Source organism: Streptomyces sp. WMMC940 (assembly GCF_027460265.1).
Lineage (GTDB): Bacteria > Actinomycetota > Actinomycetes > Streptomycetales > Streptomycetaceae > Streptomyces.
Genome location: NZ_JAPZBC010000001.1, coordinates 400512 through 456341 on the forward strand (window position 1 = coordinate 400512; position 55830 = coordinate 456341).

Consider the following 55830-nt stretch of genomic DNA (forward strand, 5'->3'; position numbering starts at 1 on the left):
CGAGTCCCTGCCGCGCCTCGACGACCACGACGACACCCCGTTGCGGGCGATCCCTGGCAGTCCGCCGTCTCTCCTCGCCCCGGCTCCGGGTTGCGCGTTCGCCCCACGCTGTCCACGAGCCGCGACGGCCCCCGCCGACGAGCGCTCCCGCTGCGAGACCGAGCGCCCCGCGCTCGGCGGACCGGCCGGGCGTCCGGTCGCCTGCCACTTCCCCGCGTACGAAGGCGTCGCCCCATGAAGAACGAACCCCTGCTGTCCGTACGGGAGCTGACGACCACCTACCCCGGGGGGCGGCGCGCCGCCCCGATCCGGGCCGTGGACGGCGTCAGCTTCGACATCGCGGCCGGCGAGACGCTGGGCCTGGTGGGCGAGTCCGGCTGCGGCAAGTCCACCACCGGGCGCACGATCGTGCGCCTCCTGGAGCCGGCCGCGGGCTCCGTCCGCTACGACGGCCGTGACATCGGCCACCTGTCGCAGCGCGAGCTGAAGCCGCTCCGCAAGGACCTCCAGATGGTCTTCCAGGACCCGCACTCCTCCCTCAACCCACGGCAGACGGTGGCCCGCATCATCTCCGACCCGCTCCTGGTGCACGGCAGTTCGGCCGCCGACGCGCGAGCGAGGGCGGCGGAGCTGATGGAACTGGTCGGCCTCATCCCGGAACACCTCGACCGCTATCCGCACGAGTTCTCCGGCGGTCAGGCCCAGCGCATCGGCATCGCCCGCGCCCTGGCCACCAGCCCCCGACTCGTCGTCGCCGACGAGCCCGTCTCCGCCCTCGACGTCTCCGTCCAGGCCCAGATCGTCAACCTGATGGAGCGCCTCCAGCACGAACTCGGCCTCGCCTACCTTTTCATCGCCCACGACCTCTCCGTCGTCAAGCGTGTCTGCGACCGGGTCGCCGTGATGTACCTGGGCCGGATCGTCGAGATCGGTGACAAGAACCGGGTGTACGCCGCCCCCGCGCACCCCTACACGCGGGCCCTGCTCTCCGCCGTCCCGCTGCCCGACCCGGTCGCCGAGCGGACCCGGGAGCGGATCACCCTGCTCGGCGACCCCCCGAGCCCGGCCGCTCCCCCGCCCGGCTGCTCCTTCCACCCGCGCTGCCCGAAGGCGCAGGCGATCTGCCGCACCGAAGCCCCCTTGCTCCGGATCGCCGCCCCGGGCGAGCCCCGCCAGGTCGCCTGCCACTTCCCCGAGAGCCCCTGAACGCCGGGCACGCGGGGCGACCCGGGACGGATCGTCCCGGGTCGCACCCGTCACTCATGGGGCTACCACTTGGTGACGCGGACGGTCTCCCCGTACCCGTCGGCGCCCAGCACCTCGATGCGGACGCCGGCGGTCGCGTCGGTGAACGACTCCCCCGCCCAGAAGGGGGCGTCGTCCAGGGGACGGCAGCCGGCGGCCGGAACGGCGTTTCGGCTTCGCGTCGACGACACGGACCGGCCCCTGACCGGTCGGGACGGAGGCGTCCACCGTGTAGACCAGCGCGCCCGTCGAGCAGGCGCCGCCGTCCGCCTGGACCGCCCGTCTCGACTCCACGACGTACGCGGTACCGGGGCCGGTGCGGATCACCGCCATCTTCGTTCCGCTGCCGTACTCGACCGCGGTGAGGTACACGGTGTCGCTGCCCGCCGAAGCCCGGCACACGACCTGGCCGTCCGTGGTCCAGCCGAACTTCCAGGAGTGCCGGGCGAAGAACTCCGAGCCTCGTCCGCCGACGAGCCCCATGACGTCCCAGCCCCCGGCGAAGCGATGGGCGTCGGTGCCCGTGAAGCGTGGTGTGCGCGATCGCCGAGGCCGGCAGCCTCACGCGCGCAGCCGCCTCGCTCGGCATGACCCCTGCCCGGGCTCAGCGCCCAACTGCGCCGTATCGAGGCCATGCTGGGCGGAGTCCTGTTCCACCGAAGACAGGAGGGGGCCGTCGCCACGCCCTTCGGAGAGCTGGTGCTCGACCGGGCCCGCTCCGTCCTCCCCGGTATGGACGGCCTGATCGCCGACACCGCCCGCGCGGCCCGCCGGATGTCGGCCTGCGACCGAGTCCGCATCGGCTCGGTCAGTGCGCCCCTTCTCGGTCAACTCGTCCTGGCCGTCGAGTCCGCACTACCGGACGCCCAGGTGACAACGCGCTGCCAGCACTCCCCCGTCACACTCCTCGACGAACTGGCGGCGGACCGGCTGGAGGCGGCCGTACTCGGCGATCACCCCGACCAGCGGCTGCCGCAGCGCGACGGCGTGACGCTCCACCCCCTCGCCACCGAGCCGGTCTTCGCCCTGCTGCCCGCCGCTCACCCGCTGGCAAGGCTGGAAGAGGTCCCGCTCACCGCCCTCCTGGACGAGGACTGGGCCGTGCCCCGTCCCGACGGCGACCGGACCCGCGAGTACTGGTCGTCGATCTGCGCGGCGGCCGGGCGGCACCCGTTCGCCCCGTACGAGGCCGAGGGCCGCCCGCTCATCGAGCTGGTCCGCGCGGGCCTGGCTCTCAGCCTCTGCCAGGCCACCTTCATCGAGGTCCCGGGCACCGCCGTACGCCCCCTGGCCGGCACCCCCCTGTGGTACCGGCACGTCCTGGCCTGGCACACGGACGGCCCGCTCGCTCCCCACGGCGACGACATCCTCCACCGAGTCACCGCCGGCCACCGGGGCACGTGCGCCTCCGCCGCGCTTACGCGCGCTGGCGCGCCCGACATCCGCAAGCGACTGGCCCTGCGGCCACTTGAGTTCACCGTCGGTCGCGACAAGGACCGACGAGAGGACACGGCCGCCAGTTGCGGCATGGCTAACATGACGGGATGAGCGACGACACGTACGACGACTCCGCCCCGAACCGGTCAGGTGCCTCGCGGTCCGGGAGACCCCTGTCGCTGAGCACGCTCAGGCGGGCGACCCGATGGGAGACGCTCGCCGTTCTCGCAGTGCTCCTCGTCTGCGTCCTCGCGTTCGCCTAGCCTGCCCCGCCCGCGATCGCGACCGGTCCGGACCCTGGCCGGGGTTTGTGAAAGTCGTCAACCGTAGGTGTTGAGGTGCTTGGTGAAGGTCGTCCTCGCCGCCGGACGAGAACAGCCCACAGGCGATCAGCTCGGCCAAGCCGTCGGGGTCGAGAACCCCACCGACGCCGGGTACTGCGGGGGCTGGCACCGCGTCCTCGTGCCCGCTACCCGGGCTTTCGCCCGTCAGGCAGCCTTGCTTCCGGAGTGGTCGGCATCGAGGCCGGCCCCCGAGGCACCTCCCACGGACGAGGACGCCTGCACCGGCCAGGGCGGCGGTGCAGGCGCCTGCGTCGACAAGTACCTCCCCCGTCCGTCCCGCCCGCCGTCTCCACCGCGCCGAACACACGCTCCGCCGGCAGGCTGCGGCGCACTCGCCGACCTGTACGCCGAACCGGGGCCGGGCCCCAGGGGCGCCGGAGGACGGTGACTTCCTCCACTCCGGTGAGGTCGCCTCAGCAAGGGCCCCACGTACGATCGAGCTGCAACGCGTTCCTGGCAGTCGTCTGCGTGGCATTGGCGGCCAGGTAGGTGATGCGAAGGGTGCCGGTGAGGTGTTCGTGGTCGACGAGGACCTTGACGCCGTAGACCGACTTGATCAGGTCCGGGGTCAGCACGGTCTCCGGGTCGCCCGCGGCGGCCACCTGCCCGTGGTCGAGGACGACGATGTGGTCGCAGTACCGGGCCGCGAGGTTGAGGTCGTGCAGGGCGACGACGCAGGTGACGTCCAGGGATGTCAGCAGGTCGAGGAGTTCGAGCTGGTGACGGATGTCGAGGTGGTTGGTGGGTTCGTCGAGCAGGATCTCCCGGGGCTCCTGGGCGAGGGCGCGGGCGAGTTGGGTGCGCTGCTTCTCCCCTCCGGAGAGGGTGTGCCAGCTCTGGTGCTGCTTGTCGGTGATCTCGGCGCGCTCCAGCGCCGCGTCGACGATCCGCCGGTCGTGCTCGGTCAGCGCGTCGAAACGGCCGCGGAAAGGGGTGCGGCCGAGTTCCACGACCTGGCGGACATTGACGTGGTGGTGGGCGGACACGTCCTGTTCGACGACGGCCAGCCGTCGGGCCAGCACCCGTCGGCCGAGATCGCGCAGGCTGGTGTCGTCGTAGCGGACGGTTCCGGTGTCGGGGCGGCGCAGTCCGGCGAGCAGCCGCAGCAGTGTCGACTTGCCCGAGCCGTTGGGGCCGAGGAGACCGACGACCTTCCCGTCGTGCGCCGCCATCTCGATGCCGTCCAGCAGCCGATGGCCCTTGACCGACCAGGAGAGTCGGGTGGTGGTGATGCGACCCATCAGGACTCCAGACGCTTCAGGACCAGCGCGAACGCGGGCGCGCCGAGAAGGGCGGTGATGACGCCGGCGGGCAGTTCGTGGGGCGCGAACGCCGTCCGCGCGAACACGTCCACCCAGATGAGGAAGACGGCGCCGACGATCGCGGACAGGGGGAGCAGGGAGCGGTGCATCGGGCCCGTCAGGATGCGGACGCCATGCGGAACGAGCAGCCCGATGAAGCCGATCGCGCCGGAGGCCGCCACGGCGGCGGCCGTGATGACCGAGGTCAGCACCATCAGCCAGACGCGGGCCGCGGTGACGTTGATGCCCAGGGCAGCGGCGGAGTCCCACCCGAACGTGAAGGCGTCGAGGGCGGGCGCGAAGAACTGGACGGCGACCACCCCGACCAGGATGATCACGAGGGTGACGGTCACCCCCTCCCACCGGGCGCCCCCGAGGGTGCCGAGGAGCCAGTAGGTGAACCCCCGGGTCGAGTTCGCGTCCCCGTTGACCATGAGGATGACCGAGGTGACCCCGGCGAAGAACTGGGACACGAGTACGCCGGTCAGCACCACCCGGGAGGGGCTGGCGACGCGCCCGCCGCCGAGCAGGAGCAGCAGCAGGGCGAAGGACACAAGGCCGCCGACGAAGGCTCCGGTCGAGAGGGAGACGCTTCCACCGATGCCCAGCAGGAGTACGGCGACCGCGCCGGTGGAGGCGCCGGAGGAGACTCCCAGCAGATAGGGGTCGGCCAGGGGGTTCCTGGTGACCGCTTGCAGGATCGCGCCCGAGACCGCCAGGGCCATGCCGACGGCGGCGGCCAGCAGCACCCGCGGGAAGCGCGACTCCCAGATCAGCGCGTCCAACAGCCCCGGCAGGGGTGGGGTGGGGGCGATGCCGCCCAGCCCGATGTGCCGGAGGATCGTGGAGACCACGTCCAGGGGCCGGATGTCGGCGCTCCCGAACAGCGACGCGGTGACGATCGACACCAGGAGCCCGGCGACGGCCAGGAGGTGGAGCGCCGCAGTCGAGGCGCGCCGCCGGCGCACCGGAACCTTCTCACCTCTGGTGATCGGCTCTCCGGTGCGCGCGGCGGTCGTGTGTGAACTCGTCGTCATGATGTCGACAGGTCACCCGAGCTTGTTCAGGCCGTCGACGAGCGCGGGCACGGCGGACGCGCTGCCGTAGCCGGGATCCATGTGACTGCCGGGGATGGTGACGAACCGATCGCCCTTCACGGCGGCGAGCCTGCTGGTGAGCGGGTCCTTCTTGAGGAGGTCGATCTTCTCCTCGGCGGTGTCGTTGGGTTCGCCTCGGGTCAGGTCGGCCAGGATGATGACGTCGGGATTCCGGGCGGCGACCTCGTCCCAGCTCACCTCGGCCCACTTGGTCTTGGCGTCGGCGAAGACGTTCTCGACCCCGACCAGCTGCGAGATGTGCTGCGGCAGACCCCCGGGGCCCGCTGCCCACGGGGTGCCCTCGTAGGTGGAGTAGAACCACATGACCTTCAGCGGCTTGTCCCGCTTCCTGACGGTGCCCACCGCCTTGTCCACCACGGCCTGCTGCTCGGTCGCCAGCTTCTCTCCGGCCTCGGGCACGCCCATGATCTTGCCCAGCCGGCGGTACTCCTCGAACATCATCGTGAAGTCCGCGTTCGCCACGCTCTCGTGGTACGTGCAGTCGAACTCGGTCAGGTAGGTGGGAACGCCCAGGTCGTGGAGCTGCTTGCGGTCGCCGGACTGCTCCTTGGTGAACATGCTCGCGAAGGAGCCGTACACGAAGTCCGGCTGTGCTTCCAGCAGCTTCTCGTGCTTGATCTCCGCCCCGGGCGCGGACAGGATCGGAATCCTCTTGTACTGCTGGGCGATCGCGTCCGGCGTCTTCTCGATCTCATAGCCCGACCCGACGATCCGGTCCCCCACCCCCAGATGGATGAGGATCTCGGCGGCGGTCTGGTTCAGGGTGACGACCTTCTTCGGCGCGGCCTCGTAGGTCACGTCGATGCCGCAGTTCTTCAGGGTGAACGGGTAGGCCGTCGCACTCTTTCCGGACTTCGCGTCCCGGCCGCGGTCATCGGTGGGCGAGTCCGTGGCACACCCCGTGACCGCGAGGACCGCGAGGGTCGTAAGTATTTTGGTAATCGTTTTCGTTTTCATCAGCGGCAGCGTACCAGCTCGCACGCGACGTCTGAAGCCCTGACCCCGCCGGACGGATCCGGCCGAAAAGGCCTCCGCACACGGGCCGTTCGGCAGCTCACGGGCGTCCCGCGACGGCATCGAGGCACACCGCGCCGGCGTGCGCGAAGCCCTCGGCCGGGGCTCCCGAACGCTTCCCGGGGCGCGCGTCACGGACGCACGCCCCGGGGACCCAGGCGCTCGGGGCGCGGGGACTGGACGGTTCTGCCGGTGCGCGCGTTATGGCAGCATCGCGGCCAACCGGTGGACGACCTGCTCGTCGAACAAGCCGTTGGCCGCCATCCATTCGTCGTTGAACACGGTGTCCAGGTACTTGTCACCGCCGTCGCAGACCAGCACGACGATGGTGGTCCCCGCCCCCACGCACTGCGCCTGCTCCAGGGCCTTGTAGACCACGCCGCCCGCCGAACCGCCGATCAGGATGCCGAAGCTCCTGGCCAGGTAGCGGCAGGTCTCGAAGGCTTCCGAGTCACTGACCTTGACACCCTGGTCGAACAGTTCGTAGTCGACGACGCCGCCGATCTCCGAGCCTTCGGGTGTACCGGTCCCGGACTGGTGGTAGGGCGCTCCCTTGCCACCGAAGACGACGGACCCCACCGGCTCGACGCCGATGATCTTCAGGTCGGGGATGCGTTCCCGCAGGACGCGGCCCGTTCCGCAGAGCGAACCACCGGTGCCGACGGCCCCGTACAGGTAGTGGATGTCGTCACCCAGGTCGTCGTGCAGTTCGCGGGCGAGCGGCCGGTAGCCGTTGGGGTTCCCCTGGTTGCGGTGTTGCGCGGTCCAGTACGCGCCGTGCTCGGCCGCGAGTCGCTCGGCCACGGTGTCGCGTTCGGCGGTGGCGAGGCCCTCCTCGTCCCCGGCGACGTTGCGTATGTCGGCCCCGTAGGCGAGCATCCCGCGCAACTTGTCCGTACTGGAGTGGTTGTCCACCACGGCGGTGAACTTGTATCCGCGTTCGGCGGCTACGAGTGCCAGGCCGAGCCCGGTGTTACCCGAGGTGGACTCGACCAGCCACCCGCCAGGGGCGAGCAGCCCCGCCGCCTCCGCCTCGTCCACCATGTTCCTGGCCATCCGGATCTTGGCGGTACCGGTGGGGTTGTACTGCTCCATCTTCAGCACGACGGTCGCCGAACCCTCGGCAACCGACAGTTCGAGCATGGGCGTTCGCCCTATCAGGTCGGATACCCTGCTTCTGATCACGGCTTGTCCTTCGCGCAGATCTCCGTCAGACACCGCACGAAGACGTCGTTCTCCTCGGGGGTCGACAGGGATGCTCGGATGTAGTTCTCGTATCCCGGCTCGCGCCACGCCTTGACGACGATTCCGGCGCGGTGCAGCTCCCGGGCGACCCGGTCGGAGGGGCAGCCGGTGTCGATGAAGAGGAAGTTGGTCGAGGACGGAACGACGCGCAGTCCCGCGCCGCGCAGCCGGTCGGTGACCCTGGCGATCTCGAGACCGGTCCGGCGGACCGTGTTCGCCAGGTGCTCGTGGTCGCCCAGCGCGGCGACGGCGGCGTCCTGGGCCGGCTGGTTGACGTTGTACGGCGTACGGACCCGGTCCAGTGCCTGGATCAGGGCGGCGTCGGAGGCGATACCGTACCCCACCCGGAAGGCTGCCAGCCCGTAGGCCTTGGAGAAGGTGCGCAGCACGATCCACGGCCGGTCCTGCCCGCGCAGGGCCTCCAGCCCGTCCGGGTAATCCGGGTTGGGCCGGGCGAACTCGCCGTACGCCTCGTCGAGCACCAGCAGGGCCGACTCCGGTGTGCCGGCCACGACTTGCTCCAACTGGCCGGCGCCGAGCATCGCACCGGTGGGGTTGCACGGGTTGGCGAGGAAGACGAGTTTCGGGCCTGCGGCCAGCGCGTCGCGCCAGGCGGCCGCGTCGAACCCGAACTCGGCGGTGACCGGGACCTTTTCGACCCGGGCTCCCATGACGCGAGGGAAGATCTCGTGCAGGCTGAAGCCGGGCGCCTGGGTGACCACCAGGTCACCGGGATCGAGGACGGCCCGGCACAGCAGCTCGAGGATGTTCTCCGAACCGTTGCCGAGCACGACACGCTCGGCCGGCACGTCCAGGCTCTTCCCGATGGCCTCGGCGAGCCGTTTGCCGGTCGGGTCGGGATAGCGGGAGACGCCACCGGCCAGGCCCAGTCGTACGGCTTCCGCGACCGCCGGGGAGATGGCGAACGGGCTCTCGTTGTTGGAGAGTTTGATGACGCGGCGGGAGCCGCTGAGGGCCGCCACCTCGTCCGGGTCGGCGCCGGGATCGTAGCGGGGCAGGCCCGCCACCTCCCTGCGTATCAAGGAGGCCGACGAGGCCGGTGCGAGGACGGGGTTCATGACGACTCCGGTTCCGGGACGGGTGCGCCGGACGTCTCCCGGTGGAGCCGGTCGACGCGGCGCAGGAAGGCGACCAGGAGGATGGCGGCGGTGGCCGCGAGGCCGATGGTCTGGCCGAACCAGACGCCCTCGACGCCCCCGTCGGCACTCACCCCGAGCAGGTAGCCGGCGGGCAGCCCGATCAGCCAGTAACCGACGAGGGAGATCCGGAACGGCCCGGCGGTGTCGCCGATGCCGCGCAGGATGCCGTTGCCGATGTTCTGGGTGGCGTCGAAGACCTGCATCAGGGCCGCGATCAGCAGCCCGGTCACGGTGAGCGCGATGATGTCCGCGTTGTCGGCGTGCTCGGCCGAGATGAACAGGGACACGATCTGCTCCGGGATCGCCAGGTACACGACGGCGATCACCAGCGTCGCGATCAGGCCCCAGGCCGTGCCCAGGAGTCCCATTCTGCGCGCTGTCACATAGTCGTTGCCGCCGCCGGCCTCGCTGATGTGGATCGACGCCGCGTGGGACAGGCCGGCGGAGATCATGAAGACGATGTAGACGATCTGGTTCAGCACCGTCTGCGCGGCCAGGGCGTCGACGCCCAGGGAGCCGATGATCAGGGTGAGCACACTGAAGAACCCGGCCTCCGAGGCATAGGTCCCCGAGATCGGCAGGCCGAGACGCCAGACGGACCCGACCGCGTCCCCGGACCAGCGCCGTGCGTCGGGCGAGACGAGGTACGGGCGGAGGACGCTGTCGCGGAGGATCACCGCGATGAACGCCAGGAAGGACAGCAGGAACACCGTGACGGTGGCGATCGCGACGCCGACGAACCCGAATGCGGGCAGACCGAACTTGCCGTAGATCAGTACGTAGTTCAGGCCGATGGTCACGACGACCGAGGCCAGCGTGATGGCCAGCAGCGGCCCGGGGCGCTTGAGTCCGGTGGTGAAGTGCCGCAGGTTCTGGAACCACAGGCAGGGCAGCATGCCCGGTGCCATGACCGTCAGGAACTCGTCTGCCTTGTCGACCACCGTGGGGTCCTGCCCCAGCAGGACGAGCAGCGGGCCGATCAGCAGCAGCGCCGCACAGAACACCACACCGCAGACGGTCGCCCAGAAGAAGCCGGCGAACAGCAGCGCGCCGATCCGTTCCCGGTCGCCCTGTACCCGCGCCTCTGCCACCAGGTTGCTGATTCCGGTGACCAGGCCCGTGCCGGTGGTGCGCAACTGGTTGAACAGCGCGATGGCCAGTCCGGCGGCGGCGATCTCCACCGCGCCGAGCCTGCCCAGCATCACGATGTCCACCGTGGTCAGCGCGACATAGGCGAAGTTGGTCAGGATCAACGGCAGCGCGAGCGTGAGCAGCGCCCGCGAGTTCTTGACCCACCAGCCGACGCCAGGCCCTGTCGCATCGGTGGTGCCGGCCACGTCGGTCGTGCCAGTTGTGCCAGTGGCACCGGTCGCGTCGTTGGCGTCGTTCGTTCGGGTACCGCTCACCAGAAGTCGGCCCTTTCCCCGCGCCCGGCCGCGAGCGCGAGATCGGCTATGTACCGGCCCAGCGCGGCGTCGGTGACCGCCATACCGCTGTTGTAGGCGAAGACCACGTCGTCCGGATGGCGTCGGGCGGGTGCCCGGCCGAGCAGGACGTCCGGCAGCTGGGCGTCCACCGAGGGCAGGCTGCCGTCCTCGCCTCGCAGGTCGTCGCAGGTGGCGTGCATCTGGGCGGTGTCGGTGGCGATCCGGTGGTCCGCGCCGTGGCACACGTCGGCGTGCACGCCGTAGCCGAGGAGTACGGCGACCGAGCCCGGCTTCATCCAGTCGCGCCGGACCTCCTCGGTGACGGACAGGCCGGCGGCGCCGATCACGACGTCCGCCCCACCGGCGGCCTCCCGGAGATCCTTGACGATCTCCACCTCGCGGCCGTCGACGCTGTCCTGGACGGCGCGCAGACCATCGGGGTAGGTGCCGAACACCTGCAACCGTTCCAGCTTCGGCAGGGCCGCGACCAGCATCGGCAGTGCCGCCTGCCCCTGGACTCCGGTGCCGACGACCAGGGCGCTGCGGGCGTCGGGGCAGGCCTCGCGGGCGAAGAGCGCGGTGGTGGCCGAGGACCGCAACGGGCCGAGCTTCACTACGTCCATCAGGGCGATGGGCGCCCCGGTGGTGTCGTCGACGAGGAAGACGAACGAGTGGAATCGGTAACCGTCCCGGGTGCGGCGCGGGTCGAACTCGTAGACGGCCTTGAAGCAGACGGTGCCGCTGCCGGCGTCCCTGGCCACCATCGAGTAGCTCAGCGAGTGGTGGTCGGGATCGTCGATGATCGTCTTGACCGGGTTGTTCGAGCCCCCTTCGCGCAAGGCGCGGTAGGCCTTCTCGACGACCTCGATCACCTGCCGGTGGTCGAGGTCCAGCCCTTCTTGCTGGGACTGCGGCAAGAGCCACAACTGCCCTGGCGGGGCGTAGCTCTGTGACATGCGAGGTTTCTCCTTCGTCGGCGGTCGCATCGGATTCGTTCGGGTTTCGTCAGATGCCGTCCAGGCGCCAGCGCGGCGGGGCGGTGCCCTCACCGAGCCGGACGACGGCCTTCAAGGGCAGTGCGGCGTCATGGAACGGCGATTCGTTGGAGTCCATCTGGTAGCCGGCGGTGTTGAGGTAGACCAGGTGGTCGCCACGCCGTACGGGCCGCGGGAAGCCGATCTTCCGCCAGGTCACCAGGTCGCTTTCCAGGCAGGTCGAGCCCGCGACGCAGGCCGGGAAGGTCTCGTCGGCGGTGGGCTGGGCCGACATCAGCAGCGGGTCGGGGAGGTAGTCGCTGTTGAACCACTGCTCGGAGAGGCTGAAACTGCTGCCCGCGACGGTGACGATCGCGTAGCCGGCGACGTCCCGCCGGTCGTCGACCTGCTGGACGCGGTACAGGGTGAATCCGGCCTGGTCCAACAGGGCCCGGCCGGGCTCGACGACGAATCGGACGCCGGTGCGTTCCGCCTTCCTCGCCAGGCTCTCGCCACCGTCGACCGGGTGCGCCATGATCGCGCCGACCGCTTGGGCGGCGGGCTGTCCGCCGTACGGATAGAAGTCGTTGAAGTCCTTGGCCGCGTGGTAGTGGGCCGGCTCGTTCTGCTCGAGGAACTCGTCCCAGAGTCGGGGCTCGACGTAGCGAACCGGCAACCCGCCCCCGATGTCGACCAGTTCGGCGGATCGCGAGCCGCGCCGCCGGGCGTCGAGGCAGTGCTCGATCATCTCGTTCGCCGCCGTCGCGCGTTCCGCGGTCGAGTAGCCGTTCAGGTGGAAGGAGAATCCCCGGAGGCTGACGGCATCGGCGAGTTCCACGCACAGACCGACGGCGGCCTCACGCTCGGCGGCGGACATCCCGAAGCGGCTTGCCGGTTGGCCGGCCGTCCGGGACCTCAGCAGGACAGTGGCCTGCCGCCGCGCGAGCCGTGCTGTTGCCGCAAGCCGACGGAGCTCACTGATCGAGTCGACGGCGACCAGGCAGCCGTGCTGGACGGCGAGGGTGTGCAGCGTGTCGTCCTTCTCCGGGCCGGATATCCCTATCCGGTGTCCCGGCACTCCGCCGGCCAGGGCCTTGACCAGTTCGGGGGTGCTGGCGGCGTCGATTCCGACACCTAGGGCGGCGGCCGACCTCACGTAGCAGTCGGCCTTGTTCGCCTTCTTGGCGAACAGGATGTCGGCGGTGGCGCCCGCCTCGGCGAACGCCCGGCGGAGTCCGACGACGTTCTCCTCGAAGATCTCGGGCAGCACGATGTGCAGCGGTGATCCCAGGCCGTCCAAGAGGTCGGCCAGCAGGGCCCGGTGATCCGTCAGGAGCGAGGAGACCATGGGATGCCGGAGTGCGGTGAGCGCGAAGGGCCGGACTCCGGCCGTCGGGCGCTCCAGCCGCTGTTGCGAGATGAGCACCCCGTACTTCTATACGATGATGATACTCATTTTCAATAGGGGTCATCGCGAGCTCCTCGACCGCGGGTGCGTGCAGGGCGCAATCGCCATGTCGGCCGTCCGGTCCGGCGAATCCGTCACTGGTTCCGTCGCGTCGGCAGGCCCACATGGCCCTCGGCCTGGCGCGGGCGAGGATCCGGACAGCGCGGGGGGCATTCGCGGTCCGCTCGCGCGTCGCCGTCAATTCCGTGGCGTACGACCAGGGGACGCGGACCGCGCCTCCCGCCTCCGTGGTGTCCCGGGTCGGCCCAGCACGGAACACCGGCCCCGGCGAGAACGCCGATGAGGCAACTCGCGGTGGGCGAGGGCAGGCAGGGCATATCGGCCGGCGCTCGGGCGCCGTCGGCGGTGGCCGCAGCCACGGCACCGACCGACCCCGGCGTGCCGACCCGCCCCGACAGCCGCGACCCTGCTGGACTCGCCCGGTGGAGGCCGGTGCGCCCGGCTGCCTGCCTCTGACACGCTCGGCAGCCTGTTGCCGTGGACGTGTGCCGGATGCCCCGCCGCCTACCCGTACATGCTTGCCGACGCCGCGAGGCGCCCGGGAGCGGCGGCCGACCAGGCGGTGGCGTACTGTACCGACTCGACCGTGTGTCCGAGGCGGCTGCTGTCTCCGACGCGGCTCTGCGGCGTCCAGGCCGTCAGGGCGTGGCTGCCACCACGGCTGTCGGATGCCTCCCTCGGACAATTCGGAGACCATGTGAACGAGCCCCACGGGTCGGTGGGACACCTGAGGGTCGACCTGCCCGGGCCACGCGGGACGGGTACCGGCCCCGGCCGCCCCGCTCCGGTGTCCGTTCTCACCGCAGGCGCGGCCTCGGTACTGGTCGTCGCCGGACTCGCCTGGAACGCGGGCGCGGCCGACTGGTTCGCTCATCCCGGCTTCCGTGCCTGGCAGACGGTCTGTGTCGCCATCACCGTTCAGGCCCTTCCGTTCCTCATCCTGGGCACACTGATCTCCGGGGCGGTCAACGCCTTCGTGCCGGCGCATGTGTTCGGCAAGGCACTCCCGCGCAGCCCCGCCCTCGCGGTGCCGGTGGCGAGCGCGGCCGGGATCGTGCTGCCGGGCTGCGAGTGCGCCTCGGTGCCTGTTGCCGGGAGTCTGATCCGGCGGGGTGTGACCCCGGCGGCCGCCTTCGCGTTCCTCCTGTCCGCCCCGGCGGTCAATCCGGTCGTTCTGGCCTCGACCGCAGTCGCCTTCCCGGGCAGCCCGGAGATGGTCGCCGCCCGGCTCATCGCCTCATTCGCCGTCTCCGTCGCGATGGGCTGGCTGTGGCTGAAGCTCGGGCGATCGGAGTGGCTGCGGATGCCGGTCCGGCACACCGGCCACCAGCACGGGCACAGCCGATGGGAGGAGTTCCGGCTCGGCTTCCAGCACGACTTCCTCCACGCCGGCGGGTTCCTCGTGCTCGGCGCCATGGCCGCGGCCACGTTCAACGTCGCCGTGCCGCGGTCGGTCCTCGACACGTTCTCGGCATCGCCCTGGCTGTCGGTCCTGTTCCTCGCCGCGCTCGCGATCGTCCTCGCCGTCTGCTCGGAGGCCGACGCCTTCGTCGCCGCCTCACTGACCGGCTTCTCGCCGACCGCCCGCCTGGCCTTCATGGTGGTCGGGCCCATGGTCGATGTGAAGCTCATCGCCTTGCAGGCGGGGACGTTCGGCCGGTCCTTCGCTCTCCGGTTCTCGGCGGCCACGGCCGTCGTCGCCGTCGTGTGCAGTGCCCTCGTCGGGTGGTGGCTGCTGTGAGGCGCACCTTCCAGCCGCTGCTGCTCCTGCTGATCGGCGCCGGGGTCCTGCGGGTGTCCCTGTTCAGCGACATCGGCCTGCGCTACGTGAAGGAAGAGCTGCAGCCGTTCCTGGTGGCGTCCGGGATCGTCCTCTGCGCACTGGGGGTGATCGGCGCCCGGTACGACGGACTTCCCGTCCTCTCACGTCCGCGGCACGCCGGTCCGCGTGCCGACGCCGCCCCGGAGTCGACGCACGGGCACGACCACTCCCACGGGCCTCGCGTCGCATGGCTACTACTGCCGCCCGCACTCGCCCTGCTCCTCTTCGCCCCGCCGGCCCTGGGCTCGTACAGCGCGACACGCGACAATCCGAAGATCGTCGAGGACTACGAGCACTTCGAACCGCTTCCCTCCCACGGCCCGGTCCCCCTGTCGCTGACCGAGTTCATCGCACGAGTGCAACAGCAGGAACAGCAGAACCTCAAGGGCCGCACCGTCCTCCTGCAGGGCTTCGTCACGCCCGGCGAGAACGGGACCTGGGATCTCACCAGGCTCCTCTTCTCCTGCTGCGCTGCCGACGCGCAGTCGTTGTCCGTCACGATGCACGGTGCGAAGGCACCGCCTGCCGACAGTTGGGTGCGGGTGACCGGAACCTGGCACCCGAGCGGCACCCTGGGTACCACGTCCGCGGCGTTGGCCCTCGACGTCACCACCATCCGGACGATCCCGGAACCACCGGTCCCGTACCTCGACCAGGCCCCTTCCCTCGACTGAGAGCGGGCACCGCACCGCATGGGCGCCACTGCTGGACCGACGGCGCTGCTCGCCGGCACCGCCGTCGTCTTCGTGACACACGAGATCAACTCCGCCGTGAAGCCCGTGGACCGGGTTCCGTATCCGGCTCAGGGCCGTTTCCGCATCGGACCGCCCGACGAGCTGATGACCACGTCCGCGCTGACCGAGCTGTACGGGACGCAGGTCGACGTCGTTCGCGTCGGGGACCGCGTTTCGTCGTCATCGGAGCGCCCGACACGACCACCGTCCACGACCATGCGGAGGCACCGGGCGGGGGCGGGCGTTCGTGAGCCAACGACACCCCACACCTGCCCCGCACGACCAGGTGGTACGCCAGTCCGGTCAGTTCGGCGGCGTCCCCGTGCCGCTCCCGCACCTCCCACGGTTCGCCGGCCCCGGCGACCGGGGTGCCGAAGCGGCTGCGGCGCGACAGCACCCGCGTACCGGCTCCGGCGTGCCCGCCGTCCGACTCGAACCCCGACAGCCGCGCCGGCACGTCCACCCTGCCGAGCCCGTGCGTCCGGACGAGATGCGCCAGTTGGTTCAGTTCGCCTGCCGAGTCCAGATTGACCGTCGCGCCCACCCGCGCCGCCAACCACAGGAAGTCCCGGTCCCTGGGTCCGGTGGCCATCACCCGATCACCCGTGAACCCGCAGCTCAGCGCGTGCCGTAGCTCTCCCCTGGGACGTCAGGGGCGCCCGCCCCGCACTCAACCCACGGTCAACCCCGCCCCTCCCGGGACAGGCAGCGGCGACTCGCTTTTGATAATGGCGACCATTTTCATGTAGCGTGGTGCGCAGTCCACCTCGCCCAGGAGAATGCCATGGCCGTACCCAAGCGGAAGATGTCCCGCAGCAACACCCGCCACCGCCGCGCCCAGTGGAAGGCCACCGCACCGCAACTGGTGCCGATCACCGTCGATGGCGCCAGCCACCTCGTACCCCAGCGCCTGGTCAAGGCTTACGAGCGCGGACTGCTGCGCCCGGAAGGCTGAGCGGTGCAGCACGACCGACTTCCCGTGACCGTTCTGTCCGGCTTCCTCGGAGCGGGCAAGACAACGCTGCTCAATCACGTTCTGAGCAACCGCGAGGGCCTGCGCGTCGCGGTCATCGTCAACGACATGAGCGAGATCAACATCGACGCCGCGCTCGTACGCGGCGGCGAGGCAGCCCTGTCGCGGACCGAGGAGCGCCTGGTCGAGATGACCAACGGGTGTATCTGCTGCACCCTGCGCGACGATCTGCTGGAGGAGGTGGACCGGCTCGCCCGCGAGGACCGATTCGACTACCTCCTCATCGAGTCCAGCGGAATCTCCGAGCCGATGCCCGTGGCAGCCACTTTCGCGTTTCCTCGCGACGACGGGGCCACCCTCGGCGACCTGGCCCGCCTGGACACCATGGTCACGCTCGTCGACGCCGCCAACTTCCTGCCGGAACTGGAAGGCGGGGACGGGCTCGCCGAACGCGGGCTCGACCAGTACGAGGACGACGAACGCACCGTCAGCGACCTGCTGATGGACCAGATCGAGTTCGCCGATGTGATCGTGCTCAACAAGCTGGATCTCGTCGACGAAGAGCAGGGCGCCCGGCTTCGCGCTACGCTCACTCGTCTCAACCCGGCGGCGCGGATCGTGACCGCCACCCACGGACGCGTGGCCCTCCAGGATGTGCTGGGCACAGGGCTGTTCGACCTGGAGCGTGCGCAACAGGCACCCGGCTGGGTCATGGAACTCAACGGCGATCATGTGCCGGAGACCGAGGAGTACGGCATCTCCAGCACCGTCTTCCGTTCCGCCCGGCCGTTCCACCCCGGCCGCCTGTGGACGTTCGTCACCGAAGGACTCGACAGCGGAGTCCACGGTCAGGTGCTGCGTTCCAAGGGCTTCTTCCGGCTCGCGAGCCGGCTGCTGGTGACCGGCCTGTGGTCGCAGGCCGGATCGGTCGCCCGCTTCGAGCCGTCCGGCACCCAGGACGCGGATACGCCCCAGGGCCAGGAGCTCGTCTTCATCGGCACCGGGCTGCGCCCCGACGCCCTGCACGCCGCACTCACCGACTGCCTCTTGGCGGAGGGTGAGGCACCGCCGACCGACGACCCGTTCCCCGCCTGGGACACCTACGGCATCGGCGGCGACACCTGCGAGCACGAGCACGCACATCCCGAACTCGTGGCGCAGAGCTGAGAACTCCGGGTTGGGCAGTGGTCGCAGCCACGGCACTGCCCAACCCGGTACACCCGCCCGCCTTCCACCGGAGGTGGAAGAGGCGTTGCAGCACGATCCATCCGAATCCGGCACGGCTGTAGGCGCGAAGGGGCGGCCGTGACCGAGCAGGGCGTGCGCCTTGGAACGGTCCAGGAGACAGAGTCGGCCCAGGAGGTGCCGACCACCGCGGTGGAGTACGTAGCCCAGCAGGTCAAGGTACCGCAGAGGCGTGGGCGGACCGGATCCGAAGTGGTCCGACACCCGTACCGACGCCGACCGGCGGGCGCTGTCCCCGCTGTTCTGGACGCACGTGAACCCCTACGGCCGGTTCGCGCTCGTTATGAACAGCCGCCTCGCACTGGACCTCACCGCCCGGGCTGCCGCGGTGCCCGGCCCGCGCACCCCACGGACTGTATCCGCAGAGGTGTCTACGTGACGGTGGCCGTCGCTTGGTGAAGGACAACTGATCAGGGAAGGCGGCCACTAGTGTCCTCAGCTATGACCGAACCGGCCTACCTGCATGCCACCCGCGTGGCCTACGACACCGTTGCCGAAAACTACGCCAAGCTCGTGCCTCCCGCGTTCGAGGACGACCTGTACGGCCGCGCGATGATAAGCACGTTCGCCGAACTCACGCGGACCGTCGACGCCGGGCCGGTCGCTGACCTCGGCTGCGGGCCCGGTCACGTGACGGCACACCTCCAATCCCTTGGGGTGACCGCGTTCGGCATCGACCTGTCCCCGGAGACGGTTGCGGTTGCCCGGCGCAGACATCCGGACCTGCAATTCGACGAAGGATCGATGACCAACCTGGACCTGGCTGACGGCAGCGTTGGCGGCGTCATCGCCTGGTACTCAATCGTGCACACCCCTCCGGAGCTGCTGCCGGCCGTGTTCGCAGAGTTCCACCGCGTGCTGGCTCCAGGCGGCCATCTGCTGATCGCCTTCAAGGCCGGTGACAGGCTCCGACACATGGAGAACGCATACGGGCATGAGCTGTCCCTCGACGTCTACTGGGTCTCTCCCGACCGCATCGCCGAGCTGCTGAGTCAGACCGGGCTGACGGTGGACGCCCGGCTGATCCGCGAGCCGAACGAGCAGGAGAAGCCCCGGCAAGGTCAGCAGGCGTACCTCCTGACCCGAAAGCCGGTGTAGCCGGGAACAAGAGCTGGCGATAGCCCGCCCCACCTGGCTGAACGCCCCGTCAAAGCAGGTGTGTTCAGCACTCGGGGACGGGGGTGCCCTGGTGGTAATAGAGCCGCCATCCGGTGTCGCCCTCGCCCTTGCGCCACAAGGAGCTGCGGTGGGCCCGGCGACCGGCGATGACGCTCTCGTACGTCAGGTGCACGAGGTCCGGGGCGAGGAGCACCCCGCGCATGCCGGAGGCCTCGATGCGCGGGCTGTCCACTCCGCCGTGCAGGGTACGCAGGGCCGCGACCATCTCCTCGTACGTCCAGCGCCGCCCGGAAGCGCCGACCTCGACGAACTCGGGGTCGAACAGCCGGACGCCGACGGCGGAGGCCCGGACGGCGGGGTCGTGCAGGCGAAGTTCACCGTCCTTCGCCGCGGCGAGCGCGGCCTGTTCCTCGGGGTTCTCATTAGTGTCGATCATGGACGCATCCTCTCCCGGCCCGGGAGTCCTCGGCAAAGGGTCTGCGGTTCCTCGTCCGTTGCCCATAGTGGAGAACATGGCATTCCGGGCCGCGGCGTGCCTGGTCGCCTCTGCAGTTGGGGTGCCGGTAAGAACGCTGTCACCAGCCGCAAACGAGGGTGTCACGTCCGGCGACGTGCGGCGGGGTCACGCTCGGCGACATGACGGGCGACGGCGTCGACGCCGGGGCGGGCGTACCGCTCCACGGAGCGGACGGAGGCGTGCCGGGAGCGGGCCAGCAGCATCGGGGTAGAGGTGCCACCCTCGGCGTCGTGTGTCAGGGCGCTGCGGCGGAGCCGGTGGAGTGTGAAGCCGTCCAGGTCCTCGATGTCCTCGGGTGAGGCGAGGGGGTTGGCCAGGAGTCGGGTGTTCTCCTCGAAGATCTCCTCGGCCCGGCGGTAGGAGAGCCGGGCACGGCCGGTCTCCGGGCACACGTCGAGCGTGGGTGTCCCGGCTGGAGCCTTGCGGTCGGTGAGGAACAGAGGGCCGGCGCCGCCCCCGGAGCAGCCCTGGCCGTGACCCCGCCGGGTCACGGCCAGGAGCTCCGCCCACTACGAGCGCGGCACGGTCACCAGGACGACTTGGTGACCCCCGGGAGGAAGCCGGCATGAGCCTGCTCACGCATGCGGACACGTGACAGGCCGAACTTCCGCAGGTGACCGCGGGGCCGCCCGTCCACGTTGTCCCGGTTGCGCACCCGGGTCGCACTCGCGTTGCGGGGCTGTCGCCGCAGCTCCTCCACGGCCTGCTGACGTTCGGCGTCGGAGGAGGACGGCCGTCGGATGACCTCCTTCAGCTCGGCACGCCGGGCCGCATACCGCTCGACGGTCGCCTTGCGCTTCTCATTCTGCGCGATCTTGCTCTTCTTGGCCATCAGACCTTCACTCCCCGGGCGCGGATTCGGGCCACCGCGGCCTCGATGCCGATGCTGTCGATGGTCTTGATCGCCTTGGCGCTGAGCGTCAGCCGGACGTACCGGCCCTCACTCGGCAGCCAGTACCGCTTGCGCTGGATGTTGGGGTCGAACCGGCGTGAGGTGCGCCGGTGCGAGTGGGAGATGGTGTTGCCGAAGCCCGGCTGAGCTCCGGTTAGTTGACAGTGGGCGGACAAGGTCCTACCTGCCTCTCGTCGGACGACTTCTTTTTGGTAATGGAAACCATTGCCATATAGTACCGCCCATGGCTCGCAACGAGGTACGCCCGATCATCAAGCTCCGCTCCACCGCGGGAACCGGCTACACGTACGTCACCCGCAAGAACCGCCGCAACGACCCCGACCGCATGGTCCTGCGCAAGTACGACCCGGTCGCCCGGCGCCACGTCGACTTCCGCGAGGAACGCTGACTCCCGCCGCCCCACACCTGCTGACCCGACCTGAAGGACGTCCCATGAAGCCCGGAATCCACCCCGCGTACGGTCCCGTCGTCTTCCGCGACCGGGCGGCGAATCACGCGTTCCTCACCCGCTCCACCATGACCAGCGACAAGACGGTCGTATGGGAGGACGGCAACACCTACCCCGTGGTCGACGTCGAGATCTCGAACGTGAGCCACCCCTTCTACACGGGGACCGCCCGTGTCCTGGACACCGCCGGGCGAGTCGAGCGGTTCGAGCGCCGCTACGGCCGACGCGGGGGCAACTGATGCGGAACGATGCCCGACTGCCTGTCGTGATCGTGGGCGGACTCCATTCCGACGCCCGCCAGGAGGTGGTGGACCGCCTCCTGCGCACCGTCCCCGGCAGCGTCGCACTCCACCACGACCTGGCCACGGCGGCCGAGGGCACCGTCCTGCGCCAGGTACGGGATGCCTCGGGCGAGCTGTCCCGCGGCGATGCCCCGCTTGTCAACGACTGCGCCTGCTGCGCGCTGCGCGAGGACCTGGTTCCCGAGTTGTTGCGCCTGGCCGACAGCGGTCTGACCCGGCTCGCCATCGTCGAGCTGTGGGACTCCGTCGAGCCCAAGGCGATGGCCGAGGTCGTCGTCGCGCACGGTGGCGGCGTCCTCGATCTCACCAATGTGATGACCGCCGTCGATCCCGGTCTCGTGCTCCCCTACCTCGCCAACGGCGACGACCTGGCCGAAGTCGGTCTCGCCGCCGCCACCACCGACCAGCGCACGGTCGGCGACACCTGGGCCCGTCAGCTGGAGTACGCGCCCGTGCTCGCCCTCGTCGACAGCGAGGAGGCCGACGACGAGGACCGCGCACTCCTTGCCCAACTCCACCCGACTGCCCGCCGGGTGGCCGCCGGGTCCGGTGAGGTCGCCGAGTTGGCCTTCGCCGGCTTCGACGTGGAAGCGGCGGCCGCCGCTCAGCACCCGGCCTGCGCCCTACTGCCCCAGGAGGCGGACGAAGCGGGAGTCGCCACCCTCGTCTGGCACTGCCGGCGCCCCTTCCACCCCGAACGCCTCTACCAGGCACTGGAAGACCTCTGCTGCGCCGCCGCGCGCAGTCGCGGGCGGTTCTGGCTCGCCGACCGCCCCGACGCCCTGCTCGCCTGGGACGCCGCCGGCGGAGCCCTGTGCGTGGAGAACGCGGGCCCATGGCTGGCTTCCCTGCCGGACGCCGCCTGGGACCTGGTCCCGCCCATGCGCCGAGCCGCTGCCGCACTGGACTGGCACCCGGAGCACGGCGACCGCTGCCAGCACCTGGTCTTCACCTCCCCCGGCCTCGACCGCGACGGGCTCCTACAAGTCCTCGAGTCCTGCCTGCTCACCGATGCCGAGTACGCCGCAGGGCCCGAGGCATGGGAGCACCTTCCGGCCGCGTTCGACTCCCTCCTCGACCCCGTCACATAGACCCCCGGCCGCGCAAGAGCCCGGCCCGCAACCCATCACAGAAGGAATACGCATGGCCCGCCGCCAAGACCCCCGCAAGCCGCTCAAGTCCCGCCCCAACCCCCTGGACGCGGCAGGGATCACCTACATCGACTACAAGGACCCCGACCTGCTGCGGAAGTTCATCTCCGACCGCGGCAAGATCCGCAGCCGCCGGGTCACCCGCGTCACGGCCCAGCAGCAGCGCCAACTTGCCACAGCGATCAAGAACGCCCGCGAAATGGCGTTGCTCCCGTACGCGAGCCGGTAGGGCTCGCCGCGGCGCGGATGGCGGGAGGTGTCGCACCACCACCGTGGCCCCACCTCTCGAGGAAGCGGCCGGCGTGCTCCCGGTTGATCGCCGGCCTCGCTCTCGTCCACGTGATCCTGGTGGCTCGGCACCGCTGACGGCGCTCGGGACGCGGGCCGGATGTCGCCGCCCCAACAAGGAGGTACAGCAGCCCGCTCAGCGCCGGTCCTCCGGGCCCGGCGACGGCGGCCGGATCAACCCGGCCCGCGGGCGGCCTGGAAGCGCTCCCTTCCGACGAGACCGTCCCGGCGAACCTCCCCTGCGGTCCGCGAAGGGAGTGGCCCCCGTCCGGCCGACGCCGCCGTCCCGGCCGTGATGGCGGGGGGATCGCGGTTCTCCGCGAACGGGGGCGGCCCTCGACCAGGTCGTTGCCGAGGGCCGCCCACGGGCCCGCACCGGTCACGGCAACGGGCAGGCGCCCTGCTGGTTCAGGGCTTGGTCACGAAGACGTGCGCGGCGGTGGGCACCGGGAGTTCGGCAGTCACCCGGCCGTTGCCGACCGTCACACCGCCGGGTGACGACGTCACGCTCACGACCGCGCCGGGCCGCAGTCCGGCGTACCGGAGGGCGTGTATCAGCCGGGAGTCGGCCTGAACCGATTCCCCGATGCGGTGCACGACCGCCCTGACGCCGTCCGGCCCGGTCCTCAGCTCGCCGAGACTGACCGTGGCGCCGACGTGGAGCGGACCGGTTGCGCCTTCCTCACCGAGTTCGGCCAGGCCAGGGATCGGGTTGCCGTACGGTGAGTGCGTCGGATTCCGCAGCAGTGCCAGGACGCGGCGTTCCACGGCCTCGCTCATCACGTGCTCCCAGCGGCAGGCCTCGGCGTGGATCTGCCCCCACTCCAGCCCGAGCACGTCGAGGAGCAGGCACTCCGCGAGCCGGTGCTTGCGCATGACACGAACAGCCAGTCGGCGGCCCTCTTCGCTCAGTTCGAGGTGCCGGTCGCCGGCCACGCGCAGCAGGCCGTTGCGCTCCATGCGGGCGACGGTCTGGCTGACCGTGGGGCCGCTGTGCCGCAGGCGCTCGGCGATGCGGGCGCGCAGTGGGACCACGCCTTCCTCCTCGAGCTCCAGGAGAGTGCGGAGGTACATCTCCGTGGTGTCGATGAGTCGGGACATGCCGGACGTCAGGCGGGCGTCTCGGCGGTGACGGTCAGCACCGCCCGGCCGAGGGTGTGGCCGGTCATGGTGAAGCCGAGGAGGGCAGGGGTGGCGTCGGCGGGGACTCCTATGGAGGCGACGTCGAGGGCGTGCACCACGACGAAGTAGCGGTGCGGGCCGTGCCCGGGCGGCGGTGCGGCGCCGATGTAGCGGGCCAGGCGGGCGTCGTTGGGCAGCTGGAAGGCACCTTCGGGGAGGCCCGCGCCGGTGTCGTCGCCGGCGCCCTCGGGCAGCTCGGTGACCGTGGCGGGGATGTCGGCGACCGCCCAGTGCCAGAACCCGGACCCGGTGGGAGCGTCGGGGTCGTAGACGGTGACGGCATAGCTCTCGGTGCCGCCAGGAGCGCCGCTCCAGGACAGCTGCGGGGAGAGGTCCTTTCCACCGGGCAGCGCGGAGGCGTGCTGCTCCGGCGGCCAGGCGGCCCCGTCGGCGACGGTGGTGCTGGTGACGGTGAAGGAGGCCGCTTCGGGGAGGCGGGCGAAGGGGTCGTTGGAGTGCATGGGCGTCTTTCCTCTCTGAGCTGTGCGCCGGGGTGGTGGTGGTGCGGTCGGCCATCGGCCCCGGGCGCGACGGAACGGCGTCGCCGGCGCCCTGCCGACCACCACGAAATCGACAGTAACACAGATAATCGATTATCTAGGGGATCGTCTACGCTGAGGACATGACTCGTACGGCTCACACCTCGGCTCCCGCCGGGAAGCAGATGCTCTCCGAACAGGTCTACGCGCACCTGCGAGACGCGATCCTGCGCGGTGACCACGCCCCTGGTGACCCGCTGAAACCGCAGGACCTCGCCAAGGAACAGGGGGTGAGTCTGGCCGTCGTACGCGAGGCGCTCGTGCGGGTGGTCGGCGAGGGCCTCGCCGACCGGCTGCCCAACCGCGGCTTCGCCGTCCCGGCCTTCTCCGACCGCCGCTGGCAGGAGATCGCGGAGGCCCGCCGGACCGTCGAACCCGTCGTACTCCGGATGTCCATCGAGCGCGGGGACGTCGACTGGGAGGCTCGCGTGCGCGCCGCCCACCACCGCCTGGCCCGCACCCCGGCGTACCTGCCGGAGGAGGGCGAGTACTACAGCAGCGCGTGGTCCGAGGCCCACCGGATCTTCCACCGAACGCTGCTGGAGGGGTGCGGCAACCCCGTCCTGCTCCAGACCTTCGACAGGTTGTGGACCGCGAGCGAACTGGCACGCCGCTGGTCGGCGCACCGCAACCCCGGCCGGGACGGGGCCCTGGAGCATCGCAGGCTGGAGAAGGCGGCGCTGGCCCGCGACGCCGACGCCGCGACCGAGCTCCTCATCCGGCACCTCACCCGGACCGCGGACGTCATGGCCGACCCCGTGTGAAGGTCAGTCAGGAATCACCGAAACAGATCGCGGTCACGCCACGAACCCGGGCGGTCAACCGGGTCCCCATCACCCGGCGTCCGCAACCGCCGCCGCAACGCCCGACTTTTCGGCCGGCACCGCGTCGACCGGCCCGAACGGTGGGATCTGTGCCAACTCGCCCATACGCCCAGGGCGAAGACGGCAGCGGCCACCGGGGCCTCGCGCGTGACGACACCGAATCCGACAGGCGGAGCCTCCGGCGCTGTGCACGGCTTGTCCGTGCGGCCGGTCGGTTCCACCGGGACTCCGCTTCCGGCGCCCGGTGCCGCTACGGAACGGACCCGACTTGCGACCGCCCTTGGCTTCCCGGCCTTGCCCTTCGGACCAGCGGAAACTCGGCCCGACCGGGCACACTCCCCCTCGGGTGGGACCGTCGGAGGGGATTGAACTCTCCGCTGGGATGTGCTTAGTTCATTGCAGCCCGCCACAGCGAGCTCCGCCGGACCGGAACGCCGAGTCCTGCCACCGACCGACGGGAACAGCAGACGCGAAAGCGCCGCAGGCAGGAGCGGGGGACCCGAAGTCTTCCGCCAGACCGACGACCGTACGCAGTGCCGCACCGGAACGGACCACCGAAGCACTGGCACGTTCGACGGTGTGGCTCGGGGTGAAGCCGAGGAGTCGCGCATCACGCGGCCCGGCCGGGCAACTCACGTCCGAACCCGACAGCTAACCTCGTAGGCATCGGTGAGGACGCACATCATGGGCAAGCCTGCCGCCAATTCCCCGAAGCCCGAACCTGGATCGCTCTCCCTGCCCCGGCCGCGTCCGGCGGGCGGGGCATCGTCAGTGACCACCAGGGGCCGGAAGCCTGACCCGCAGCCCGACCTCGTACCCGCGGATCCCGACAACCACTGGAGTGTGCGCGCGGCGTGCCTGAACGTCGATCCCGACGCACTGTTCGTCCGGGGTGCCGCGCAGAACTTCAGCAAGGGCGTCTGCGCCGGCTGCACCGTACTCGTGGAGTGCCTTGCCTACGCTCTCGACGAGCGCATCGAGCACGGTGTCTGGGGTGGTATGACCGAGCGTCAGCGCCGTGCGCTGCTGCGGCGCCGGCCGGAGGTGGCCTCCTGGCGACACCTGCTGGAGTCCGCTCGCACGGAACACCGGCGTCGGGCCGATACGGCCCCCTGCACCCCGGCCTGACCCGTCGAGCACGGGGCCCGGATCCCGCTTGCCGGCGAAGCAGGGCGCCGGCACCGGGAACGGCCCCGACGACGCCGGGCCAACGGAAAGCCGTACCGGCCTGAGGCATCGGCGCGTACGCCGGCACCGTGGTGTCGGCGTACGCGTGAACGGTTCGTCGCGGTCCGCTGATCCTGTCGGGAGGCGCCGGGACTCACCGAGTCAGGACCTCGTCCTCTCGCACCTCCGCATCGCGGGCGAGCACGGCGATGTCATCTGCACCGGACGGCGCCGCTCTTGGCATGCACCGCTTGTCACCACTCCACGCGCGGACTTCCGAGAAGGTCCCGACGGGGCTCTGTGTTTCACCCCCTCTTCCTTCCGCGGGCCCACCGTCGTCAGGAGGCACTCGCCGCGGGGAGAGGCGACGCCCCCGTGGCCCCGACCGGCCGGGTCCCCCAGCGTTCGTCGCCCACCCCGGAGCTCTCCTTGAGCACCAACTGCCGCACTTCGTCGGAGGAAGTGGCGACGGGGACGATGACCTGGTCGGATTGCGGCTTGGAGTGGATCGCCCCGTTCTCACTGATGACGAAGGTCATCCGCGATCGCTTGTCCGGGTCGTCGGACGTGCAGGGCCGGATCCCGACGACCGCGCTGTCTCCGCCGACCTTGAGGCAGAAGTCGGAGTCGGCCTCGTTGTGCAGGTGTCCGTCGGTGTCGAAGGTCCATCGTTGGGTCGCCCCGGAGCCGCACGGCGCGGCGACGGCACTGACACGTTTGTCCACCACCTGGTTCTCCACGTCCAGGCAGAGCCCGGTGGACGCATGCACGATCTGGGAGGGCGTGCCGACGGGTACCGGCGCGGGTGCCTCCCGGCCCGGATCCGTATTCGGACCGCCCGATGGGGTTCCGTCGGCGGAGCGGGAGGGCGTGGAGGACGGAGACGGGTCGGCCGGCCGACTCGGCTGGGGGCGCACAAGACCGCTGACGTTCCAGCTCTCGGGCAGGACGTCGTGAGAGGCGACCGCGGCGACCGCGGCCACGGCGACCATCGCGGCCATGCCGCCGGCGGCCTTGACGGTCCGGTGTCCCGGGACGGATCGATGCGCGGGCCCGGGACGGCCGGGACCGTTGGAGACCTCGCCGAGTGCGGCATGAACGTCGAGCCGGCTCTCCCGTCCGCCGGCGCCGGGCTCAGTGCCCTGCTCGAGCGGCTTCGTCTCAGGGGTGCCGCGCGTGGGGACGCGCTCGGTGTAGGCGCCGCCGCCCCACATCAGCAGCCCCTCGGCCAGCAGGGTCCGTGGACTCCCGGACAGTCCCGTGAGTCCGGACAGCAGGACCCCGCAGTCGACGCAGCGGGTCAGATGTGCGGCCAGGTCCGGGTGCCGGTCGCCGCCCCGCGCCTGCGCGGCGGCTTCGATGATGCGCTTGAACCCACGGCACTCCGCTGTGCCGCGGCGCGACAAGTGCTCCTGCGCATAGGCATCCCGCATGGCGACCTGCGCCTTGGCTGCGAGATCGGGCACGGCACCCGAGGTGGTGCCCAGGTGTGTGGCGACTTCGGAGTACGGCTCGTCGTCGACGACCGCGTACCACAGGGCGGACCGCAGCCGCTCGGGCAACTGGTAGAAGGCACTGATCATGGCGTTGGGGGACTTGGATCCCCTGCTGACGTCCGCCGTGTGCACCCAGGCCAGGAAGTCGGGTCTCAGCCATTCCCGTCGTTCGTCCGCGGCCCAGTCGAGCGCGGCTTCGCCTACGTGTGTCAGCGCGTGATGACGCCAGGTCCCTGACGGATCGACCCCTTCACAGACTTCCTCCACCGCCCGGAAGAACGCCTCGTCGGCGAGCTGCCTGCCGGACGGGGCGCTGACGGTGAAGAGCTGCGCGTAGCCCGCGACGACGGGCAGGTGTCTCCGCTGCAGCTCCCGGACGGCCGGCCGTTCGGCCTCGGTACGGGATCGCAGGCGCTCGACGAGGTCGGCCTCCGAGAGAAGACCGGGGATCGCCCCTTCCCGGGGAATGTGTTCGTCTTCGGTGTCCGAACGCGTCATCGCAGGGCCTCGCTTCCTCGATCTCCCACGCCAGGTGGGCAAGAGCCCACGTGGCACGAGAACGTCCTGGCACGACCGGGCCTCCACCCGGCCTGAGGGTGATCCCGCAAAGAGGGCACAACCTTCATACGGAGCCGGCATGCGCACTGTTCAGCGTCACCCGGTCTGTCAATCGAACGCCCCTGTCGCGCATGCGGCGGTGACGGAGCGAGCTGCCGTCCGAGGAGGATGCGACGGCGAAGTGGGGCGAGGTCGTCGGGCCTGGTGAGGATCATCCAGCGAGCCGAGGCGGGACGTGCGGCAGCGTTCGGCGCACGTACCGCCTCTGTCGAGGACTCGGGCAGGAGCCTGTGGCAGCCCGTGAAGCCGAAGGCCTCGCTCGACGAGGGCGCTCGGGCCATCGGTCTGCCGCACCGGACCGCACCTGCCCTGTCGGATCGCGACCCTAACGGCTGCCGCGAGACCCCGCTCGAAGCCGTCGACGCGACGATGGTCGTACCGCGGACCGGCCCCGGACCAGGTGCCGTAGGGCGACGACTGCCTGCAGGGCGGCGGCCGGGCGCAGCAGGACGGGGCGGGGCCGCTCGGGCATGGCTCCGCGGCGCAGCGCGACGCCGGTGACGGTGACGACGGGCAGCGCCCAGGCGGCGATGGCCGCCGTCCGTACGGTGCGGCTGGGTTCGTGGCGCAGGGTGAACCACACCCAGAACGCGGCGTCCGCGAAGGTGTCGGCGTAGTCACCGAAGGGGGAGGTCGTGCCCTGATGGCGGGCGAGGCGGCCGTCGGCGAGGTCGAGGCCGATCGCCAGGACCCCGGAGCCCCTGCCGGATCCGCCGGGCAGGGCGGGGAGGTTGGCACGCAGCAGCGTCACGAGGTCCGCGGCGGCCAGGCGGTCTCGGTCCTCCAGCAGTCCCAGGTGCGAGACGGCGAGGCCCCAGCCGGCGACCACCCAGCTCCGTCCGGGCCGCCTGCCGGCCGCCAGCGCGTACAGGACGCAGTGCAGGGCGGTGAGCTCGACCAGGGCCCTCGGACGCCGGACGGCCTGGCGCAGCGACCGGTGCGCGGCCCGCCCGAGGAAACACACGACGGCTTCCGGGGCGAAGCGGTCTTCACGCAGACCGGCCAGCAGCGCGTTCGTCGCCGCACGGCTGCCGGCCGGCTCGGAAACGGACTCCACGTTCAATGGTCCTCCACCACGGGGAACGGCGCCCAGAGTAGGGGGCAACGCGCCGGAAGGTCGGTGAGCGCGCTCACCGATCGACGGACGTTCACGGCCTAGCGTCGTAGGTGCGACAGGAACGGACGTGCGGAGAGGATCGGGCTCATGGCGTGGATCGGTGCTCTGGGGGCGGTAACCGTGGCGGGCGCGGCGGGTGGGTATCTCGGGCTGGTGACCGGGGCACTGCCGCTGGACTTGGGCGTGGGGCGGCGCGCACGTCCGCTCGGACCGCAGACCGTCGACATCGCGGCACCGCGTGAGGTGGTCTTCGACGTCATCGCCCAGCCGTATCTGGGACGGGCTACCCGAGCGATGCGCGAGAAGGTCACGGTGCTGGAACGGGGCAGCGACATGGTGCTCGCCGCCCATCGCACCCCGGTGGCGGGCGGGCGGCTGACGGCGACGACGGTGGAGACCGTGCGGTTCACCCGCCCGGAGCGCGTCGACTTCCGTCTGGTGCGCGGGCCGGTGCCCGCCGTCACCGAATCGTTCACCCTCACCGGGCACGGGTCCGGCACGCGGCTGGTCTACGCGGGTGAACTCGCCACGGATCTGTGGCGGGCCGGGCAATGGTGGGGCGGCCTGGTCGCCCCGCGGTGGGAGGCGACCGTCGCGGCCTCCCTGGGCACGGTCCGACGAGAGGCGGAGCGACGCTCGGCTCTGCGGTGATCGGCTTGCCGTGGAGTGCGGCGGGCCGACTGCGGAGACGGCGAACAGTGCGGTCCTGCGGTGGCGGCGAGGGCGGCGCGTACCTGCCGGGGCGCGGCAGCGGGTGCCGCTCCGGACACCGCCCATCCGGTGGCGCGGGCTCGCGCGGGGGGCGAACATCGCCCTCGCCCTCGAACGTGCCGGGTGCGGGGTGGTGGTTCGGTGAGCGCGCTTGCGGTTCTCGCCCCGGTCGGGAGCCTACGGTCGGACCATGGTGCTGAGGATCGTGCTCGGGACGAGGCACACGGCGATGGGCGTCGCCCGCTTCGGGATCCCCCTGACCCAGCGGCTGGGCTGGTCCGTGCTGCTCCAGGACGCCCTGACCCTGCTCTGCGCCCCCTTGCTGTTCCGCTCCTCCCGCACCGCGGCCGCTCCCGCGCACACCGACCGAAAGGGGGTGAGGGGCGGTGCCGGCAGCCGGTGATCGTTCCGACTCTCGGTGGCCCGGCGGTGGCCGCGCCCGCCGTGCGCCGGGCCGGAGGAGCGCTCCCGACCGTCGCGGCCCCACCCGCATCGCAGGCGGGCGAGCAGCCCGATCGTGAAGACCCCCGATGAGTGAAGGAAGCCCGTCAATGGAGGAGTTCCGCATGACCCAGCCAGCCGCACCCCGGCACAAGGCGGACCGCGACGAGGTGTTCGTGGAGTTCACCAAGTCCATCTGCCCGCTCTGCAAGACACCGGTCGATGCGCAGGTCAACATCCGCAAGGACAAGGTCTATCTGCGGAAGCGGTGCGGTGAGCACGGTGAGTTCGAGGCTCTGGTCTACGGGGATGCCGAGGAGTACCTGTCCTCGGCCCGGTTCAACAAGCCCGGTACCATCCCCCTCGCCTTCCAGACCGAGGTGAAGGACGGCTGCCCCAGCGACTGCGGGCTCTGCCCGGAGCACAAGCAGCACGCCTGCCTGGGGATCGTCGAGGTCAACACCGGCTGCAACCTTGACTGCCCGATCTGCTTCGCCGACTCCGGCCACCAGCAGGACGGCTACTCCATCACCCGTGAGCAGTGCGCCCGGATGCTCGACGCGTTCGTGGAGTCCGAGGGGGAGGCGGAGGTGGTGATGTTCTCCGGCGGCGAGCCCACCATCCACAAGCACATCCTCGACTTCATCGACCTGGCCCAGGCCCGCCCGATCAGGAACGTCAACCTCAACACCAACGGGATCCGCCTGGCCACCGACAAGGACTTCGTCGCCGAACTCGGCAAGCGCAACCAGGTGCCGGGCAAGTCGGTCAACGTCTACCTGCAGTTCGACGGCTTCGACGAGCGCACCCACAGGGAGATCCGGGGCCGTGACCTGCGTGCGTTCAAACAGCGGGCTCTGGACAACTGCGCCGGGGCGGGCCTGACCGTCACGCTCGTCGCCGCCGTCGAGCGCGGGCTGAACGAGCACGAGCTCGGGGCGATCATCGAGTACGGCATCGACCATCCCGCCGTACGGTCCGTGGCCTTCCAGCCGGTCACCCACTCCGGACGGCACATGGAGTTCGACCCGCTGGACCGGCTCACGAACCCCGACGTCATCCGCCTCATCAACGCCCAGCGCCCGGACTGGTTCCGGAAGGGCGACTTCTTCCCCGTGCCCTGCTGCTTCCCGACCTGCCGCTCCATCACCTATCTGCTGGTCGACGGCGAGCCGGGCGACCGAACGGTTGTGCCCATCCCGCGGCTGCTCAACGTCGAGGACCACCTCGACTACGTCACCAACCGGGTCATGCCCGACACCGGGATCCGCAAGGCCCTGGAGAAGCTGTGGTCGGCCTCCGCCTTCATGGGCACCCCCACGACCGCGGAGGAACTGCGGGCCACCGCCGAGGCCTTGGGCTGCACCGGGAACACCTCCCGAGCCGGGGGCTACGGAGGAGCCTGCGGCATCGACCTCCCCGAGGCGGTGAAGGACCTCGACGACAAGGCGTTCATGGTGGTCGTGCAGGATTTCCAGGACCCCTACACCCTCAACGTCAAGCAGCTGATGAAGTGCTGCGTCGAGGAGATCACCCCGGACGGACGCCTCATCCCCTTCTGCGCCTACAACTCCGTCGGCTACCGCGAACAGGTCCGGGCGCAGATGTCCGGCGTCCCCGTCGCCCCGGTCGCGCCGAACGCCCTGCCGCTCGCCGAACGCCTCACCACGACGCCGTACGGCTCCAAGACCGCGACCAACACCCCCGGTGAAGAAGGGACGCTCCCGTCATGACTCAGCCGCCCACCGGTGAGGAACTGAAAGCGTGCTGCGCCGCCGCGTACTCCTCCGACGTCGTCTCCCTGCTTCTCGGCGAGTCCTACCATCCCGGCGGCACCACCCTGACCCGCCGCCTCGCCGACGGCCTCGGCCTGACCCCGCGGGCACGGGTCCTCGATGTCGCCTCCGGCCGCGGCACCACCGCCCTGCTCCTCGCCGACGCCTACGGCGCCGACGTCGACGGCGTGGACTACGCGCCGGCGAACGCCGCCCTCGCCCAGGGCACCGCCCAGGCAGCGGGCCTGGCCGACCGGGCACGTTTCACCACGGGGGACGCCGAGCACCTGCCGTACCCCGACGGCGTCTTCGACGCCGTGGTGTGCGAGTGCGCCCTGTGCACCTTCCCCGACAAGGCACGGGCGGCAACCGAGTTCGCGCGAGTCCTGCGGCCCGGTGGCCGCCTCGGCATCACCGACGTCACGGTCGATCCCACCCGGCTTCCGCCCGCGCTCACCGGCCTCGGCGCCCGCATCGCCTGCATCGCCGACGCCCGGCCGCTCGAGGAGTACACCGGGATCCTGGCCGGCGCGGGGCTGCGCACGCTCCGTACCGAGCGCGCCGACCAGGCGCTGGTGCGGATGATCGACCAGATCGAGGCCCGGCTGAACCTGCTGCGCATGACCGCGCCGGCTCGCCTCACCGCCGCGGGCGTCGATCTCGAGTCCGCCGCTGCCGTCCTGGGAGCCGCCCGTTCGGCGGTCGCGGACGGTGTTCTCGGCTACGCGCTGCTGATCGCCGAACGCACGCCGCGGTAGCGGGCGGGACGGCAGCGCCACGACGCGAGCTCTGAGCCCTGAAGGGGCCGACGACAGCTCCTCGGTCTCCGGCCTCATCCCGTAGTTGAGAGAAGACACCCATCCGATGCCTCGTTCCCCTGGTGACGGTGGTGACGGTTCCCTGCACACACCCCCGGCGAGCAACGGCAACCGGACGCCGCGCGGGACCACCGGCGCGTGGGTGAGGGCGGTCGCGCACCTGCCCCCACCACCCTGACCAGCGTCGGCGGCGGGAGCAGAGGAACCACCCGACGGATGGGGCGATCACCATGACCACGGCAGCACACACCTCCCCCAAGATCCCTCGATCCCCCGTGCACGCCGTCCGGGGCGCCGCGGCCGGCCTCGTCGACGGCGCCGTGCCCCACGGCTCAAGGACGCCGCCGGCTGACGTCACCGATTCGTAAGGTCCGGTCCGCTGCCCGCTCGAGCCGCCGCCACTACCATCGCCATCGGTCCCGACCCTTCAGGAGCCCTCCTTGCGCACCCGCATCCTCCTCCCGGCCGCCCTCGCTGCCGCCGTGCTCACTCTGACCGCATGCGGCTCGGACGAAGACTCCGCGTCAGCCGGCGACACGGGTGCCTCCCCCACCAAGGCGTCTTCCCCCACGGGTTCGCCCGCCGGCTCCCTCGACAGCGGCGGCGGCTCGCAGGGCGCAAAGGTCCCCGAGGCGCTGGACTTCACCGCCACCACCGTGGACGGCAAACCGTTCGACGCGAAGACCCTCGCGGGCAAGCCCACCGTGCTGTGGTTCTGGGCACCCTGGTGCCCGACGTGCAAGGGCCAGGCCGCCGAAACCGCCAAGGTCGCCGCCGCCAACCAGGGCAGGGCGAACGTCGTCGGCGTCGCGGGCCTGGACGAGAGCGCCGCCATGCGCGACTTCGTCTCCGACACCGGCACCAGCGCCTTCCCCCACCTCTCCGACGAGAGCGGCGAGGTGTGGAAGCGGTTCGAAATCACCCAGCAGAGCTACTACGTGATCCTCGACCGGACGGGAAGGACCGTCCACGAGGGCGTACTCCCCGGCGGCAAGGGCCTGGCGGAGAAGCTCTCCGCCCTCACCGGCTGAACCGTCATGGCCGACCTGCCCCTGGCCGTCGCGCTCGGCGCCGGGATACTCGCCGCCGTCAACCCCTGCGGCTTCGCCCTGCTCCCCGCCTACCTCTCCCTGCTCGTCCTCGGCGACGACACCCCCAGCCGCACCGTCGCCGTCGGCCGGGCACTCGCCGCCACCACAGCGATGACCATCGGCTTCGCCGCCTTCTTCGGCATCTTCGGACTCGTCATCCAGCCCGTCGCCGGCCAGGTCCAGCAACACCTGCCCTGGTTCACCATCGCCTTCGGCCTGCTCATCACCGCCGCCGGAGCATGGCTCCTCGCAGGCCGCCAACTGCCCACCCCGGCCCCGAAGCTCCGTCGCGCCCCCACCGTCACACGCTCCGCGCCCTCCATGGCACTGTTCGGCATGGCGTACGCCACCGCCTCCCTCGGCTGCACCATCGCCCCCTTCCTCGCCATCGTCGTCTCCGCCTTCCGCAGCGGCTCCACCACGGAGGGCGTCGTCCTGTTCGCGGCCTACGCCGCCGGGATGGGCCTGATCGTCGGGGTGGCCTCCCTGACCGTCGCCCTCACCCGCACCACGGCGGTCACCCGCCTGCGCCGCCTCGGCGCGATCGCCCCGCGACTCGGCGGCGGCCTGCTCCTCCTGGTCGGCGCGTACGTCGCCTACTACGGCTGGTACGAGATCCGCGCCCAGGGCGACCCCACCACCACTGACCCGGTCGTCGACGCGGCGACCGGCATCCAGCGAGTCGCTGCCGACGCCCTGGATTCAGCCGGGCCGGCCGTGATCGCCGTGCTCTTCGCGCTCCTGCTCCTCACTCCTCTTCTGATCCGGCGCCGCAAGCGCACGAGTCGGGACACCGGCCTGCAAACGTGATCAAGGGCCTCCTGGCAGGAGGAGGGTCGCCGGGCACCCTGCCGTGGAGGCGGTGCCGGTCGTCTTCGGCCGGGCGTGCCGGGAAAGCCGTGCCCGATCCGACCCGGCAGAACCGGGCCCTCCGCTTCCGCCGTCGGCCGGCGGCCCGTCATCCGGGTGGCGAGGCGTTGGCCGGCCCACGACGAGCAGGCACTGGCCGATGACGGCCCGGGGCGCGGCCCGGCCGGGATCCTGACCCGCACGGTCTAAACGCAGGCCAGGGACGCTTCACGGCCGGCAACGGCCGGTGCGAGGGTGGTCGTCCGTCGGACATCCCGCGTCCGACGCCTTCCGTGTACTCGAAACCTGTTCTAGTTTGCCGGGTATGTGGATGACGTGGACACGTCGAACACTGGTCGGCCTGGGCCTCGCGGCCGCGTTGACACTGGGTGCGCCGCCCGGCGCGCAGGCGCACGAGGAGCGTGAAGTCGCGTTCCCCGACGGTTCGGGAAGCGTTCCCGCGTACCGCGAGGGCGAACCCGACCTCCTGGTCTGCAAGACCGACACGGCGGCCTTCGAGCGGCGCGTGTCCCGGTTCCCCGACGCCCTGCGCGAGCGGAATCTCCGGCTCTACGAGAGGTGTCTCGGCGAGGGGTTCCGGCATCTGCAGCAGGCGGTGGACGCCGTCGACAGACCCGGCATGAGCATCGCCGTCCTGCCCGGCCGCTACGAGGAGGAGCCCTCCCAACCGGAGCCCAAGGGCGACTGCGCCCGGCTCAAGGCCCGCAAATCGGCCCTGGGATATCAGATCCTGTCCTACGCACAGCAGCAGCAGTGCCCCCACAACCAGAATCTCGTGGCCGTCCTCGGCAAGAGGGACCTGCAGATCGAGGGAACGGGCGCGGGCCCGCTCGACGTGGTCGTGGACGCCGGCTACCGCAAGCTCAACGCGATCCGGGCCGACGGTTCCGACGGAGTCTACTTCCGCAACTTCACCGCTCAGCGCACCACCTTCAACTCACTGTACGTGCTCGGTGTGGACGGGTTCGTCATCGACCGGGTGCTCACCCGCTGGAACGACGAGTACGGCTTCCTCACCTTCGCGAGCGACCACGGGCTGTACCGCGACTGCGAGTCGTACGGGAACGGAGACTCGGGGATCTACCCGGGCAGCGCGTCGGACATCAACAGCGGGCGCGGCCACGACGTGCCGCGCTACTCCATCGAGATCACCGGCTGCCGCAGTCACCACAATCTGCTCGGCTACTCGGGGACCGCGGGCGACTCGGTGTGGGCCCACGACAACGAGTTCGACCACAACATGGCCGGTGCGTCGATGGACAGTGTGTTTCCGGGCCATCCGGGCCTCCCCCAGAACCACGCCAGATTCGAACGCAACCTCATCCACGACAACAACCAGAACTACTACCGGTACGTCAGGGACGGCACGTGCGCCAGACCTCCCGCCGAACGCGGCTACGAGCAGGGCGTCGTGTGCCCACAGACCTCGGTCCCTCCCGGAACCGGGGTGATCGTCGCCGGTGGCAACTGGAACGTGTTCGAGGGCAACTGGGTCTACGGACACCAGCGCACCGCGTTCCATCTCAACGCCGTTCCCGCCTTCCTGCGCGGTGAGGACGCCTGGTCCCGTCAGGCCGACACCTCGCACCACAACCGGTTCCGTGACAACCACCTGGGCAGGGCGAGGAGCGGCGAGTCCAGACCCAACCGGACGGACGTCTGGTGGGACGGCCAGGGCACGGACAACTGCTGGCAGGACACGGGAGACAGCAGCCCGCGAGCCCTGCCCCGGTGCCGGAACGACACCGGCGCCGCCCTCGGGGGATCGCACCGGATCGTGGGCGAACCCATGAAGGTCGTCCAGTTGCTGGTCTGCTCCGACTACAACGTTCAGGCGCGGCGGCTGCCGGCGGGCTGCGACTGGTACGGAGCCCGGGGCCTCGCCCGTATCGAGGTGCAGCTCGCGCTCGGCGTCGCCGCCGTGCTCGCCGTGGTGGGAGGGTTCCTGTGGTGGCGCAGACTGCGCGGCAACCTCCTGGTCACCGCGGCCACCGCGCTCGGCGCGGCGGGGCTCGTACTCGACGTCGCGAGCGAGACGACGGCACTCGCCCCGACGGTGGCCGGGCCCCTGGCGCTCCTGCTGATCGGGGTCTGGCTGACCGCAACCGGTCTGGGGTTGCGGCACAGCAGCCGCGCCTTCGGGACGACGACCGTGGTGCTGGGACTCCTGACGCTGCTGGACGCCTTCGAGCGGGCCTTCGTGATGATTCCGTGGACTCCCCTCGGCCCGGCGTGGCTGCGAGGTCTGCTGGGACTCGTCTGGGTCCTGTGGGCGGTGGCCGCCTCGGCACGACCGGGGGGCCGGGGCCGGTCCGCCTCCCCGTCCGCGGACGACCCGGCCCGGGTCTCCCCGTGAGGGCCTGGGGTGCGGGTCGCGTCCCGGGAAGGGCCGGGATGATCTGGGCGGCGGCCGCGGCCCTCGCCCTGGGATCGGCCTGTACGGAGCGGCCCACCACCCATCACGGCCCCGGAACGAGCCACGATGTCGCCACAGACGGTGCCGGGACGCTCCTGGGCGCCCCGGGCACGGGACACCACGAACGGCTTCGGCAGGTGCCCGCCGCGGATGCTCCGACCGTCACCCTGACCGTCCGGGCGGACGCGGACGACGGATGGAACGTCCGTATCGATACCGGGCGCTTCCGCTTCAGCCCGGACAGCGTGGGCGGTGCTGCCGTCCTGGGCAGCGGACACGCCCACCTCTTCGCGGACGGCAAGAAGGTCGCCCGCGTGTACGGCCGCTGGCACCATCTGCCCGCGGACGACGTACCTCCCGGCACCAAGGCGCTCTCCGTCCGGCTCTACGCGGACGACCACACGGCATGGGCCGTCGGCGGGGTCGCCGTACAGGCCACCGCACGCCTGCCCGAGCCCCCTCCCGACGACCGTCCGGTGGGGGAACAGCCGGACAGAACGGCCGACTTCACCATCACCGCGGGCGTCGTCAGACCGGAGCCGGGCCGGATCGAGCTGAGAAAGGGCGACCTGCTGGCCATCCGCGTCACCAGCGACACGGACGACGAACTGCATGTGCACGGCGTGAACCGCACGGCGGAGGTCGAGGCCGGTCGCACCACCACACTCCGGGTCGCCCTGGACCGTTCGGGGCTGTTCGAGGTGGAGATGCACCGGTCCGGTCTGGTGCTGACGCAACTGGCCGTCCGATGAGCGGTTCGACCGGCCTCGCCCACGGCGTCGGCGCCGGGCACGACCTGCCGATCCCCGCCTTCCACGCCTACGCGGGAGCGTTCGCCGCCCTGCTCGTCTCCTTCCTCGCGCTGGGACTTCTCTGGCCCCGTTCGCGTTTCCGGGGCGACCGCGCCGGGCGTCCCCTGCCGGCCCGCGTGCAGCGCTGGGCGAGGGCGCCCGCCCTCCGTGCCGGCCTGCGCGTACTGGGGCTCGCCGCCACCGCCACGGTCCTCCTCCACCTTCTGCTCGGCCCGGACGACCCCGAACGCAATCCGGCCCCCGGAGCGGTCTACGTCCTGCTGTGGGTGGGCCTGGTCCCCGCCTCGCTCCTGCTCGGACCGGTGTGGCGGCTCCTCAACCCACTGCGCACGCTGCACGCACTGGGCTGCCGGGTGGTTCACCGCTCCCCGGCGGAGCCGCACCGCCCGCTCCCGCAGCGAATCGGCTACTGGCCCACGGCCGCCGGGCTGCTCGCTTTCACCTGGCTCGAACTCGCCTCTCCCGCCCCAGCCTCGACCACCGCCCTGCTCGCCTTTCTGCTCGCTCACGCGTCCGTGCACCTCGCAGGCGCCGCGGTCTTCGGCAGCGACTGGTTCGACCGGTGCGACGCGTTCGAGGCCTACTCCGGACTCCTCTCGCGGCTGGCCCCGATCGGCCGCCGCGCGGACGGGCAACTCGTCGTGCGGAGCCCGCTGCACGGTCTGGACGGCACTCCCCCGGCACCGGGGCTGGTGGCCGTCATGTGCGTGCTGCTCGGCAGCACGGCCTACGACGGGATGTCCGACACACCGTCATGGATCACCACACTGCAGACGTCGCCACTGGGCCGCACCGCCACGGCCACGCTCGGGCTTCTGGGCAGCACGGCCGCCGTCGCCGCCGTCTACGTCGTCGGTGCCGGTGCGGCCCGCCTCGTGGCCGGGCCCGTGCGCCGGCCGCTCACCACGTTCGCGCACGCCCTGCTGCCGATCGCCATCGGCTATCTGGTCGCCCACTACTGCTCGCTCCTCGCCGTCGAGGGGCCGCGCACCGTACTGACCGCGATGGGTTCCGATCCGGCCGACCCGCCCGGGCCGGAACCCCCGTTCAGCCCCGGGACCCTTGCCACTCTGCAGGTGGCGTCGGTGGTCACCGGACATGTCCTGGGCGTCGTGGCGGCACACGACAGATCGGTACGCGTCCACCCTCCGGACCGGGCGCTGGCGGGGGAGGTCCCCCTCCTGGTTCTGATGATCGTGTACACGCTCGGCGGCATCGGGCTGCTCATCAGCTGACCGGGGGCCCCGGCGAAAACCCGCCCGCCGCGAATCCCGCCGGGGCAACGTCCGCTCCCGCGGCGTCTTCGCCGTCGCCGATTCCGACGAGTGGGCCGACTCCACCAAAGGCCCCTTCGACTCCACCCTCATCAGCCCTCGTCGGGCCACGACCGGCGGTTCAGCGCTCACCCTGAGCCACCGGTCGCACTACCGCTCCTGGCCCGGCCACCGGGCCGAGGTCCGGATGTCCCTCGAGGGGGCCCCTGGGCGACGGTCAGGAGCCGCCGGCGCACCGCTCCGGCCTCCGGCGAATCGATGCACATCGACATGCCCGCGAGCACCACCGACATCCGGGGGGCTTCCGCTACCGCGGAAGCAACGACTGGTACCGGGCGGTGGACGGCGTTCGCGGCGGCCCGGCGCGCTGAACCGTCCCGTCGGACGGTCCGGCCCCGTCGAGGCGGGGCCGGACCGGGCGCGGTCAGGCGACGAGGTCCCGCACCTTCGTGTAGTTCCCGTGGTCGTCGTTCATGCTGTTGTGGGACTTGCATCCCACCGACGTGTTGGCCGCGCCGCTCAGTTTCGCCGACTCGTCCGGGTTGATGGCGGCGTCACACGTGGACCAGAGGGTGGCGTAGTCGACCGCACCCGGGGTTTCGTCGTCGGCGTTGAGGCTCTTCAGGAAGCTGCTCCCGATGACCATTTCCTTGCACGAGGTGTAGAAGGAGCAGAAGAACGTGACGTCCGTCCCGTGGTTCACTCCGGCGACAGAGACGAAGTCGTCGACGTACGAGGTGCCGCCGTGGGACTTGAGGTACCAGCGGGAGCTCAGCGCGCCCATCGAATGGGCGACGATGTCGACCTTCTCGGCGCCCGTGGCGGCGAGTACCTGCTGCACCTTCACCGCCAGTTGCGACGCCGTGGTCTTGTTGGACTGCTTCCAGTCGTAGGACCAGGTGTGCAGCTCCGACGCCGCGTACCCGTCCGCCTTGAACTTGCCGACCCAGTCGTTCCAGGTGCCGGCCGAGCTGCTGAGACCGTGCACGAACAGGACCGGGTTGCGCGTCGCCGCATGTGCGGGGGGTACGGCGACGAGCGGCGCCAGAACCGCGGCGGTGGCCGCGGCGAGCGTTGCGGTGCGTCTCATGTGTGACTCCGATGTCTGGCCATGCCTGGTCCGCGTTCGACCTCGGGCATGGGTGGGAGGTGGGGTCACCGGCCGGTGGCATCGGGGAATCTGACACAGCATCACCAGTTACCGCAAGGTAACTGCACATGTCTTTTCGCCCGGGAGGCAAACGCGGTGCCCGGGCGTCAACGGCTGGGGAAGTCGGTCAGGTACCGATCACGCCTGGTGGTGTCGGCGACGCAGCTCCCGCGGACTGGTCCCGAAACGCCGGCGGAAGGCGGTGCTCAGGGCGCTGGCCGAGGAGAAGCCCATGGCGCACGCGAGTTCACTGATCGTCATGTGCGCGTACTCGGCACGCTGGAGGCGGTCGCGGACCACGCGCAGGCGTTCCTCGCGGATCACTTCGCGCGGCGTGGTCCCGGCCCGCTGGAGGGCCAGTTGGATCTGGCGGAGCGACCAGCCGAGCGCTCGCGCCATGGACGTCCCCGTGAGTCCCGGATCGGTGGCGTGGTCCCGTGCGTAGCGACGGACGACAGCCTCGACCTCGGCCAGGTGGCCGGGAACGTCCGGGCGGTCGTCACCGGCGGCGAGCATGCACAGCAGCTCGACCGCGCGGTCCGTGACGGCGTTGAACTGCGCGGCGTCGAGGTGGGTGCGCTCGTCGTACAGGCCGACCACCATGCCGTGCAGGACGCGTCCCAGACCGGTGGACAAGTCCACTCCGGTCGAGAGGGGGGACTTCCGGTTGAGCGGGCCGTCGATCTCGCAGGCGGGTATGGACAGGATGACGCCCCTCAACATCGGGTCGTGCCGCAGTGCGAAGGGGGCGTCCAACGGCACCAGCCTTCCCGAGCCCGGGGTCAGCCGGACCTGCCGGTCGTTCTGACGAATCGTCAACTCACCCTCGACCGGGAACACGAACCGGTAGTCCGGAGCGGGCGCCTGGCGCACCAGCCCGGGCGTCCGGACGTACTCGACCCGATCACTTCGCCAGGTGATGAGGTCGTAGGTGTCGCTGCGCTGGCTGGTCATCTCGCCGATGAAGCAGTCCGGTCGGGCATAGCGGAAATCCAGCCGGGTGTGGTGGAAGTCGACCTGCTCGCTCCACGAGTCGGCCCGTTCCCGCGGCTCGACATGCGCCGTCGTCCGTTCGACCAGACTGTACGTTCTCCCACGCAAAGCGCCCCTCCGCCGTCACGCGTCCCTGCCGTACCGAAGGCCGATCCGACGGTCCAGCGGCCATCCGCGCGGGCATCGTAGTGCAGACGGCCGGACCGGGTCCCCATGCTGACCGCACTGCGGACGGCAGGGACGGACCGCGGCCGACCGACCTCTCCGGAGGACCTCTGCGTCTGACGGCAAGTTCTCTGCGCGTGAGGTGTAGTACGCGCGTCCGACCGGAACTAACGTCAGGCGCTCCCGCAGGGTTCAAGCCGTCTTGAGGACTTCATGACTGAACGAATACCGGACGCGGTGCTGTGGTGCCTGGCCGTCGGCCTGCTCGCCCTCGCCGTGCTCCTGGTACGGCAGCGCGGGATCAGCGCGCGGCAGAGAAGGCGGAACGAGGAGCTGGCGGACGGCCTGCGAACCCGGGAAGAGGAGCTCCGCCACCTGATCACCGTACGGCTGCCGGCCCTCGAGGAGTCGGCGGGCCGGTCCGTACCCGGCGTCGGGCTCCTCGACAACCGGCTGGCGGAGACGGAGTTCGCGAAGTGCCTGGACGGCGTGCTCGCACGGTTCACCGAGGCCGTGGAGAACGCACAGGCCCGTGCCGACCGGTCGGCGAAGGCGGCGCTGAAGTCCTCGATGCGCTCGATCCAGGCCCTGGCCAACGAACAGCAGGTGGCCATCTCGGAGATGCAGGACCGCCACGACCACCCCGACGTCCTGCGGGATCTCCTGGAAGTCGACCACGCGAACGCCCAGTTCGGCCGCCGCGCCCAAGCCATCGCCGTGTTGTGCGGATCCTGGCCGGGGCGGCAGCGGACGGCGTCCGGGCTGGTCGAGGTGGTGCGCGGAGCCACGTCGCGGATCCGTGACTACCGCCGGATCCGGATCCGCGGTGAGGTGGACATCGCTGTCGAGAGCCGAGCCGTGGAGCCCGTGGTCCTGGCCGTCGCGGAGCTGCTCGACAACGCGGCGCGCCACTCGCAACCCACCACCCAGGTCGAGGTGGGCGTCCAGGCAGTCCACAACGGCGCCTGCATCGTGATCGACGACGCGGGAGTCGGAATGGACGCGCAGGCGTCGGAGAAGGCCTCGGTGCTGCTGTCCGGCAGGCGCACGGTGGACGTCACCCGGCTCGAGGACCCTCCACAGTTCGGGTTCGCGGTCATCGGGGTCCTCGCCCATCGGTACGGGTTCGGCGTCCGCGTGGACACCCAGTCCCCGTACGGGGGCGTACGCGCCGTCGTGTTCCTCCCGAGCGTCCTGCTCACGCGTCCGGAGGACTCCGACGGGCTTCCCACCGCGTCCGTGGCTGCGGCCCGCGGTGCGTCAGGTCCCGCCCGGGCGCCCGAGCCGGCGGCCCCCGCGGCGACGACCGCGGGCGGTCTCCCGAAGCGCCGCCGCCGCGCGGCGCAGCATCCCGCGACGGCACAGCGGGCGCCGGACCCCGCCGAGGAGGCCGACACCCGGTCCGCCGAGGAGACCGCCAGGCGGATCGGTGCGTTCGCACGCGGCACTCTGCACGGCCGTGCCACCCAGGCCGCCGACCACGAAGACGAAGGGGACGACCGAGGATGATCGAGCCCGGGAACAGCGATGTGGGCTGGATGCTCGATGAGGTCCTGAAGGTGCCCGAGGCCCTGCACGCGATCCTGCTCTCGGCGGACGGCATGCTCCGGGCCCACTCCGCGGACATCGGCAGGGACGACGCCGAGCGGCTGGCGGCCGGGCTCTCCGGCCTGCAGTCCATCAGCCGCAGTACGGCCGAGTTCTGCGGACACGACGACAGCCCGTGGCGGCAGACCCTCATCGAGTTCGCCCACGGCTACGTGTTCCTCGTCGCCGCAGGCGAGGGCGCCTACCTCGCGGTCTCCACGACGGAGAACGTGGACATGGAGGCGGTCACGTACCGCATGCACAAACTGGTCGACCGGCTCGGCAAGGAGCTGACCAGTCCGGCTCGGCATGGAACCGGCATCCGGGCATGACGCCACCCAGGAGCCGCCCCGGCGGAAGGCTGGTACGGCCCTACGTGGTCACGGAGGGCCGCGCTCACCCGAGCCGCGGCACCCTGGACCTCGTCACACTCCTGATCGCCTCCGAGGGGCAGTCCCTCGCCGGTCTGGGGCCCGAGAAGCGACGTATCGCGGAGCTCTGCGGACCGGGGGCACTGTCGGTGGCGGAGGTGGCCGGACATCTGTCGCTGCCGGTCAGCGTCACGAGGGTCCTGGTGGCCGACCTCCTGGACAGCGGACACATCGTCACCCTCGCGCCGGTCCCGGCCGCCCTGCCGTCCGATGCCCGAATCCTGCAGGAGGTGCTCGATGGGCTCCGCACCCGCCTCTGAGTCCGAAGACGTCCACCTCCGGCCGGGCGTGCAGACCGCCGTCAAGATCCTTGTGGTCGGCCACTTCGCGGTCGGCAAGACCACCTTCGTGGGGACGTTGTCCGAGATCCGTCCGCTGCGCACCGAGGAGGTGATGACCGAAGCAGGCGCCCTGGTCGACGACCTGGAGGGCACCCACGACAAGACGACCACCACCGTGGCCCTCGACTTCGGCCGCCTCACGCTCAGCGACGCTCTTGTGCTGTACCTCTTCGGCACCCCCGGGCAGCAGCGGTTCACCGAGCTCTGGCGCGACATGTCCCGGGGCGCGCTCGGCGCACTCGTCCTGGCGGACACCCGCCGCCTTCAACACTCGTTCGACGTCATGGGCGTCCTGGAGGAACTCGGCCTGCCCTACGCGGTGGCCCTCAACGAATTCGACGGCGCACCCCGGCACCCGCTGAACGAGGTGCGGGAGGCCCTCGACCTGCTCCCGGAAACCCCCCTCGTCCGCTGTGACGCCCGCGACCGCGATTCCTCGACCCGGGCACTGGTCTCCCTCGTCGAGCACCTGCTGACCCGCACGAGCGAACTGGAGCACGCATGACCCCTGAATCGACACCCGACCCCGAGTCCGGCTGCCCCCGCCACGAGCTGCTGTACGGGCCCGGTTTCGCAGCGGATCCGGCCGCCGCGTACCGGCGCATGCGGCAGGCCGGACCGGCCGCCCCGGTCGAGCTGTCGCCCGGGGTGCGGGCCACCCTCGTCACCGGCTACGACGCCGCACTCCACGTGCTGCGCAGTCCCGAGACGTTCTCGAAGGACTCCCGCCGCTGGCGCGACATGGCCGACGGCACCGTGCCCGCGGACAGCCCGGTCGCGCCGATGATGGCCTACCGGCCGAACGCCCTGCTGACCGACGGGCCGGAACACCGGCGACTGCGCGAAGCGATCACGGACAGCCTGGGCGGCGTGGAGCCCAGCGCCCTGCGCGGCTACGTCGGGCAGAGCGCCGATGCGCTCATCGACCGCATCGCCGCGGACGGGGAGGCGGATCTGCTCGGCGCCTACGCCCGGCCCCTGCCGCTTCTGGTGCTCAACCAACTCTTCGGCTGTCCGCCCGAGTACGGCGAGCGGTTGGTCGAGGGAATGGCCGGCATCTTCGAACTCGTCGAAGCAGAGAAGGCGAACGAGCTCCTCACCCGAACCGTCGGCGAACTGATCGCACTCAAACGCGAGACTCCGGGGAAGGACGTGACCTCCCGGCTCATCGCCCATCCCGCGCGGCTGACGGACGAGGAACTCGTCCACACCCTGGTGCTGCTCATCGGTGCCGGCACCGAGCCCGAGCAGAATCTGATCGCGAACAGCCTGCGCCTACTGCTGTCGGACGACCGATTCGCGGGCAGTCTTTCGGGCGGCAGCCTGCCCGTGGAGGACGCCCTCGACGAAGTGCTGTGGACCGACCCGCCCATGGCGAACTACGCCGTCCACTTCCCCGTGCACGACGTCGTGTACGAAGGGACGCTGCTGAAGGAGGGCCACCCCGTCGTCATCAGCTTCGCCGCCGCGAACACGGACCCTGCCCTGGTGGTCGACCAGCGCACGGGCAACCGCGCCCACCTGGCGTGGAGCGCGGGCCCGCATTCCTGTCCCGCACAGGGCGCGGCTCGGCTGATCGCCGCCGTGGCCATCGAGAAGCTCCTCGACCGGCTGCCCGACATGGAACTCGCCGTTCCCGTCCGGGACCTCGAGTGGCGGCAGGGCCCCTTCCACCGCGCGCTCGCCGCTCTGCCCGTGCGTTTCCAGCCCGTCGCCGTCACCCGCTCCGAAGAGGATGAGCGGCCTGCGGGTGACGGCGGGTCCACGGGGCCGGCCAGGCACACCTCCGCACCGCCCGGAGGGCGCCGGAGTACGCCGGTGACCACTGCGCCCAAGAGTGGCTGGGCCCGGCTGCTGGCCTGGTGGCGGGGAGAGTGATCAGGTGAGGCGTACGGGCAGGGACCGGTGGCCGTTGGAGATGAACGACTCCACGGGCAGCAGTTCCTCCGAGGGCACGGCGAGGGTGAGCCCGGGGAAACGGCCGAACAGCGCGGGAAGTGCGATGCGGGCCTCCAGGCGGCCGAGCGGGGCGCCGAGGCAGTGGTGCACCCCGTACCCGAACGCCAGGTGGTCCTTGTCCACACGGGTGACGTCGAAACGATCGGCGTCGTTCCCGTACCGCTGGGGATCGCGCCCCGCGGCGGCGTAGGCGGCGAGGATGGCCTCTCCCGCGCGGATCACCGTCCCTTCCGGGCCTCCGAGTTCACCGAGTTCGATGTCCTCCACGGCGTACCGCAACGGCAGACTGGCCACCGGTGCGTCCGCACGCAGGGTCTCTTCGACGGCGTCGTCCCACGTGGCCCGTCCCTCGCGGACGTGCGCGAGCTGCTCGGGGTGGGTCAGCAGGGCGTGCACGGCGTTGTCGATGAGATTGACCGTGGTCTCGTGACCGGCACCGATCATGAGCACCAGGGTGTCGAGCAGTTCCTGCTCACTGAGCCGGGCACTGCTCCCGTCGTCGCGGGCCGCGAGGAGGTTGGTGGTCAGGTCGTCTCCCGGCGATTTCCGCTTGTCCTCGACGAGTTCCCCCATCACGGCGTAGAGACGGGCGTAGTTGGCGGTGACCTCGTCGGGCTCGGCGGCGGTGTGGAAGAGGCTGTCCACGATCTCTCGCAGATCCACCGCCCTGTCGCGGGGCAGACCGAACAGCTCACTGATCACCTGGATCGGCAGCGGATAGCAGAACTCCTCGCGCAGATCGACCACCTCGCCGTGTCTCCCCACTTCGGCGACACGGTCCAGCAGCTTGCCGGTGATCTCCTCGATGCGCGGTCTCAACGCGGCCGTGCGCCGCGCGGTGAAGGCGCTGGAGACCAGGGTCCGCAGGCGTTTGTGCTCGGTGCCGTAGGCAGTGAACATGTTCTGCACGGCGACCCAGGCGAACAGCGGCCAGTCCGGGGAGATCTGTCCGTCGATCCAGAGCGGCCAGTGCCGGCGCGGATCCTTGGACACCCGCGCGTCGGTGAGCAGCCGCTTGAGGAGTGCGGGACTGCTGACCGCGAACGCTCCCACGGCATCCGGAAGTTCGACCCGCGCCACCGGCCCTCTCTCACGCATCCGAGAGCCCTCACCGTGGATGTCCCGACCCGCCGGGTCCATCGCCATCGGGCACTGATCTGGCATGGAACGCCCCTCCGGTACTCGACTGCGAACACGTTCGGTGACGCTACTCCCGCGTAGGGAAGTCATTCCCAGGCACGCTCGCGGCATGCGCACTGCGCCAAGTTCCCTGCGCACAGCGGAAAGTGCCGAGCGGGTCCCGGCCGGCGCGTGCGGGCGCCGCGTGGTCCCGCCCGGAAACGTCCGTGTCCCGGAAGGCGGGGTCCGCCTTCCGGGACACGCAGCCGGCCGCCCGACGGCGCCGCACCGCCGGGGTCCGACGACCGGGTACGAACGACCGGTCAGGTGGAGGTGGTCAGGCCACCGGCGCCGGGTAGGTCGGGTACTCCACCCCGGAGACGTGCTGGACGACGCGGATCACCTGGCACGAGTAGCCGAACTCGTTGTCGTACCAGAGGTAGAGGATCGCGTTGTCGCCGTCGACCTTCGTGGCCCCGGCGTCGACGATCGACGCGTGGCGCGAGCCGATGAAGTCGTTGGAGACCGCGTCGGGGGCGGTGATGAAGTCGATCTGGCGCTTGAGCGGCGAGGTCAGCGACACATGGCGGAGGTAGTCCAGGACTTCCTCGCGCGTGGTCTCGCGGCCGAGCCGCAGGCTCAGGATCGCGATCGAGACGTCCGGTACCGGGACGCGGATCGAGCTGCCGGTGATCGGCGCCTTGAGGTCGGGCAGCGCCTTGGCCACGGCGGAGGCGGCCCCGGTCTCGGTGATGACCATGTTGAGCGGGGCGGAACGGCCGCGGCGGTCGGCCTTGTGGTAATTGTCCAGCAGATTCTGGTCGTTGGTGAACGAGTGGACGGTCTCCACGTGACCGCGCAGGACACCGTACTCGTCCGCCATGGCCTTCAGCGGCGGGACGATCGCGTTGGTGGTGCAGGACGCGCAGGACAGGATCTGCTCGTCAGGCTTGATCGTGTCGTGGTTGACGCCGTGCACGATGTTCGGGACGTCGCCCTTGCCCGGGGCGGTCAGGACGACCTTGTCGATACCGGGGCGGAGATGTGTCGACAGGCCCTCGCGGTCCCGCCACTTGCCCGTGTTGTCGATGAGGATGGCGTCCTTGATGCCGTAGGTCGTGTAGTCGACCTCCGACGGGTCGCCGGCGTAGATGACCTTGATCTCGTTGCCGTTGGCGATGATCGTGCTGTTCGCCTCGTCCACGGTGATCGTGCCCTGGAACTGACCGTGGATCGAGTCCCGGCGCAGCAGCGACGCACGCTTGACGATGTCCTGGTCACCGCCCCGGCGGACGACGATGGCACGCAGCCGGAGGCCGTTGCCGGAACCGGCCTTCTCGATGAGCAGACGGGCGACGAGCCGGCCGATGCGGCCGAAGCCGTAAAGCACCACGTCGCGCGGCTGACGGCGCTCGATCTTGTTGTCGCCCGTGGCCCCCGAGACGGCCTCCGCGGTGAACTCCTCCACCGAGAGACCACGGTCGTCGGTCCGGTACGTGGCGGCGAGCATGCCGATGTCGATCTGGGAAGGCCCGAGATCGAGTTCGGTGAGGGCCTGCAGGAAGGGAAGCGTCTCGGTGACCGAGAGCTCCTCGCCGGCGATCTGGCGGGCGAATCGATGGGTCTTCAGGATGCTGACCACCGACTTGTTCACCAGGGAGCGGCTGTGCAGCAGGACGGTGACGTCCCGCTCACGGTGCAGCTTCCCGATGATCGGGATCATCGACTCCGCGATCTCCTCGCGATGCTTCCAGTTTGTGAACGAGTCCTCGTTGACAGTCACAGATTTATCTTTCGAGCTAGGCGGTGCTCATATGCTAACCCGCCTTTCATCTGACCCTTCAGAGGGTCCCGTCCGGGAGCGGACGACCGCCGCACCACCACGGAGCACATCACCTCACAACGGGTATACGGGAGGATCCGAACCCTCTCCGGTCGCAGAACGTGGCGATGGGGCGACGCTCCGGGATGGACAGGCCGTCGGGCGTGACGTTACCTAGGCTTGCGCTTAGGGCACGCGCGATCCACGGGGGTCCCGGGCGCGGGACGAGCGACGCGCACCGGGCCCGCGCAGTGGGACACAGGGCAGGCCATCGAGCCATGACGACGAGCAGGCGCTCTGACCGGAGTGCACGTCCTCCGCAGATCGGAGCTCCGCGGAGCGAGAAGACGATCATGAGCGACAGCAGGGCGGACGACGTCTACCAGCCGACCGGTGACAACGAGGAACAGGGCGACGCGGCCCACTTGGACCTCGAGGACGCGCTGGACGAACCGGACTACGACCAGATACTCGACCAGGGCTACTCGCCACCGGAGAGGCCGTTCGGCGTCAACAAGGTGGGTACGACGGGGGCGGAACAGCGCGAGGGCGAGACACTCGACCAGCGGCTGGCGGTGGAGCTCCCCGATGTCGCCGCGGACGACTGGGACGGCATCGGCGACCTGCCGGGCGGTGATGGCGAGCCGATCGACGACGAGGTCGGCTCCTGGCGCGCGGGGCGGCTCGTCGCCCCCGACGAGGGCACCCGGCCGGACACGGACAAGCAGCTCTTCGCCTCCGACGTGGGCATCGACGCGGGAGCCGCCGGCGCGGAGGAGGCGGCGGTGCACGTCGTGTTCGAGGAGGACGGCGGCGAACCGCCCGACGACGAGTCGTGACCGGGTGACGGGACTCGGGGCGTTGCCCGCACGGCCACCATGTGTGCCGTCCGGAAAGCGGGGCACGCGGATGTCCGGGGACGGGAAAAGCGAGCTTCTTCCGGAATTCCCGTCCGCCGCCGAGGAACACCCGAGGTGAGGAGCACCGGTGAGCGAGCACATGTGGGCCTACGTACCGACCAGCGGGCACAACCGCGACGACGACCTGACGGGTTATCGGGTGGAGGCGACCGACGGGGACATCGGCAAGGTCGACAAGCACTCCAACGAGGTCGGCTCCCAGTACATCGTCGTCGACACCGGGGTGTGGATCTTCGGCAAGGAAGTGCTACTGCCGGCCGGCACCATCACGGTCGTCGACCACGACGAGAGGCGGATCATCGTGTCCCGCACGAAGGACGAGATCAAGTCCGCGCCGGAGTTCGACAAGGACAAGCATCTCGGCGACCCGGCCTACCGCGACCAGCTCGGCGGGTACTACGGCTCCGGCCACTGAGCCGCCGGGCCACGCCGTCCGCTGGGCACGTCCCGTACACCGGGGCGTGCCCAGCGGGCTGTGCGCGCGGGACGACCGGGCAGGCGGTGCACGTCCCGGACACAGGACCGACAGACCGACAGACCGACAGACCGACAGGACAGGACGAGGAGGACGCGCCATGGACGGGGAGAGCCGCAACACCTCCGCGGCACCGGGGGCCGCGGAGCCGCACGAGCCGGACCCCTCCACGGGGAAGCACGCCCCTGAGGGGTCCGGAAGACCCGGCGCGACGGCGATGGCGGCCGGAGCGGACACCGCGCTGCTCAGGGGACTGCGGATCGACGACGCCCGCCCCGAGCAGCCGGTCCTGCTGGACGGTGACGGCACGCCGATCGGCACCTGGCGCGAGAACCATCCCTACGACCACAAGCTGAGCCGCAAAGCCTACGAGCGCGAGAAGCGAGTGCTGCAGATCGAGCTGCTGAAGCTGCAGAAGTGGGTCAGGGACACGGGCCGGCGCATGGTCGTCGTGTGCGAGGGCCGCGACGCGGCGGGCAAGGGCGGCACGATCAAGCGCTTCACCGAACGCCTCAATCCGCGCGGCGCGCGCGTTGTGGCCCTGGACAAACCCACCGAACGGGAGTCCGGCCAGTGGTACTTCCAGCGGTATGTGTCCCACCTCCCCGCCGCCGGCGAGATCGTCTTCTTCGACCGGTCCTGGTACAACCGGGCGGGCGTGGAGCGGGTCATGGACTTCTGCACCCCCGAGGAGTACCGGCACTTCCTCGCCCAGGCACCGGTGTTCGAGAGACTGCTGACGGACGACGGCGTGATGCTGGTGAAGTTCTGGTTCTCGGTGTCCCGCAGTGAGCAGCGCACACGGTTCGCGATCCGCCAGGTCGACCCCGTCCGCCGGTGGAAGCTCTCCCCCACCGACCTCGCGTCGCTCGACCGCTGGGACGACTACACCCGGGCCAAGGTCGACATGTTCCGGGAGACCGACACGCCTCACGCGCCGTGGACCGTGGTGAAGAACAACGACAAACGACGCGGCCGGCTGGAGGCGATGCGGCATCTGCTCCTCCGCGCCGACTACGCGGACAAGGACCCGGAGGCCGCGGGAAAGGCGGACCCGCTGATCATCGGTGCCGCCGACACCCTGCTGGAACGCGGTGAGACACCTGCCGATCTGACCCCCACTCCCCTGGCACCGATCGACGACGGACCCGGCAACCATCCCGGACGGCGGTGACGTTCACGGTGCCGACCCTCGACACGCCGGCCCGGGGCGCCCGCCGTGGCAAGGGGCGGCCCCTCGACGCGCCCCACGGAATCGCCGGTGTGCCTAGAGGAACCGCCGGATCGGGGCGACCGAGGCCTCCTTGAGGCGCTGCACGGCGGCGCGCCGCCTCCAGCGGACGAGATCGATGTCCACGCTGTTCTCGATGTCCTCGTCGAAGTGGGCGTCGAGAGTCGCGGTCAACGACTCGTCGAGGATGGCGAGCATCACCTCCTCGTCGTGGTCCATCGAACGCCGGTTGAAGTTGGTGGAGCCGATCAGGGACGCGACCGAGTCCACCGTCATGACCTTGGCGTGCATCATCGTGGGCTGGTACTGCCGGATGCGCACGCCCGCTTCGAGCAGCGTGGTGTAGTGGTGCTGGCCCGCGAGCTGGCAGGCACGCTGGTCGGTGTGCGGGCCGGGAAGCAGGATCTCCACCAGCACACCGCGGCGAGCTGTCCGGCACAGCAGGTCGACGAAGAACGCGTCGGGCGCGAAGTACGCGGTCGCCAGGCGGAAGCGCTTCTCGGCGGAGGTGAGCATGACGCGGATCAGCGTCTGCATGTCCTGCCATCCGATGCTCGCCGAGCCACGGACCACCTGCACCACGGAGTCGCCGTGCCGGGTGTGCTCGACGAACCGGTCGTGCTCGTCGAACATCTCGTCGTGGCACTCGGCCCAGTTCTGGGCGAACGCCGCCGCGATGCCGTCCACCGCGGGCCCGCGGACCTTGACGTGGGTGTCGCGCCACTCGCGCGGGTTGCGGGCGTCCCCGCACCATTCCTCCGCGATGCCCACTCCACCGGTGAAGGCGGTGTGCTCGTCCACGACCAGTGCCTTGCGGTGGCATCGGTGGTTCTGCTTGAACGGCGACAGCCAGACGGGCTTGCGGAACCAGGCGACCTGGACGCCGGCGTCGTCCATGGCGTCGAGGAGGTCCTGCTCTATCTCCTTCGCCCCGAAGCCGTCGAGCAGCAACCGCACACGCACCCCGGCGCGCGCCCGGTCGGCCAGCACCTCGGCGAAGTCCCGGGCTATCCGCCCCCGCCAGTAGACGAACGTCATCATGTCGACGGTGTGCTCCGCCGCGCGGATCGCCTCCAGCATCGCCGGGAAGATCTCCTGCCCGTTGCGCAACGGCACGAGTTCGTTGCCCTCGGTCGCCGCCACTCCGATCAGCCGCTCGAGTCTGCGTCGCAGCCGCTGGACGGCGATGTCGGCCGGGCCGGTGGCGGGACGTAGGGCGTCTTCGAGAGTCACTTGCGCCTCCAGGCGGCGGGGTCGGCGTTCGGTGTCGTCGTCTCCGACGCGCGGAGGCGGCGGCCGACGGGCCGGTCCGCGGCAGGATCGGCGGCGCGGTGCGGCACGGCGCCGACCGCACTGTAGCCGAGGGTGAAAGGGTCTGCGAGGCCGCGACCAGCGACGGTCCACCGGCGCCGGTGCCCACGGCCCCGTTCCGCCGTCCGGCAGCCCGGGGGAGCCCCGCTGATCCCGCGCGGCGCCGGACCCACCCTGACCGGATCGCGTTCGGCGGCGGCCCCGCCCGACACGTGCCGCGTCCGCCGCACCACAGGCCGCGCCCGTCCGGCGCACCCGTCCGGTCCGCCGGCCGGGGGCACGGTCGCGGCTCACGGTCGACGGCCGCGCGCACCTCGGGTCGTCGGGCCGGCCACTCGGGCGCGGTGTCCGTGCGGGGAACCCGACGGTCGGCCGGTCCCCCCGTCGGTCTCCTACCTCCCCACGGTGCGGATGTCCCCACCGAGCCTGGCGTGCAGAGACCGCACGGTGGCCGGGTGGCCGTAGGCGACCCATCGCGTGCCCGCGAGGTAGATCGCTCCGTCCGGGAGCGTGTCCGCGATCCATGCGTTCCGTTCACCGGTGCCGGTGAACGTCACCAGGACGTACCGCTCGTCGCCGTCCGCGCAGGACGCCAGCCGGTGGCCGGCCTCCTCGGCCTCGAGCGTGGCACGGCAGCCCGCCCTGCCCGCGAGCTCCCCGAGCCTGCCGCCGGGGCGGTCCTCGGGCAAGGGCCGGTGCACCAGTCCCGCTCCCCAGGCGAACAGGGCCACGGCGACGGTCGCGAGGACCAGAGCGAGGACGCGGTCACGGTTCTTGGACGGGCAGTGGGGCACGGGGTCATGGTGCCCCCACGGGCCGGGCAGCACCGCACCCGGGGTGGCCCTCGCCGCCGGGCGGGCCGCGGCGGGCCCGCGCTTCACCCGTCTGCCCCGCGCACGTGCCGTCGGCCGGAAGATCGGTAAGCCTGGGATCCATCACCGGACGGGGACGTGCCCGTTCCTGTTCGGCCCTGTTCGGCGCACTTCCCGTCCGGCGTCGGCAGTGACGCTCCACGGCCCCGGGAGACCGCCATGTCGCACAGTCACGGCAGGACACGCTGGAAGCGCTTCGCCGCGGTGCTGGTCCCCTCGGTGGCCGCCGCGGTGGCCCTGGGCGTCGGCATGGCGGAGGGAGCCCTCGCCGCTTCCTTCCTGATCTCGGGCCGGACGTTCCAGATCAGCGCCGACACGCTGAAGGTCCGGGGGCTCAGCATCTACGGCATGGTCGACGTGACCAGGGACGGCACTCCGGTGCCCGTCACGGTCACCGGCTTCCGCCATGCAGAGATCGGCGGTCTGTGCCAGTCCGTGGTGGTTCCCGTCCCCGTCCTCGGCCCCTACACGCTGAGGCTCACCGGCGGCGAGCGGGACCGGGTCGAGGCGAGGAGCATGTTCATCGACTCCAAGGCCCTGTCTATCGGCCGGGCCGAGTTCGAGGACATCGACACCGGCGTGGCGGCGGGCGCCGTCGACAAGGGACCGATCAGCCCGGGAGACAGGCACTCACGGTACTTCGACCCCGACGGCATCGCCCAGCAGGCCCGGTCGGCCGACCTGACGGACGTGCGGGTGACCGCCGTCGCGGTGACCGCCGCCACGCTCAGCGTTCCCGATCTGACCATGCGTCTCAAGAGGGGAAGCCGCGAATGCTTCTGACCCCCGGGCGCGAGCGCCCATTCCACCGGCTCCCCCGCGCCACGCGGTCGCGGGCACGCATGCTCCTCGGGGCGGTACGGGCCGTCCGGCCGCCCCGGCGCTCCGACGCCGTCGAGGCTCGTCGGCGCTTCCGCGCATGGCGCGGCGCGCGGCCGTTCTGGGCGGGCCTGTTCACGCTCGTCGCGGGCCTGCCCATCGTGTACTTCCCCTATGTACCGCTGAGCCTGTCGGGTATTCCGTTGGCGCTGTCCACCACGGCGGGCGCGGGGGCCCTGCTCACCGGGACACTCCTCGTCGTGCTGGGCCTCAGCATGTGGCTCCGTCCGCAGACGCGTGTGTTCGCCGGGATCACGGCACTGCTCCTGTCGCTCGTCTCCTTCCCCGTCGCCAACTTCGGGGGCCTCTTCCTCGGGCTCCTCGCCGGCCTGATCGGCGGTTCGCTGGCATGCGCCTGGGCAGCACCCCCGGAGAGCGCGAGCGGGACCGCTGTGCCCCCGTACGGCAGGACCCCGTCCTCGGTGCCCTCGGCGGCACGCGAATCGGCCTGAGGCGCCCCGTCGGGCCGGCCCGGGAGCGCGCAGGGCCGCAGCGGCTCGACGACTCCTGACCGCCGATGCGTCTCCGCCGTTCCCACACGGTCCCGGACGTATCGTCACATCGGCCGTCCATATGACAGATCATGGCATTTCGCTCAAAGGACGTTATGGCCGGAACCGTTCGCTCCATGGGCTGCCGCACGAGGTCGCGGTCCCGATCATGGGTGAGTCGGGTCCCCAGGTCCTCCGGAGGTGCTTCGTGATCGCTTTCTGGCCTCGCGGTCTGGACAGGTCGCCCGCTCCGGCCGGACCCGCCCACGTGGTGGCGGCGGTCACCGACGGCGGCGGCGCCCGGGCGACGGTGACGGTGTGCGGCCATGTCACCGGCCTCGACGCCTGCGGGCTGGACGGCACGCTCGTGGCCGCCCTGCAGCAGTCCCGGACGGGACTGGACCTCGATCTGTCGCAGGTGACCTACTGCGACACCGCCGGGCTGCGAATGCTGCTCGATGTGCGCGAGCAGGCTCTGGCCTCGGGGCGGACCGTGCTGGTCACGGTGGCCGGCAGCTTCATGGGGCACCTGCTGGACAAGACCGGAACCGCACAGCTGTTCACCACCGGTACGGAGCCCGCAGGGCCCGACGGCACCCCGCTGGCCTCGGCCGTACGCACCGCACTGCTGCGGGCCGGCTTCCCGCTCACCGGCCGGCCCGGGGTTCCCGGCTTCCTCCATGTCCGC

At 70.8% G+C, this 55830-nt stretch carries 58 protein-coding genes, 1 pseudogene and 1 riboswitch (2 of these 60 running past the window's edge); of the genes and pseudogenes, 35 read left to right on the top strand and 24 right to left on the bottom strand.

The annotated features are described in order from the left end of the window. Positions 1-238 carry the 3' portion of an ABC transporter ATP-binding protein gene (locus O7595_RS01830; RefSeq protein WP_269726952.1) on the top strand. 758 nt of this gene lie to the left of the window's left edge, so only the last 238 of its 996 coding nucleotides appear in the window; its start codon lies off the left edge, out of view; its stop codon occupies positions 236-238. Next, positions 235-1206 (top strand): ABC transporter ATP-binding protein, encoded by a 972-nt coding sequence (locus O7595_RS01835; RefSeq protein WP_269726953.1) that lies wholly within the window; start codon positions 235-237, stop codon positions 1204-1206. The genes O7595_RS01830 and O7595_RS01835 overlap by 4 nt, the downstream gene beginning before the upstream one ends. Positions 1207-1268: 62 nt before the next feature. Here O7595_RS01835 and O7595_RS01840 read toward each other — a convergent pair whose 3' ends face one another. After that, positions 1269-1436 carry a hypothetical protein gene (locus O7595_RS01840; RefSeq protein WP_269726954.1) on the bottom strand — a complete coding sequence of 56 codons (168 nt, stop codon included), beginning with the start codon at positions 1434-1436 and terminating at the stop codon, positions 1269-1271. 442 nt (positions 1437-1878) lie between these two features. Here O7595_RS01840 and O7595_RS01845 point away from each other — a divergent pair, with 442 nt between their 5' ends. Then, complete coding sequence (locus tag O7595_RS01845; protein WP_269726955.1) at positions 1879-2793, top strand: LysR family substrate-binding domain-containing protein; 915 nt, start codon at positions 1879-1881, stop codon at positions 2791-2793. Next, entirely contained in the window at positions 2790-2945 is a 156-nt protein-coding gene (locus tag O7595_RS01850; protein WP_269726956.1) for a hypothetical protein, read from the top strand. Before O7595_RS01845 ends, O7595_RS01850 begins: the two co-directional genes overlap by 4 nt. Before the next feature lie 494 nt (positions 2946-3439). Here the strand turns inward: O7595_RS01850 and O7595_RS01855 are convergent, their stop codons facing one another. The 8 genes from O7595_RS01855 to O7595_RS01890 form a co-directional block, all read right to left on the bottom strand. Next, on the bottom strand, positions 3440-4267 hold the full coding sequence (locus O7595_RS01855; RefSeq protein WP_269726958.1) for an ABC transporter ATP-binding protein: 828 nt from the start codon (positions 4265-4267) through the stop codon (positions 3440-3442). After that, positions 4267-5295, bottom strand: coding sequence for a FecCD family ABC transporter permease (locus O7595_RS01860; RefSeq protein ID WP_443071805.1), 1029 nt, complete (start codon positions 5293-5295; stop codon positions 4267-4269). The genes O7595_RS01855 and O7595_RS01860 overlap by 1 nt, the downstream gene beginning before the upstream one ends. Before the next feature lie 81 nt (positions 5296-5376). Beyond that, complete coding sequence (locus O7595_RS01865; RefSeq protein ID WP_269726960.1) at positions 5377-6402, bottom strand: ABC transporter substrate-binding protein; 1026 nt, start codon at positions 6400-6402, stop codon at positions 5377-5379. A gap of 258 nt (positions 6403-6660) precedes the next feature. After that, complete coding sequence (locus tag O7595_RS01870) at positions 6661-7644, bottom strand: PLP-dependent cysteine synthase family protein (protein ID WP_269726961.1); 984 nt, start codon at positions 7642-7644, stop codon at positions 6661-6663. Then, positions 7641-8783, bottom strand: a complete 1143-nt coding sequence (gene hisC / locus O7595_RS01875; RefSeq protein WP_269726962.1) for a histidinol-phosphate transaminase — start codon at positions 8781-8783, stop codon at positions 7641-7643. The genes O7595_RS01870 and hisC overlap by 4 nt, the downstream gene beginning before the upstream one ends. Then, entirely contained in the window at positions 8780-10270 is a 1491-nt protein-coding gene (locus O7595_RS01880; RefSeq protein ID WP_269726963.1) for an MATE family efflux transporter, read from the bottom strand. The genes hisC and O7595_RS01880 overlap by 4 nt, the downstream gene beginning before the upstream one ends. Next, positions 10267-11247: an ornithine cyclodeaminase gene (locus tag O7595_RS01885; RefSeq protein WP_269726964.1), complete on the bottom strand. Its 981-nt coding sequence runs from the start codon at positions 11245-11247 to the stop codon at positions 10267-10269. Before O7595_RS01885 ends, O7595_RS01880 begins: the two co-directional genes overlap by 4 nt. Positions 11248-11296: 49 nt before the next feature. Continuing rightward, a complete protein-coding gene (locus O7595_RS01890; protein WP_269726965.1) occupies positions 11297-12691 on the bottom strand; it encodes an alanine racemase in 1395 nt (464 codons plus the stop codon). A 739-nt stretch (positions 12692-13430) separates the two neighbouring features. Here O7595_RS01890 and O7595_RS01895 point away from each other — a divergent pair. Further along, complete coding sequence (locus tag O7595_RS01895) at positions 13431-14474, top strand: permease (RefSeq protein ID WP_269726966.1); 1044 nt, start codon at positions 13431-13433, stop codon at positions 14472-14474. Further along, positions 14471-15229 (top strand): TIGR03943 family putative permease subunit, encoded by a 759-nt coding sequence (locus tag O7595_RS01900; RefSeq protein WP_269726967.1) that lies wholly within the window; start codon positions 14471-14473, stop codon positions 15227-15229. The genes O7595_RS01895 and O7595_RS01900 overlap by 4 nt, the downstream gene beginning before the upstream one ends. A gap of 331 nt (positions 15230-15560) precedes the next feature. On the opposite strand, the pseudogene O7595_RS01910 reads toward O7595_RS01900, so the two are convergent. Beyond that, positions 15561-15929, bottom strand: a pseudogene (locus O7595_RS01910) (Y4yA family PLP-dependent enzyme); the annotation flags it as partial. Between the two features lie 144 nt (positions 15930-16073). On the opposite strand from O7595_RS01910, the gene rpmF reads away from it, so the two are divergent. The 3 genes from rpmF to O7595_RS01925 all read left to right on the top strand — a co-directional run bounded on the left by rpmF (position 16074) and on the right by O7595_RS01925 (position 18605). After that, complete coding sequence (gene rpmF, locus O7595_RS01915) at positions 16074-16244, top strand: 50S ribosomal protein L32 (protein ID WP_269726968.1); 171 nt, start codon at positions 16074-16076, stop codon at positions 16242-16244. Positions 16245-16247: 3 nt separating this feature from the next. Next, positions 16248-17429, top strand: coding sequence for a GTP-binding protein (locus O7595_RS01920; RefSeq protein WP_269726969.1), 1182 nt, complete (start codon positions 16248-16250; stop codon positions 17427-17429). Positions 17430-17948: 519 nt separating this feature from the next. After that, entirely contained in the window at positions 17949-18605 is a 657-nt protein-coding gene (locus tag O7595_RS01925) for a class I SAM-dependent methyltransferase (protein WP_269726970.1), read from the top strand. 64 nt (positions 18606-18669) lie between these two features. On the opposite strand, the gene O7595_RS01930 is transcribed toward O7595_RS01925, so the two are convergent. The 4 genes from O7595_RS01930 to rpmB all read right to left on the bottom strand — a co-directional run bounded on the left by O7595_RS01930 (position 18670) and on the right by rpmB (position 20211). Further along, entirely contained in the window at positions 18670-19062 is a 393-nt protein-coding gene (locus O7595_RS01930; protein WP_269726971.1) for a nuclear transport factor 2 family protein, read from the bottom strand. Between the two features lie 161 nt (positions 19063-19223). After that, positions 19224-19634, bottom strand: a complete 411-nt coding sequence (locus O7595_RS01935) for a site-specific integrase (RefSeq protein ID WP_269726972.1) — start codon at positions 19632-19634, stop codon at positions 19224-19226. Positions 19635-19669: 35 nt separating this feature from the next. Beyond that, complete coding sequence (gene rpsN, locus O7595_RS01940) at positions 19670-19975, bottom strand: 30S ribosomal protein S14 (RefSeq protein ID WP_269726973.1); 306 nt, start codon at positions 19973-19975, stop codon at positions 19670-19672. Continuing rightward, positions 19975-20211, bottom strand: coding sequence for a 50S ribosomal protein L28 (gene rpmB / locus O7595_RS01945; protein ID WP_269726974.1), 237 nt, complete (start codon positions 20209-20211; stop codon positions 19975-19977). The genes rpsN and rpmB overlap by 1 nt, the downstream gene beginning before the upstream one ends. Positions 20212-20279: 68 nt before the next feature. On the opposite strand from rpmB, the gene rpmG reads away from it, so the two are divergent. The 4 genes from rpmG to rpsR are packed head-to-tail and all read left to right on the top strand — an operon-like array spanning position 20280 to position 22186. Continuing rightward, on the top strand, positions 20280-20444 hold the full coding sequence (gene rpmG, locus O7595_RS01950; protein WP_269726976.1) for a 50S ribosomal protein L33: 165 nt from the start codon (positions 20280-20282) through the stop codon (positions 20442-20444). Positions 20445-20488: 44 nt separating this feature from the next. Continuing rightward, entirely contained in the window at positions 20489-20743 is a 255-nt protein-coding gene (locus O7595_RS01955; RefSeq protein ID WP_269726977.1) for a type B 50S ribosomal protein L31, read from the top strand. Beyond that, the gene (locus tag O7595_RS01960; RefSeq protein WP_269726978.1) at positions 20743-21897 is read left to right on the top strand and encodes a CobW family GTP-binding protein; all 1155 of its coding nucleotides are present in this window, start codon (positions 20743-20745) and stop codon (positions 21895-21897) included. The genes O7595_RS01955 and O7595_RS01960 overlap by 1 nt, the downstream gene beginning before the upstream one ends. Positions 21898-21949: 52 nt before the next feature. After that, positions 21950-22186, top strand: coding sequence for a 30S ribosomal protein S18 (gene rpsR / locus O7595_RS01965; protein ID WP_269726979.1), 237 nt, complete (start codon positions 21950-21952; stop codon positions 22184-22186). Positions 22187-22653: 467 nt separating this feature from the next. Here rpsR and O7595_RS01970 read toward each other — a convergent pair whose 3' ends face one another. Beyond that, complete coding sequence (locus tag O7595_RS01970) at positions 22654-23346, bottom strand: metal-dependent transcriptional regulator (protein ID WP_269726980.1); 693 nt, start codon at positions 23344-23346, stop codon at positions 22654-22656. An 8-nt stretch (positions 23347-23354) separates the two neighbouring features. Continuing rightward, positions 23355-23888, bottom strand: a complete 534-nt coding sequence (locus O7595_RS01975; RefSeq protein ID WP_269726981.1) for a YbhB/YbcL family Raf kinase inhibitor-like protein — start codon at positions 23886-23888, stop codon at positions 23355-23357. A 161-nt stretch (positions 23889-24049) separates the two neighbouring features. On the opposite strand from O7595_RS01975, the gene O7595_RS01980 reads away from it, so the two are divergent. Both O7595_RS01980 and O7595_RS01985 read left to right on the top strand, forming a co-directional pair. Then, complete coding sequence (locus tag O7595_RS01980; protein WP_269726982.1) at positions 24050-24730, top strand: GntR family transcriptional regulator; 681 nt, start codon at positions 24050-24052, stop codon at positions 24728-24730. Positions 24731-25256: 526 nt separating this feature from the next. Then, positions 25257-25471, top strand: a riboswitch (cyclic di-AMP (ydaO/yuaA leader). A 162-nt stretch (positions 25472-25633) separates the two neighbouring features. Further along, positions 25634-25918 carry a WhiB family transcriptional regulator gene (locus O7595_RS01985; protein ID WP_269732332.1) on the top strand — a complete coding sequence of 95 codons (285 nt, stop codon included), beginning with the start codon at positions 25634-25636 and terminating at the stop codon, positions 25916-25918. Between the two features lie 377 nt (positions 25919-26295). Here O7595_RS01985 and O7595_RS01990 read toward each other — a convergent pair whose 3' ends face one another. Beyond that, positions 26296-27951: a ricin-type beta-trefoil lectin domain protein gene (locus O7595_RS01990; protein WP_269726983.1), complete on the bottom strand. Its 1656-nt coding sequence runs from the start codon at positions 27949-27951 to the stop codon at positions 26296-26298. Between the two features lie 445 nt (positions 27952-28396). Further along, the gene (locus tag O7595_RS01995) at positions 28397-29128 is read right to left on the bottom strand and encodes a CDP-alcohol phosphatidyltransferase family protein (RefSeq protein WP_269726984.1); all 732 of its coding nucleotides are present in this window, start codon (positions 29126-29128) and stop codon (positions 28397-28399) included. Positions 29129-29275: 147 nt separating this feature from the next. On the opposite strand from O7595_RS01995, the gene O7595_RS02000 reads away from it, so the two are divergent. The 9 genes from O7595_RS02000 (at position 29276) to O7595_RS02040 (ending at position 39357) form a co-directional block, all read left to right on the top strand. Further along, on the top strand, positions 29276-29839 hold the full coding sequence (locus O7595_RS02000; protein WP_269726985.1) for an SRPBCC family protein: 564 nt from the start codon (positions 29276-29278) through the stop codon (positions 29837-29839). 250 nt (positions 29840-30089) lie between these two features. After that, positions 30090-30302: a hypothetical protein gene (locus tag O7595_RS02005; RefSeq protein WP_269726986.1), complete on the top strand. Its 213-nt coding sequence runs from the start codon at positions 30090-30092 to the stop codon at positions 30300-30302. Positions 30303-30465: 163 nt separating this feature from the next. Further along, complete coding sequence (locus tag O7595_RS02010; protein ID WP_269726987.1) at positions 30466-32073, top strand: radical SAM protein; 1608 nt, start codon at positions 30466-30468, stop codon at positions 32071-32073. Then, positions 32070-32873 carry a class I SAM-dependent methyltransferase gene (locus tag O7595_RS02015; RefSeq protein ID WP_269726988.1) on the top strand — a complete coding sequence of 268 codons (804 nt, stop codon included), beginning with the start codon at positions 32070-32072 and terminating at the stop codon, positions 32871-32873. Before O7595_RS02010 ends, O7595_RS02015 begins: the two co-directional genes overlap by 4 nt. A 500-nt stretch (positions 32874-33373) precedes the next feature. Next, positions 33374-33964, top strand: coding sequence for a peroxiredoxin family protein (locus O7595_RS02020; RefSeq protein ID WP_269726989.1), 591 nt, complete (start codon positions 33374-33376; stop codon positions 33962-33964). Between the two features lie 6 nt (positions 33965-33970). Beyond that, positions 33971-34834 carry a cytochrome c biogenesis CcdA family protein gene (locus tag O7595_RS02025; protein WP_269726990.1) on the top strand — a complete coding sequence of 288 codons (864 nt, stop codon included), beginning with the start codon at positions 33971-33973 and terminating at the stop codon, positions 34832-34834. Between the two features lie 370 nt (positions 34835-35204). Next, entirely contained in the window at positions 35205-37250 is a 2046-nt protein-coding gene (locus tag O7595_RS02030; RefSeq protein ID WP_269726991.1) for a right-handed parallel beta-helix repeat-containing protein, read from the top strand. Between the two features lie 38 nt (positions 37251-37288). Continuing rightward, the gene (locus O7595_RS02035) at positions 37289-38062 is read left to right on the top strand and encodes a hypothetical protein (RefSeq protein ID WP_269726992.1); all 774 of its coding nucleotides are present in this window, start codon (positions 37289-37291) and stop codon (positions 38060-38062) included. After that, a complete protein-coding gene (locus O7595_RS02040) occupies positions 38059-39357 on the top strand; it encodes a hypothetical protein (RefSeq protein WP_269726993.1) in 1299 nt (432 codons plus the stop codon). Before O7595_RS02035 ends, O7595_RS02040 begins: the two co-directional genes overlap by 4 nt. Before the next feature lie 463 nt (positions 39358-39820). Here the strand turns inward: O7595_RS02040 and O7595_RS02045 are convergent, their stop codons facing one another. Together O7595_RS02045 and O7595_RS02050 are read right to left on the bottom strand one after the other, a co-directional pair. After that, positions 39821-40486 (bottom strand): esterase/lipase family protein, encoded by a 666-nt coding sequence (locus O7595_RS02045; protein ID WP_269726994.1) that lies wholly within the window; start codon positions 40484-40486, stop codon positions 39821-39823. 198 nt (positions 40487-40684) lie between these two features. Continuing rightward, entirely contained in the window at positions 40685-41626 is a 942-nt protein-coding gene (locus O7595_RS02050) for a helix-turn-helix domain-containing protein (RefSeq protein ID WP_443071806.1), read from the bottom strand. 291 nt (positions 41627-41917) lie between these two features. Here O7595_RS02050 and O7595_RS02055 point away from each other — a divergent pair, with 291 nt between their 5' ends. From O7595_RS02055 to O7595_RS02075, 5 genes are read left to right on the top strand one after another with little or no spacing between them, the layout of a single operon-like run. Then, positions 41918-43213, top strand: a complete 1296-nt coding sequence (locus O7595_RS02055; protein ID WP_269726996.1) for an ATP-binding protein — start codon at positions 41918-41920, stop codon at positions 43211-43213. Next, positions 43210-43623 carry a roadblock/LC7 domain-containing protein gene (locus tag O7595_RS02060; RefSeq protein ID WP_269726997.1) on the top strand — a complete coding sequence of 138 codons (414 nt, stop codon included), beginning with the start codon at positions 43210-43212 and terminating at the stop codon, positions 43621-43623. Before O7595_RS02055 ends, O7595_RS02060 begins: the two co-directional genes overlap by 4 nt. After that, on the top strand, positions 43620-43982 hold the full coding sequence (locus O7595_RS02065; protein WP_269726998.1) for a DUF742 domain-containing protein: 363 nt from the start codon (positions 43620-43622) through the stop codon (positions 43980-43982). Before O7595_RS02060 ends, O7595_RS02065 begins: the two co-directional genes overlap by 4 nt. Further along, positions 43960-44568, top strand: coding sequence for a GTP-binding protein (locus O7595_RS02070; RefSeq protein WP_269726999.1), 609 nt, complete (start codon positions 43960-43962; stop codon positions 44566-44568). The genes O7595_RS02065 and O7595_RS02070 overlap by 23 nt, the downstream gene beginning before the upstream one ends. Then, positions 44565-45941, top strand: coding sequence for a cytochrome P450 (locus tag O7595_RS02075; protein WP_269727000.1), 1377 nt, complete (start codon positions 44565-44567; stop codon positions 45939-45941). The genes O7595_RS02070 and O7595_RS02075 overlap by 4 nt, the downstream gene beginning before the upstream one ends. On the opposite strand, the gene O7595_RS02080 is transcribed toward O7595_RS02075, so the two are convergent. Both O7595_RS02080 and O7595_RS02085 read right to left on the bottom strand, forming a co-directional pair. Beyond that, the gene (locus O7595_RS02080; protein WP_269727001.1) at positions 45942-47120 is read right to left on the bottom strand and encodes a cytochrome P450 family protein; all 1179 of its coding nucleotides are present in this window, start codon (positions 47118-47120) and stop codon (positions 45942-45944) included. A 358-nt stretch (positions 47121-47478) separates the two neighbouring features. Further along, a complete protein-coding gene (locus O7595_RS02085; protein ID WP_269727002.1) occupies positions 47479-48924 on the bottom strand; it encodes a glyceraldehyde-3-phosphate dehydrogenase in 1446 nt (481 codons plus the stop codon). A 392-nt stretch (positions 48925-49316) separates the two neighbouring features. Here O7595_RS02085 and O7595_RS02090 point away from each other — a divergent pair, with 392 nt between their 5' ends. The 3 genes from O7595_RS02090 to ppk2 all read left to right on the top strand — a co-directional run bounded on the left by O7595_RS02090 (position 49317) and on the right by ppk2 (position 51532). Continuing rightward, positions 49317-49802 (top strand): DUF5709 domain-containing protein, encoded by a 486-nt coding sequence (locus O7595_RS02090; protein WP_269727003.1) that lies wholly within the window; start codon positions 49317-49319, stop codon positions 49800-49802. A 148-nt stretch (positions 49803-49950) separates the two neighbouring features. Next, positions 49951-50298, top strand: coding sequence for a PRC-barrel domain-containing protein (locus O7595_RS02095; RefSeq protein WP_269727004.1), 348 nt, complete (start codon positions 49951-49953; stop codon positions 50296-50298). Between the two features lie 277 nt (positions 50299-50575). Beyond that, the gene (gene ppk2 / locus O7595_RS02100) at positions 50576-51532 is read left to right on the top strand and encodes a polyphosphate kinase 2 (protein ID WP_269732333.1); all 957 of its coding nucleotides are present in this window, start codon (positions 50576-50578) and stop codon (positions 51530-51532) included. Between the two features lie 93 nt (positions 51533-51625). On the opposite strand, the gene O7595_RS02105 is transcribed toward ppk2, so the two are convergent. Together O7595_RS02105 and O7595_RS02110 are read right to left on the bottom strand one after the other, a co-directional pair. After that, complete coding sequence (locus tag O7595_RS02105; RefSeq protein ID WP_269727005.1) at positions 51626-52822, bottom strand: phospholipase D-like domain-containing protein; 1197 nt, start codon at positions 52820-52822, stop codon at positions 51626-51628. A gap of 470 nt (positions 52823-53292) precedes the next feature. Further along, a complete protein-coding gene (locus O7595_RS02110) occupies positions 53293-53694 on the bottom strand; it encodes a hypothetical protein (protein WP_269727006.1) in 402 nt (133 codons plus the stop codon). A gap of 237 nt (positions 53695-53931) precedes the next feature. Between O7595_RS02110 and O7595_RS02115 the strand changes: the two genes are divergently transcribed. The 3 genes from O7595_RS02115 to O7595_RS02125 form a co-directional block, all read left to right on the top strand. Next, positions 53932-54555 (top strand): DUF6230 family protein, encoded by a 624-nt coding sequence (locus O7595_RS02115; protein ID WP_269727007.1) that lies wholly within the window; start codon positions 53932-53934, stop codon positions 54553-54555. Then, on the top strand, positions 54546-55103 hold the full coding sequence (locus O7595_RS02120; RefSeq protein WP_332328105.1) for a DUF6114 domain-containing protein: 558 nt from the start codon (positions 54546-54548) through the stop codon (positions 55101-55103). Before O7595_RS02115 ends, O7595_RS02120 begins: the two co-directional genes overlap by 10 nt. A 247-nt stretch (positions 55104-55350) precedes the next feature. Then, positions 55351-55830, top strand: the 5' portion of a protein-coding gene (locus tag O7595_RS02125) for an STAS domain-containing protein (RefSeq protein WP_269727008.1). The gene runs 204 nt beyond the window's last position; 480 of the gene's 684 nt are visible here — the first part of the coding sequence; the start codon lies at positions 55351-55353; its stop codon lies beyond the right edge, outside the window.

Bases quoted from the DNA above. Each gene is read 5' to 3' on its own strand.
- O7595_RS01960 (WP_269726978.1), top strand. From the start codon at position 20,743: ATGCGGAACGATGCCCGACTGCCTGTCGTGATCGTGGGCGGACTCCAT.
- O7595_RS02120 (WP_332328105.1), top strand. From the start codon at position 54,546: ATGCTTCTGACCCCCGGGCGCGAGCGCCCATTCCACCGGCTCCCCCGC.
- O7595_RS02055 (WP_269726996.1), top strand. From the start codon at position 41,918: ATGACTGAACGAATACCGGACGCGGTGCTGTGGTGCCTGGCCGTCGGC.
- O7595_RS01975 (WP_269726981.1), bottom strand. From the start codon at position 23,888: ATGCACTCCAACGACCCCTTCGCCCGCCTCCCCGAAGCGGCCTCCTTC.
- O7595_RS01955 (WP_269726977.1), top strand. From the start codon at position 20,489: ATGAAGCCCGGAATCCACCCCGCGTACGGTCCCGTCGTCTTCCGCGAC.
- O7595_RS01835 (WP_269726953.1), top strand. From the start codon at position 235: ATGAAGAACGAACCCCTGCTGTCCGTACGGGAGCTGACGACCACCTAC.
- O7595_RS01925 (WP_269726970.1), top strand. From the start codon at position 17,949: ATGACCGAACCGGCCTACCTGCATGCCACCCGCGTGGCCTACGACACC.
- O7595_RS02015 (WP_269726988.1), top strand. From the start codon at position 32,070: ATGACTCAGCCGCCCACCGGTGAGGAACTGAAAGCGTGCTGCGCCGCC.
- O7595_RS02035 (WP_269726992.1), top strand. From the start codon at position 37,289: ATGATCTGGGCGGCGGCCGCGGCCCTCGCCCTGGGATCGGCCTGTACG.
- rpsR (WP_269726979.1), top strand. From the start codon at position 21,950: ATGGCCCGCCGCCAAGACCCCCGCAAGCCGCTCAAGTCCCGCCCCAAC.
- O7595_RS02070 (WP_269726999.1), top strand. From the start codon at position 43,960: ATGGGCTCCGCACCCGCCTCTGAGTCCGAAGACGTCCACCTCCGGCCG.
- O7595_RS02045 (WP_269726994.1), bottom strand. From the start codon at position 40,486: ATGAGACGCACCGCAACGCTCGCCGCGGCCACCGCCGCGGTTCTGGCG.
- O7595_RS02010 (WP_269726987.1), top strand. From the start codon at position 30,466: ATGACCCAGCCAGCCGCACCCCGGCACAAGGCGGACCGCGACGAGGTG.
- O7595_RS01850 (WP_269726956.1), top strand. From the start codon at position 2,790: ATGAGCGACGACACGTACGACGACTCCGCCCCGAACCGGTCAGGTGCC.
- O7595_RS02025 (WP_269726990.1), top strand. From the start codon at position 33,971: ATGGCCGACCTGCCCCTGGCCGTCGCGCTCGGCGCCGGGATACTCGCC.
- O7595_RS02080 (WP_269727001.1), bottom strand. From the start codon at position 47,120: ATGCGTGAGAGAGGGCCGGTGGCGCGGGTCGAACTTCCGGATGCCGTG.
- O7595_RS02060 (WP_269726997.1), top strand. From the start codon at position 43,210: ATGATCGAGCCCGGGAACAGCGATGTGGGCTGGATGCTCGATGAGGTC.
- rpsN (WP_269726973.1), bottom strand. From the start codon at position 19,975: ATGGCCAAGAAGAGCAAGATCGCGCAGAATGAGAAGCGCAAGGCGACC.
- O7595_RS02115 (WP_269727007.1), top strand. From the start codon at position 53,932: ATGTCGCACAGTCACGGCAGGACACGCTGGAAGCGCTTCGCCGCGGTG.
- O7595_RS01980 (WP_269726982.1), top strand. From the start codon at position 24,050: ATGACTCGTACGGCTCACACCTCGGCTCCCGCCGGGAAGCAGATGCTC.
- O7595_RS01865 (WP_269726960.1), bottom strand. From the start codon at position 6,402: ATGAAAACGAAAACGATTACCAAAATACTTACGACCCTCGCGGTCCTC.
- rpmF (WP_269726968.1), top strand. From the start codon at position 16,074: ATGGCCGTACCCAAGCGGAAGATGTCCCGCAGCAACACCCGCCACCGC.
- O7595_RS02065 (WP_269726998.1), top strand. From the start codon at position 43,620: ATGACGCCACCCAGGAGCCGCCCCGGCGGAAGGCTGGTACGGCCCTAC.
- O7595_RS01930 (WP_269726971.1), bottom strand. From the start codon at position 19,062: ATGATCGACACTAATGAGAACCCCGAGGAACAGGCCGCGCTCGCCGCG.
- O7595_RS02005 (WP_269726986.1), top strand. From the start codon at position 30,090: ATGGTGCTGAGGATCGTGCTCGGGACGAGGCACACGGCGATGGGCGTC.
- O7595_RS01845 (WP_269726955.1), top strand. From the start codon at position 1,879: ATGCTGGGCGGAGTCCTGTTCCACCGAAGACAGGAGGGGGCCGTCGCC.
- O7595_RS02040 (WP_269726993.1), top strand. From the start codon at position 38,059: ATGAGCGGTTCGACCGGCCTCGCCCACGGCGTCGGCGCCGGGCACGAC.
- O7595_RS02090 (WP_269727003.1), top strand. From the start codon at position 49,317: ATGAGCGACAGCAGGGCGGACGACGTCTACCAGCCGACCGGTGACAAC.
- ppk2 (WP_269732333.1), top strand. From the start codon at position 50,576: ATGGCGGCCGGAGCGGACACCGCGCTGCTCAGGGGACTGCGGATCGAC.
- hisC (WP_269726962.1), bottom strand. From the start codon at position 8,783: ATGAACCCCGTCCTCGCACCGGCCTCGTCGGCCTCCTTGATACGCAGG.
- O7595_RS01885 (WP_269726964.1), bottom strand. From the start codon at position 11,247: ATGTCACAGAGCTACGCCCCGCCAGGGCAGTTGTGGCTCTTGCCGCAG.
- O7595_RS01970 (WP_269726980.1), bottom strand. From the start codon at position 23,346: ATGTCCCGACTCATCGACACCACGGAGATGTACCTCCGCACTCTCCTG.
- O7595_RS02030 (WP_269726991.1), top strand. From the start codon at position 35,205: ATGACGTGGACACGTCGAACACTGGTCGGCCTGGGCCTCGCGGCCGCG.
- O7595_RS02000 (WP_269726985.1), top strand. From the start codon at position 29,276: ATGGCGTGGATCGGTGCTCTGGGGGCGGTAACCGTGGCGGGCGCGGCG.
- O7595_RS01990 (WP_269726983.1), bottom strand. From the start codon at position 27,951: ATGACGCGTTCGGACACCGAAGACGAACACATTCCCCGGGAAGGGGCG.
- rpmG (WP_269726976.1), top strand. From the start codon at position 20,280: ATGGCTCGCAACGAGGTACGCCCGATCATCAAGCTCCGCTCCACCGCG.
- O7595_RS01855 (WP_269726958.1), bottom strand. From the start codon at position 4,267: ATGGGTCGCATCACCACCACCCGACTCTCCTGGTCGGTCAAGGGCCAT.
- O7595_RS02075 (WP_269727000.1), top strand. From the start codon at position 44,565: ATGACCCCTGAATCGACACCCGACCCCGAGTCCGGCTGCCCCCGCCAC.